The 56,301-nt window shown below is 43.8% G+C and carries 71 protein-coding genes, 1 rRNA gene and 1 other annotated feature; of the genes, 70 read left to right on the forward strand and 2 right to left on the reverse strand.

What is annotated here, in order from left to right; genetic code table 11:
• The 8 genes from rrf to pssA form a co-directional block, all read left to right on the forward strand.
• A 5S ribosomal RNA gene (rrf, locus tag L6I86_RS32065) occupies positions 1-98 on the forward strand; the annotation flags it as partial.
• A gap of 283 nt (positions 99-381) precedes the next feature.
• The gene (locus L6I86_RS32070; protein WP_056618373.1) at positions 382-843 is read left to right on the forward strand and encodes a CtsR family transcriptional regulator; all 462 of its coding nucleotides are present in this window, start codon (positions 382-384) and stop codon (positions 841-843) included.
• Positions 844-856: 13 nt separating this feature from the next.
• Positions 857-1,363 carry a protein-arginine kinase activator protein McsA gene (locus L6I86_RS32075; RefSeq protein ID WP_056618372.1) on the forward strand — a complete coding sequence of 169 codons (507 nt, stop codon included), beginning with the start codon at positions 857-859 and terminating at the stop codon, positions 1,361-1,363.
• 23 nt (positions 1,364-1,386) lie between these two features.
• A complete protein-coding gene (locus L6I86_RS32080) occupies positions 1,387-2,448 on the forward strand; it encodes a protein-arginine kinase McsB (RefSeq protein ID WP_082595604.1) in 1,062 nt (353 codons plus the stop codon).
• Positions 2,449-2,518: 70 nt separating this feature from the next.
• Positions 2,519-4,963, forward strand: a complete 2,445-nt coding sequence (gene clpC / locus L6I86_RS32085) for an ATP-dependent protease ATP-binding subunit ClpC (RefSeq protein WP_056618369.1) — start codon at positions 2,519-2,521, stop codon at positions 4,961-4,963.
• A 216-nt stretch (positions 4,964-5,179) separates the two neighbouring features.
• Entirely contained in the window at positions 5,180-6,547 is a 1,368-nt protein-coding gene (gene radA / locus L6I86_RS32090) for a DNA repair protein RadA (protein ID WP_056618365.1), read from the forward strand.
• 38 nt (positions 6,548-6,585) lie between these two features.
• Positions 6,586-7,665 carry a DNA integrity scanning diadenylate cyclase DisA gene (gene disA / locus L6I86_RS32095; protein ID WP_082595602.1) on the forward strand — a complete coding sequence of 360 codons (1,080 nt, stop codon included), beginning with the start codon at positions 6,586-6,588 and terminating at the stop codon, positions 7,663-7,665.
• A gap of 85 nt (positions 7,666-7,750) precedes the next feature.
• The gene (gene pssA, locus L6I86_RS32100) at positions 7,751-8,422 is read left to right on the forward strand and encodes a CDP-diacylglycerol--serine O-phosphatidyltransferase (RefSeq protein ID WP_236292814.1); all 672 of its coding nucleotides are present in this window, start codon (positions 7,751-7,753) and stop codon (positions 8,420-8,422) included.
• Positions 8,423-8,589: 167 nt separating this feature from the next.
• Here pssA and L6I86_RS32105 read toward each other — a convergent pair whose 3' ends face one another.
• Positions 8,590-8,985 carry a hypothetical protein gene (locus L6I86_RS32105; RefSeq protein WP_056618352.1) on the reverse strand — a complete coding sequence of 132 codons (396 nt, stop codon included), beginning with the start codon at positions 8,983-8,985 and terminating at the stop codon, positions 8,590-8,592.
• Positions 8,986-9,138: 153 nt separating this feature from the next.
• Between L6I86_RS32105 and L6I86_RS32110 the strand changes: the two genes are divergently transcribed.
• From L6I86_RS32110 to L6I86_RS32415, 62 genes are all read left to right on the forward strand, one after another.
• Complete coding sequence (locus L6I86_RS32110; RefSeq protein WP_420851961.1) at positions 9,139-10,206, forward strand: PIN/TRAM domain-containing protein; 1,068 nt, start codon at positions 9,139-9,141, stop codon at positions 10,204-10,206.
• A gap of 52 nt (positions 10,207-10,258) precedes the next feature.
• Complete coding sequence (gene ispD, locus L6I86_RS32115; RefSeq protein ID WP_236292817.1) at positions 10,259-11,014, forward strand: 2-C-methyl-D-erythritol 4-phosphate cytidylyltransferase; 756 nt, start codon at positions 10,259-10,261, stop codon at positions 11,012-11,014.
• Complete coding sequence (gene ispF / locus L6I86_RS32120) at positions 11,011-11,496, forward strand: 2-C-methyl-D-erythritol 2,4-cyclodiphosphate synthase (protein ID WP_236292818.1); 486 nt, start codon at positions 11,011-11,013, stop codon at positions 11,494-11,496. The genes ispD and ispF overlap by 4 nt, the downstream gene beginning before the upstream one ends.
• Before the next feature lie 39 nt (positions 11,497-11,535).
• A complete protein-coding gene (gene gltX, locus L6I86_RS32125; protein WP_236292819.1) occupies positions 11,536-12,993 on the forward strand; it encodes a glutamate--tRNA ligase in 1,458 nt (485 codons plus the stop codon).
• Positions 12,994-13,335: 342 nt separating this feature from the next.
• Positions 13,336-13,992 (forward strand): serine O-acetyltransferase, encoded by a 657-nt coding sequence (gene cysE / locus L6I86_RS32130; protein ID WP_056618342.1) that lies wholly within the window; start codon positions 13,336-13,338, stop codon positions 13,990-13,992.
• The gene (gene cysS / locus L6I86_RS32135; RefSeq protein ID WP_236292820.1) at positions 13,989-15,389 is read left to right on the forward strand and encodes a cysteine--tRNA ligase; all 1,401 of its coding nucleotides are present in this window, start codon (positions 13,989-13,991) and stop codon (positions 15,387-15,389) included. Before cysE ends, cysS begins: the two co-directional genes overlap by 4 nt.
• Positions 15,386-15,820 (forward strand): Mini-ribonuclease 3, encoded by a 435-nt coding sequence (locus tag L6I86_RS32140; protein WP_276574925.1) that lies wholly within the window; start codon positions 15,386-15,388, stop codon positions 15,818-15,820. The genes cysS and L6I86_RS32140 overlap by 4 nt, the downstream gene beginning before the upstream one ends.
• 35 nt (positions 15,821-15,855) lie before the next feature.
• Positions 15,856-16,596 carry a 23S rRNA (guanosine(2251)-2'-O)-methyltransferase RlmB gene (rlmB, locus tag L6I86_RS32145; RefSeq protein ID WP_056618335.1) on the forward strand — a complete coding sequence of 247 codons (741 nt, stop codon included), beginning with the start codon at positions 15,856-15,858 and terminating at the stop codon, positions 16,594-16,596.
• A 5-nt stretch (positions 16,597-16,601) separates the two neighbouring features.
• Positions 16,602-17,114, forward strand: coding sequence for an NYN domain-containing protein (locus L6I86_RS32150; protein ID WP_056618332.1), 513 nt, complete (start codon positions 16,602-16,604; stop codon positions 17,112-17,114).
• A gap of 119 nt (positions 17,115-17,233) precedes the next feature.
• Positions 17,234-17,878: an RNA polymerase sporulation sigma factor SigH gene (sigH, locus tag L6I86_RS32155; protein ID WP_028557511.1), complete on the forward strand. Its 645-nt coding sequence runs from the start codon at positions 17,234-17,236 to the stop codon at positions 17,876-17,878.
• A 223-nt stretch (positions 17,879-18,101) separates the two neighbouring features.
• A complete protein-coding gene (rpmG, locus tag L6I86_RS32160; protein ID WP_079418041.1) occupies positions 18,102-18,251 on the forward strand; it encodes a 50S ribosomal protein L33 in 150 nt (49 codons plus the stop codon).
• A 19-nt stretch (positions 18,252-18,270) separates the two neighbouring features.
• On the forward strand, positions 18,271-18,483 hold the full coding sequence (secE, locus tag L6I86_RS32165; protein ID WP_047683213.1) for a preprotein translocase subunit SecE: 213 nt from the start codon (positions 18,271-18,273) through the stop codon (positions 18,481-18,483).
• 24 nt (positions 18,484-18,507) lie between these two features.
• Positions 18,508-19,041 (forward strand): transcription termination/antitermination protein NusG, encoded by a 534-nt coding sequence (nusG, locus tag L6I86_RS32170; protein WP_028557509.1) that lies wholly within the window; start codon positions 18,508-18,510, stop codon positions 19,039-19,041.
• A 135-nt stretch (positions 19,042-19,176) separates the two neighbouring features.
• A complete protein-coding gene (gene rplK, locus L6I86_RS32175; protein ID WP_028557508.1) occupies positions 19,177-19,602 on the forward strand; it encodes a 50S ribosomal protein L11 in 426 nt (141 codons plus the stop codon).
• Positions 19,603-19,718: 116 nt separating this feature from the next.
• Positions 19,719-20,411, forward strand: a complete 693-nt coding sequence (rplA, locus tag L6I86_RS32180; protein ID WP_028557507.1) for a 50S ribosomal protein L1 — start codon at positions 19,719-19,721, stop codon at positions 20,409-20,411.
• Positions 20,412-20,465: 54 nt separating this feature from the next.
• Positions 20,466-20,619, forward strand: a sequence feature (ribosomal protein L10 leader region).
• 68 nt (positions 20,620-20,687) lie between these two features.
• Entirely contained in the window at positions 20,688-21,197 is a 510-nt protein-coding gene (gene rplJ, locus L6I86_RS32185) for a 50S ribosomal protein L10 (RefSeq protein WP_236292821.1), read from the forward strand.
• Positions 21,198-21,260: 63 nt separating this feature from the next.
• The gene (gene rplL / locus L6I86_RS32190; protein ID WP_056618322.1) at positions 21,261-21,623 is read left to right on the forward strand and encodes a 50S ribosomal protein L7/L12; all 363 of its coding nucleotides are present in this window, start codon (positions 21,261-21,263) and stop codon (positions 21,621-21,623) included.
• Positions 21,624-21,812: 189 nt separating this feature from the next.
• Complete coding sequence (locus tag L6I86_RS32195) at positions 21,813-22,409, forward strand: class I SAM-dependent methyltransferase (protein ID WP_236292822.1); 597 nt, start codon at positions 21,813-21,815, stop codon at positions 22,407-22,409.
• Between the two features lie 355 nt (positions 22,410-22,764).
• Positions 22,765-26,304, forward strand: coding sequence for a DNA-directed RNA polymerase subunit beta (gene rpoB / locus L6I86_RS32200; protein WP_056618311.1), 3,540 nt, complete (start codon positions 22,765-22,767; stop codon positions 26,302-26,304).
• A gap of 69 nt (positions 26,305-26,373) precedes the next feature.
• A complete protein-coding gene (gene rpoC, locus L6I86_RS32205; RefSeq protein WP_056618310.1) occupies positions 26,374-29,994 on the forward strand; it encodes a DNA-directed RNA polymerase subunit beta' in 3,621 nt (1,206 codons plus the stop codon).
• A gap of 182 nt (positions 29,995-30,176) precedes the next feature.
• Positions 30,177-30,428: a ribosomal L7Ae/L30e/S12e/Gadd45 family protein gene (locus L6I86_RS32210; RefSeq protein ID WP_056618306.1), complete on the forward strand. Its 252-nt coding sequence runs from the start codon at positions 30,177-30,179 to the stop codon at positions 30,426-30,428.
• A 162-nt stretch (positions 30,429-30,590) separates the two neighbouring features.
• The gene (gene rpsL, locus L6I86_RS32215) at positions 30,591-31,010 is read left to right on the forward strand and encodes a 30S ribosomal protein S12 (RefSeq protein WP_028557500.1); all 420 of its coding nucleotides are present in this window, start codon (positions 30,591-30,593) and stop codon (positions 31,008-31,010) included.
• A 44-nt stretch (positions 31,011-31,054) separates the two neighbouring features.
• Entirely contained in the window at positions 31,055-31,525 is a 471-nt protein-coding gene (rpsG, locus tag L6I86_RS32220; protein WP_028557499.1) for a 30S ribosomal protein S7, read from the forward strand.
• Between the two features lie 39 nt (positions 31,526-31,564).
• Positions 31,565-33,640 carry an elongation factor G gene (fusA, locus tag L6I86_RS32225; RefSeq protein ID WP_056618302.1) on the forward strand — a complete coding sequence of 692 codons (2,076 nt, stop codon included), beginning with the start codon at positions 31,565-31,567 and terminating at the stop codon, positions 33,638-33,640.
• A gap of 39 nt (positions 33,641-33,679) precedes the next feature.
• The gene (tuf, locus tag L6I86_RS32230; protein WP_028557497.1) at positions 33,680-34,870 is read left to right on the forward strand and encodes an elongation factor Tu; all 1,191 of its coding nucleotides are present in this window, start codon (positions 33,680-33,682) and stop codon (positions 34,868-34,870) included.
• A 412-nt stretch (positions 34,871-35,282) separates the two neighbouring features.
• Positions 35,283-35,591, forward strand: a complete 309-nt coding sequence (gene rpsJ, locus L6I86_RS32235; protein WP_028557496.1) for a 30S ribosomal protein S10 — start codon at positions 35,283-35,285, stop codon at positions 35,589-35,591.
• A 43-nt stretch (positions 35,592-35,634) separates the two neighbouring features.
• Complete coding sequence (gene rplC, locus L6I86_RS32240) at positions 35,635-36,258, forward strand: 50S ribosomal protein L3 (RefSeq protein WP_056618299.1); 624 nt, start codon at positions 35,635-35,637, stop codon at positions 36,256-36,258.
• Positions 36,259-36,274: 16 nt separating this feature from the next.
• Entirely contained in the window at positions 36,275-36,901 is a 627-nt protein-coding gene (rplD, locus tag L6I86_RS32245) for a 50S ribosomal protein L4 (protein ID WP_056618294.1), read from the forward strand.
• Complete coding sequence (rplW, locus tag L6I86_RS32250; protein ID WP_056618288.1) at positions 36,898-37,188, forward strand: 50S ribosomal protein L23; 291 nt, start codon at positions 36,898-36,900, stop codon at positions 37,186-37,188. Before rplD ends, rplW begins: the two co-directional genes overlap by 4 nt.
• Positions 37,189-37,217: 29 nt before the next feature.
• Positions 37,218-38,048: a 50S ribosomal protein L2 gene (gene rplB, locus L6I86_RS32255; RefSeq protein WP_056618285.1), complete on the forward strand. Its 831-nt coding sequence runs from the start codon at positions 37,218-37,220 to the stop codon at positions 38,046-38,048.
• A gap of 48 nt (positions 38,049-38,096) precedes the next feature.
• Positions 38,097-38,375, forward strand: coding sequence for a 30S ribosomal protein S19 (gene rpsS, locus L6I86_RS32260; protein WP_028557491.1), 279 nt, complete (start codon positions 38,097-38,099; stop codon positions 38,373-38,375).
• A 29-nt stretch (positions 38,376-38,404) separates the two neighbouring features.
• Entirely contained in the window at positions 38,405-38,737 is a 333-nt protein-coding gene (gene rplV, locus L6I86_RS32265) for a 50S ribosomal protein L22 (protein WP_028557490.1), read from the forward strand.
• A gap of 13 nt (positions 38,738-38,750) precedes the next feature.
• Complete coding sequence (rpsC, locus tag L6I86_RS32270) at positions 38,751-39,413, forward strand: 30S ribosomal protein S3 (RefSeq protein ID WP_028557489.1); 663 nt, start codon at positions 38,751-38,753, stop codon at positions 39,411-39,413.
• A gap of 3 nt (positions 39,414-39,416) precedes the next feature.
• Positions 39,417-39,851 (forward strand): 50S ribosomal protein L16, encoded by a 435-nt coding sequence (gene rplP, locus L6I86_RS32275; protein ID WP_028557488.1) that lies wholly within the window; start codon positions 39,417-39,419, stop codon positions 39,849-39,851.
• On the forward strand, positions 39,841-40,038 hold the full coding sequence (rpmC, locus tag L6I86_RS32280) for a 50S ribosomal protein L29 (protein ID WP_028557487.1): 198 nt from the start codon (positions 39,841-39,843) through the stop codon (positions 40,036-40,038). Before rplP ends, rpmC begins: the two co-directional genes overlap by 11 nt.
• A gap of 27 nt (positions 40,039-40,065) precedes the next feature.
• Complete coding sequence (gene rpsQ, locus L6I86_RS32285) at positions 40,066-40,329, forward strand: 30S ribosomal protein S17 (protein WP_028557486.1); 264 nt, start codon at positions 40,066-40,068, stop codon at positions 40,327-40,329.
• A 35-nt stretch (positions 40,330-40,364) separates the two neighbouring features.
• The gene (gene rplN, locus L6I86_RS32290) at positions 40,365-40,733 is read left to right on the forward strand and encodes a 50S ribosomal protein L14 (RefSeq protein WP_028557485.1); all 369 of its coding nucleotides are present in this window, start codon (positions 40,365-40,367) and stop codon (positions 40,731-40,733) included.
• A 55-nt stretch (positions 40,734-40,788) separates the two neighbouring features.
• Complete coding sequence (gene rplX / locus L6I86_RS32295; protein WP_081787661.1) at positions 40,789-41,142, forward strand: 50S ribosomal protein L24; 354 nt, start codon at positions 40,789-40,791, stop codon at positions 41,140-41,142.
• Between the two features lie 33 nt (positions 41,143-41,175).
• The gene (gene rplE, locus L6I86_RS32300; RefSeq protein ID WP_056618284.1) at positions 41,176-41,718 is read left to right on the forward strand and encodes a 50S ribosomal protein L5; all 543 of its coding nucleotides are present in this window, start codon (positions 41,176-41,178) and stop codon (positions 41,716-41,718) included.
• A 36-nt stretch (positions 41,719-41,754) separates the two neighbouring features.
• Entirely contained in the window at positions 41,755-41,940 is a 186-nt protein-coding gene (locus tag L6I86_RS32305) for a type Z 30S ribosomal protein S14 (RefSeq protein WP_029196455.1), read from the forward strand.
• Between the two features lie 33 nt (positions 41,941-41,973).
• Positions 41,974-42,372 (forward strand): 30S ribosomal protein S8, encoded by a 399-nt coding sequence (rpsH, locus tag L6I86_RS32310; RefSeq protein ID WP_028557481.1) that lies wholly within the window; start codon positions 41,974-41,976, stop codon positions 42,370-42,372.
• A 29-nt stretch (positions 42,373-42,401) separates the two neighbouring features.
• On the forward strand, positions 42,402-42,944 hold the full coding sequence (gene rplF, locus L6I86_RS32315) for a 50S ribosomal protein L6 (RefSeq protein ID WP_028557480.1): 543 nt from the start codon (positions 42,402-42,404) through the stop codon (positions 42,942-42,944).
• 101 nt (positions 42,945-43,045) lie between these two features.
• Positions 43,046-43,414 (forward strand): 50S ribosomal protein L18, encoded by a 369-nt coding sequence (gene rplR / locus L6I86_RS32320; protein WP_056618280.1) that lies wholly within the window; start codon positions 43,046-43,048, stop codon positions 43,412-43,414.
• 27 nt (positions 43,415-43,441) lie between these two features.
• Positions 43,442-43,939: a 30S ribosomal protein S5 gene (gene rpsE / locus L6I86_RS32325; RefSeq protein ID WP_056618277.1), complete on the forward strand. Its 498-nt coding sequence runs from the start codon at positions 43,442-43,444 to the stop codon at positions 43,937-43,939.
• Positions 43,940-43,950: 11 nt separating this feature from the next.
• Positions 43,951-44,139, forward strand: coding sequence for a 50S ribosomal protein L30 (gene rpmD, locus L6I86_RS32330; RefSeq protein WP_057313449.1), 189 nt, complete (start codon positions 43,951-43,953; stop codon positions 44,137-44,139).
• A gap of 36 nt (positions 44,140-44,175) precedes the next feature.
• Complete coding sequence (gene rplO, locus L6I86_RS32335; RefSeq protein ID WP_056618269.1) at positions 44,176-44,616, forward strand: 50S ribosomal protein L15; 441 nt, start codon at positions 44,176-44,178, stop codon at positions 44,614-44,616.
• Positions 44,616-45,920 (forward strand): preprotein translocase subunit SecY, encoded by a 1,305-nt coding sequence (secY, locus tag L6I86_RS32340; protein ID WP_056618266.1) that lies wholly within the window; start codon positions 44,616-44,618, stop codon positions 45,918-45,920. The genes rplO and secY overlap by 1 nt, the downstream gene beginning before the upstream one ends.
• An 87-nt stretch (positions 45,921-46,007) precedes the next feature.
• Complete coding sequence (locus L6I86_RS32345; protein WP_056618263.1) at positions 46,008-46,658, forward strand: adenylate kinase; 651 nt, start codon at positions 46,008-46,010, stop codon at positions 46,656-46,658.
• Positions 46,658-47,410: a type I methionyl aminopeptidase gene (map, locus tag L6I86_RS32350; protein WP_056618260.1), complete on the forward strand. Its 753-nt coding sequence runs from the start codon at positions 46,658-46,660 to the stop codon at positions 47,408-47,410. Before L6I86_RS32345 ends, map begins: the two co-directional genes overlap by 1 nt.
• A 9-nt stretch (positions 47,411-47,419) precedes the next feature.
• On the forward strand, positions 47,420-47,725 hold the full coding sequence (locus tag L6I86_RS32355) for a KOW domain-containing RNA-binding protein (RefSeq protein WP_236292824.1): 306 nt from the start codon (positions 47,420-47,422) through the stop codon (positions 47,723-47,725).
• Positions 47,726-47,727: 2 nt separating this feature from the next.
• Positions 47,728-47,946, forward strand: a complete 219-nt coding sequence (gene infA, locus L6I86_RS32360; protein WP_009676800.1) for a translation initiation factor IF-1 — start codon at positions 47,728-47,730, stop codon at positions 47,944-47,946.
• Positions 47,947-48,049: 103 nt separating this feature from the next.
• Complete coding sequence (rpmJ, locus tag L6I86_RS32365; protein ID WP_003333770.1) at positions 48,050-48,163, forward strand: 50S ribosomal protein L36; 114 nt, start codon at positions 48,050-48,052, stop codon at positions 48,161-48,163.
• Between the two features lie 19 nt (positions 48,164-48,182).
• A complete protein-coding gene (rpsM, locus tag L6I86_RS32370; RefSeq protein ID WP_028557471.1) occupies positions 48,183-48,551 on the forward strand; it encodes a 30S ribosomal protein S13 in 369 nt (122 codons plus the stop codon).
• Between the two features lie 18 nt (positions 48,552-48,569).
• On the forward strand, positions 48,570-48,965 hold the full coding sequence (rpsK, locus tag L6I86_RS32375; RefSeq protein ID WP_028557470.1) for a 30S ribosomal protein S11: 396 nt from the start codon (positions 48,570-48,572) through the stop codon (positions 48,963-48,965).
• A 125-nt stretch (positions 48,966-49,090) separates the two neighbouring features.
• Positions 49,091-50,035 (forward strand): DNA-directed RNA polymerase subunit alpha, encoded by a 945-nt coding sequence (locus tag L6I86_RS32380; protein ID WP_056618255.1) that lies wholly within the window; start codon positions 49,091-49,093, stop codon positions 50,033-50,035.
• Positions 50,036-50,059: 24 nt separating this feature from the next.
• Positions 50,060-50,425 (forward strand): 50S ribosomal protein L17, encoded by a 366-nt coding sequence (gene rplQ / locus L6I86_RS32385; RefSeq protein ID WP_056618253.1) that lies wholly within the window; start codon positions 50,060-50,062, stop codon positions 50,423-50,425.
• A 140-nt stretch (positions 50,426-50,565) separates the two neighbouring features.
• Positions 50,566-51,327 (forward strand): tRNA pseudouridine(38-40) synthase TruA, encoded by a 762-nt coding sequence (gene truA, locus L6I86_RS32390; RefSeq protein WP_236292826.1) that lies wholly within the window; start codon positions 50,566-50,568, stop codon positions 51,325-51,327.
• Positions 51,328-51,501: 174 nt separating this feature from the next.
• Positions 51,502-51,939 carry a 50S ribosomal protein L13 gene (gene rplM / locus L6I86_RS32395; RefSeq protein ID WP_029196440.1) on the forward strand — a complete coding sequence of 146 codons (438 nt, stop codon included), beginning with the start codon at positions 51,502-51,504 and terminating at the stop codon, positions 51,937-51,939.
• Positions 51,940-51,957: 18 nt separating this feature from the next.
• Positions 51,958-52,350 carry a 30S ribosomal protein S9 gene (gene rpsI, locus L6I86_RS32400; RefSeq protein WP_028557465.1) on the forward strand — a complete coding sequence of 131 codons (393 nt, stop codon included), beginning with the start codon at positions 51,958-51,960 and terminating at the stop codon, positions 52,348-52,350.
• A gap of 223 nt (positions 52,351-52,573) precedes the next feature.
• Positions 52,574-53,266 (forward strand): phosphoadenylyl-sulfate reductase, encoded by a 693-nt coding sequence (locus L6I86_RS32405; RefSeq protein WP_056618250.1) that lies wholly within the window; start codon positions 52,574-52,576, stop codon positions 53,264-53,266.
• 227 nt (positions 53,267-53,493) lie between these two features.
• A complete protein-coding gene (gene cwlD, locus L6I86_RS32410) occupies positions 53,494-54,255 on the forward strand; it encodes an N-acetylmuramoyl-L-alanine amidase CwlD (protein WP_236292828.1) in 762 nt (253 codons plus the stop codon).
• 54 nt (positions 54,256-54,309) lie between these two features.
• The gene (locus tag L6I86_RS32415; RefSeq protein ID WP_236292831.1) at positions 54,310-55,398 is read left to right on the forward strand and encodes an Mrp/NBP35 family ATP-binding protein; all 1,089 of its coding nucleotides are present in this window, start codon (positions 54,310-54,312) and stop codon (positions 55,396-55,398) included.
• Positions 55,399-55,451: 53 nt separating this feature from the next.
• Here the strand turns inward: L6I86_RS32415 and gerD are convergent, their stop codons facing one another.
• The gene (gene gerD / locus L6I86_RS32420; protein ID WP_056618239.1) at positions 55,452-56,225 is read right to left on the reverse strand and encodes a spore germination lipoprotein GerD; all 774 of its coding nucleotides are present in this window, start codon (positions 56,223-56,225) and stop codon (positions 55,452-55,454) included.
• Positions 56,226-56,301 lie beyond the last annotated feature (76 nt).

Genomic DNA, 56,301 nt, shown 5'->3' on the forward strand with positions numbered 1-56,301 from the left:
GGGACCCACGCGTTCCCATCTCGAACACGACCGTTAAGCCCTCCAGCGTCGATGGTACTTGAACCGCAGGGTTCTGGGAGAGTAGAACGTTGCCAAGCAGAAGATGAAACCTTTTTGAGAGAAATCTCAGGAAGGTTTTTTTGTGTTTATATATGCTCCTAATTCTGTTAAAAGAAAGGAAATAGCCGCTTTTCTTATTTATACATCGAATAAATCCCTAGGTAAGGTCAACAATAGTAAGGTTCACATATGGCTATCGGATTTGTAGGGAGAGACATTTTAGAGCAGTACTTGTCAAAAAGAAAGGAAATGATTATAATTTAGTTAAGGTCAAAGAAAGTCAAAGTCAATTTACTTCTAGAAATCTGGGAGGCCGAATTGATGCGCAATGTATCAGAAATTATTGAACAGTATTTGAAACATGTTTTGCAACAAAGTACGGAAGGGGCTATTGAGATTCAACGGAACGATTTGGCGGACCAGTTTCAATGCGTGCCATCTCAAATCAATTATGTCATTAGTACAAGGTTCACCTTGGAAAAAGGCTATGTGGTGGAGAGCAAACGCGGCGGCGGCGGTTATATTCGGATTCAGAAGATCGAGCTCAAGAGTCATGGATCTATTCTAGATCACATTTTCCGTACGATTCATACTCACATTGATCAAGTCACCTCAGAGGGGCTCATTTATCAATTGCAAGAAGGGCATTATATTTCCACCAGAGAAGCTAACCTGATTCGGGCAGCGATATCCAGAGATGTTTTGACCTTTAAACTCCCGCTGCGCGATGAAATTCGGGCTAAGATTCTTAAAGCAATGCTGATATCCTTGCTTAGCAGATAAGGAGGCAGATGGAATGGTTTGTCAGGAATGCGGGAAACGACCGGCGACTCTTCACTTCACGAAGATTGTGAATGGAGACAAGAACGAGTTCCACATTTGTGAGAATTGCGCCCGCGAGAAGGGTGAGATGATTCCAGGAACATCGAATGGCTTTTCGATTCACAATTTACTTTCAGGTTTACTTGATTTTGAACCATTGTCCGCGGCGAAGTCTCAGGCTATCCGCTGTGATAACTGCGGTCTTACGTACTCGCAATTCAGTAAATTAGGTCGGTTTGGTTGTGGGTCCTGTTATCAAAGCTTTTCGGTCAAACTTGATCCTCTTTTCAAGCGAGTTCATGGGAATATCGTGCATGTAGGGAAAGTTCCCAAGCGAAGTGGCGGTATTATTCAAAGCAAGCGTGAAATCGATCTTTTGAAGAAAGATATGATGACCTGTATCGAGAGCGAAGAGTTCGAGCAGGCTGCCCAGATACGTGACCAAATTCGTGAGATTGAGAAGAAAATTGCGGGTATGTAAGTTTGTAAGGGAGTGTGAATCCAGTGACATTACAGCGGTTTACAGGAGATGCTTTGAGCGAATGGATGAAAGGTGAGGGGCCAGAGTCGGATATTGTCATAAGCAGTCGGATCCGTATTGCACGTAACCTGAGAGATTATCCATATCCTATGCTCGCGACCAATCAACAATCACAGGAAGTGCTGGAACAGTTATCTGGTGTTCTTGAGAATGAAGAGTTGGAGACGATAAGCAACTTCTCGCTCATTCCACTCGCGGAGCTGAATGAGCTCGAGCGAATGGTGCTAGTGGAGAAACATTTAATTAGTCCTAATCTAGCTAACGAATCCAGGAATGGGGCCGTTATTTTAAGCGATAATGAATCGATCAGTATCATGATCAATGAAGAGGATCATCTTCGCATACAATGTTTATGTCCTGGTTTCCAGATTAAAGAGGTTTGGGATCTGGCCAACCAGATTGATGATATTTTTGAAACACAGATGGATTACGGATACGATGAAAAAAGAGGCTATCTCACGAGCTGCCCGACTAATGTCGGCACAGGGATTCGCGCTTCGGTTATGATGCACCTCCCTGCGCTAGTGCTTAGTCAGCAAATTAATCGTATTTTATCCGCAGTTACACAAGTTGGGTTGACGGTTAGAGGATTATATGGGGAGGGTAGCGAAGCTTTAGGTAATCTATTCCAAATCTCTAATCAAATTACGTTAGGTCAATCGGAAGAAGAGATCATTGATAATTTATATAGTGTGGCCAGGCAAATTATAGAGCATGAACGGGCCGCGAGACATAAGCTATTACAAGAGTCTAGAATGCGGATTATTGATCGTGTGAATCGGTCCCTTGGTATTCTATCCTATGCGGGGATTATGGACTCTAAGGAAGCGGCACAGCGGTTGTCAGATGTACGACTGGGTATTGACGTGGGTATTATCAACAATGTATCCTCTCATGTTCTTAATGAACTACTGGTCATGACGCAACCTGGTTTTCTTCAGCAATATGCGGGCGAGAAGCTGAATGCAGAAGAGCGAGATATGCGAAGGGCGGAACTGATTCGCGAGAAGTTCGGCAGGGTATAAGAAAGAATAAGTGAGGTAAGATTCATCCTTTAGGAATTCCATAGATATACTACTTTTGGAGGTGTTCGCTATGATGTTTGGCAGATTTACGGAACGTGCGCAGAAGGTGCTTTCTCTTGCTCAAGAGGAGGCTGTTCGATTAGGACATAACAATATTGGAACAGAGCACATTTTACTAGGACTTATTCGTGAAGGTGAAGGCATTGCTGCTAAAGCACTCGTTGCGCTCGGCCTAGGTCTTGAGAAAATTCAAGATGAAGTCGAATCTCTAATTGGCAGAGGACAAGAACAGCCGACCAACATCGCATATACACCTAGAGCTAAGAAAGTGATCGAACTTTCGATGGATGAAGCGAGAAAATTAGGTCACACGTATGTGGGGACTGAACATATTTTGCTCGGACTTATCCGTGAGGGTGAGGGTGTAGCAGCAAGAGTTCTTAATAATCTTGGTGTTTCCTTGAATAAGGCACGTCAACAAGTTCTTCAGCTGCTAGGCAGCAGCGAAACAGTGTCACCTAGTCATGGTACCAATCCAAATGTGAACACGCCTACATTGGATGGCTTGGCAAGAGATCTGACTGCGTATGCCAAAGAAGGACATTTGGACCCAGTTATCGGCCGTAGCAAAGAGATTGAGCGTGTGATTCAAGTACTGAGCCGCAGAACCAAAAATAATCCTGTACTCATCGGCGAACCTGGGGTTGGTAAAACAGCGATTGCGGAAGGCCTTGCACAGAAAATCATTAACAATGAAATTCCGGAAACGTTAAAAGATAAACGCGTTATGACGCTGGATATGGGTTCTGTTGTTGCAGGAACGAAGTATCGCGGTGAATTCGAAGATCGTCTCAAAAAAATCATGGACGAAATTCGTCAAGCTGGCAATATTGTATTGTTCATTGATGAGCTTCACACCTTGATTGGCGCTGGCGGAGCGGAAGGGGCAATTGATGCTTCTAACATCCTGAAACCGGCACTTGCTAGGGGAGAGCTTCAATGTATTGGTGCTACAACGCTTGATGAGTACCGCAAGTACATTGAGAAAGATGCTGCACTTGAGCGTCGTTTCCAACCGATTACGGTAGATCAACCATCACCTGAAGAAGCTGTTCAGATTCTGTATGGCTTGCGTGATCGCTATGAAGCACATCACCGTGTGAAAATCACCGATGCTGCGATTCAAGAAGCTGTTAAGCTATCGGATCGTTACATCACGGATCGTTTCTTACCGGATAAAGCGATCGACTTGATCGATGAAGCGAGTTCCAAAGTAAGATTGCGTTCTTACACGACACCACCTTCCTTGAAGCAGCTTGAAAGCAAGCTAGAAAACATCCGTAAAGAGAAAGACGCAGCTGTTCAGAGCCAAGAGTTCGAGAAAGCTGCAGGCCTTCGTGATACGGAGCAAAAGCTTCGCGAAGAGCTAGACTCGACGAAGAATGAGTGGAAAGAGAAACAAGGTCGTCTGGATACAGAAGTAACACCAGATGATATCGCACAAATCGTAGCGAGTTGGACGGGAATCCCGGTCAGCAAGCTTGCTGAAGAAGAAACCGACCGTTTGCTCAAAATGGAAGATATCCTTCATGAGCGCGTCATTGGACAAGAAGAAGCAGTTAAAGCTGTGAGTCGTGCGATCCGCCGCGCAAGAGCAGGTCTGAAAGATCCGAAGCGTCCGATGGGTTCCTTCATTTTCTTAGGACCAACGGGTGTTGGTAAAACCGAGCTTGCACGTGCGCTAGCAGAATCCCTCTTCGGAGATGACAACGCCGTTGTTCGTATCGATATGTCCGAGTACATGGAGAAGCATTCTACTTCCCGTTTGGTAGGGGCGCCTCCTGGTTATGTGGGTTATGAAGAAGGCGGTCAGCTAACTGAGAAAGTTCGCCGCAAACCATACTCCGTTGTCTTGCTCGATGAAATCGAGAAAGCACATCCTGAGGTGTTCAACATCCTGTTGCAGGTGTTAGAGGATGGTCGTTTAACGGATTCCAAAGGTCGTACCGTTGATTTCCGTAATACGCTAATCATTATGACTTCCAACGTCGGCGCGGACATGATTAAGAAAAATTCCTCGCTTGGCTTCACAGCTGCACTTGATGCTGGAAGAGACTATACAAATATGAAAGACAAGGTTATGGGCGAGTTGAAGAAAAGTTTCCGTCCTGAGTTCCTTAACCGGATTGATGAAATCATCGTGTTCCACTCTTTGGATGAAGCACACATTGCACAAATCGTTAGCTTAATGGCTGATGATCTGCGCAAGCGTCTGAAAGAGCAAGAGGTTGATTTCTTGTTAACGGATAAAGCGAAGATGTTCCTGGCCAAGGAAGGTTTTGATCCAACCTATGGTGCGCGTCCATTACGCAGAGCGATTCAGAAGCATATCGAGGATCGCCTATCGGAAGAATTGCTGAGAGGTAATATTTCCAAAGGTGATTCACTCACGATTGATGAGAATGAAGGGGAGCTGGTTGTCCTTAAGGGCGAAGGCGTCTCATTAACGAAATAAGAGTAAGTGAAGAAGCATTTCACTTCATCCGATGAGGGTGGGGTGAGATGCTTTTTATTTAAGCCAGCAATATTTCTAGATAAACGCTCTGTCCTAACTGGACGGTGTAGTCGTTTATTTTGTTTCAGCACTTTCATGAGAAACATAAAAATGGTAAACTTTATTGGTAAGGATAGCCAAAAAGGATATCCCCCATGTTAAGGAGCAACTTCTTCTATGAGTAAACAAAAAACCAAATTTAGCTGTCAAGAATGCGGCTATGATTCACCGAAATGGATGGGTAAATGTCCAGGTTGTCAGTCATGGAATACGATGGTGGAAGAAATTGAAACAGTCGTTCGTACGCAGGGTATGACATCTTCGATCCCCAAAACGAAAGAAAAAGCGATCCCCATCATACATATAGAAAGCAGCTCTGAACCGAGAGTTGTCACAAGTAATAAAGAATTAAATCGGGTCCTAGGTGGAGGTATCGTCCCTGGATCACTTATCCTCGTTGGTGGAGATCCCGGTATCGGGAAATCAACCTTGCTTCTGCAAACGTCCTTCGAACTCACACAAGCCCAGCAAAAAGTCCTTTATATATCAGGAGAAGAGTCCATTAAGCAGACCAAGCTTCGCGCCGATCGTTTAAATGCATCATCTCCGCTGCTATATGTATTATGTGAGACGAACCTCGAACTTATCGAGGAAGCTATACAAGAAACGAATCCTGACTTTCTCGTCATTGACTCGATCCAAACGGTATTTCACCCTGCGATCACTTCGGCGCCTGGAACCGTATCGCAGGTTCGAGAATGCACAGGCCATTTTATGAGAATAGCTAAGGGTAAGGGAATTGCAACGGTCCTTGTCGGGCACGTGACGAAGGAAGGAGCAATAGCGGGGCCTAGAATGCTAGAGCATATGGTCGATTGTGTTCTCTACTTTGAAGGGGAGCGGCACCATTCCTATCGTGTTTTAAGAGCGGTAAAGAACCGTTTTGGCTCAACAAATGAAATTGGTATCTTTGAAATGCAAGAGGTTGGTCTCGTAGAAGTTAACAACCCATCGGAGCTATTTTTATCGGAAAGGCCACTTGGTGTGGCTGGTTCTGCTGTTGTTGCAAGTATGGAGGGGACGCGTCCCGTATTAGTGGAGATTCAAGCACTCGTCTCCTCGACGAATTTTCCATCTCCGAGAAGGATGGCGACGGGGGTTGACCACAATCGTCTCTCCTTAATTATCGCAGTGTTAGAGAAACGTATGGGCATGTTCTTGCAAAATCAAGATGCTTATCTCAACGTGGCAGGTGGAATCAAGCTGGATGAACCAGCCGTGGATTTGGCGATCGCCATTAGTATCGCATCCAGTTTCCGAGATCAACCGACGCAACCATTTGATGTTGTGTTCGGTGAAATCGGTTTAACAGGAGAAGTCCGCGGCGTATCTCGGATTGATCAACGTGTGAAGGAAGCAGAAAAGCTTGGATTCCGTAGAGTGATTATGCCAGAGAAAAGTTTGAAGGGGTGGACACATCCGAAAGGCATGGAGATTATTGGGGTAAACACGGTGGCTGAGGCATTGAAAGCGGCGCTGGGTTAGCGTGGTTCTGTAAGCTATAAGCCTTCAGGAGGAAAATGATGAGTAAAGAAGAGATGAAACGAGATGTGATGAGCCAATTGCTCCAACTGGTAGCACCTGGTACACCATTTCGTGATGGTTTGGAGAATGTCTTACGCGCCAAAACAGGTGGGCTGATCGTTGTAGGTTTCAGTTCTGAGGTAACTGAAATTGTAGATGGAGGGTTCTCTATCAATTGTGATTTCTCGCCTAACTATTTGTATGAGCTTGCCAAAATGGATGGTGCGATTATCCTCAGCGAGGACATCAAGCGCATCCTTTATGCGAACACCCAGTTGATCCCGGATTCCTCCATATCTTCGTCGGAAACGGGGATAAGACACCGGACAGCGGAGCGTGTGGCGAAGCAAACGAATAAATTAGTTGTGTCCATTTCACAGCGGCGGAATGTCATTACACTTTATCAAGGTAATTTAAGGTATGCGTTGAAGGATATCGGTGTCATCCTGACCAAAGCGAATCAAGCAATCCAAACGTTGGAGCGGTACAAGGTTGTTTTGGATCAGTCTTTAACGAATCTGAGTGCCTCGGAGTTTGAGGAACTAGTAACCTTGCATGATATTACCAATGTCATTGCCAGATTTGAGATGGTTTTACGCATTAAAGCGGAAATTAATCGATATATTAATGAACTTGGCAATGAGGGACGCTTAATTAGCATGCAATTAGAAGAACTTGTTGGCAATGCGGAACTTGAGGCGCGTTTGCTCGTAAAAGATTATGTAAGAGAATTATCCGAAGAAAGAGTCAAGGAGATGCAGGCTGGTTTGAAGCGTCTGTCATCTGATGAGCTGCTAGAGCCCCAGCAAATTATTCGCTTGCTAGGGTATTCTCATACCAATTCGATTGCTGAAGAGCCAGTTTCCCCACGTGGCTTCCGCATTTTAGGCAAAATTCCGCGGTTACCATCCATCATTATTGGTAATCTAGTCGAGAAGTTTGGCTACTTGCCACACATGATGATGGCGACGATCGAGGAATTGGATGAAGTTGACGGAATCGGAGAAGTGAGAGCCCGCGCCATTAAGGAAGGTCTCAAAAGAATTCAGGAACAAGTGTTCATTGACAGACATATTTAAAGTGGATACAATCATAAAGTATCATTGTTAAGGTTTCATGTAGTCAAGTTTAGGGTATAGTAAATCCAGAGGTGGACAAAAACATATGTTAACAAAGTCAATTCCCAGTCTCTTTACAGTAGGGAACTTATTCCTAGGCGTACTATCGATTATCCTAGCCTTCAGTGGAGAACATGGCATCGCTGCCGTTCTTGTCATTGTCGCTATGCTATTGGATGGACTCGATGGACGTGTTGCGAGAGCGTTGAACGCTCAAAGTGAGTTCGGTAAAGAATTAGACTCCTTATCCGATGTGATCTCTTTCGGTGTCGCTCCTGCTTTCATCATGTATGTAGTTGCATTTAATGATCCTACCGTCATTAGCCCTGCTTTTGCTTGGATTGTCACAGCGATCTTCCCGATCTGTGGAGCGTTGCGGTTAGCTAGATTCAATGTTGTTGCCGGTACGCCTGGCTATTTCATCGGTTTACCGATTCCAGCAGCAGGCGGTGTTCTTTGTACGTTAGCTCTTTTCGTGAACGATATTAACGTCTATGTGCTTCTTGTAAGTACAGTTCTATTGTCATACTTAATGGTCAGCACAGTGAAATATCCGAACTTCAAAAAAGCGGGTATTCCTAAAGCAGCGATTTGGATTACGCCAATTATCGTGGCAGCAGCGATTTTGATTGCAATTAAATGGCCTGAGTCCATTTCCAAAATGATTTTCGTACCGCTTTTGATGTACGCTCTTTACGGCCTAAAAAAAAAACGTTGATGGATACTTCATCCGTCTCCGTAATCTTCGCAGAAAGAACAAGAGACGTGGCGTGGATGACACGAATTCAGTGAAATCGGACGTGTAAGCGCATTGTTCGAAAATAAAAAGCATTTATTTTCTCCTGACCTTCAGGAAGAAAATAAATGCTTTTTTTGTTTTCATCATCATGACATGTTGAATAGGCCCAGTGTTGTACATTTCTTTGATTCATTCTCAACGACTTGTTCCAAATTAATATCAAGAATGTTACTTAGCGCAGACATGTAGAATAGATTCCTACCTAGTTCGCTACTAACGACCTCAATGCATTGTTCACATAAGTGACCAGATACATGGGTGCCGAGAACATCCTTAGCCTCATCCAATGTCATCTCTGGATGATACTCTTGCTTAGCTGCATGAACCTGAATACATCCACATTCAGTAATGGATTTCACCACGGAACGGTTGGCAGCTGCGCCTGACTGTTGAAATTTGGATAAGACATCAAGCAGACTACGGTGACGGAGTAACAATTCTGACACTTGATCTTGAAACTGCTTTAAAGTCAAGGAGCTCATTCCATCCACCTCGGGTAGGTTGGTAACTTCCATTTCATTATAATGGATGCCCTCTAATATTTCAATTTTCCGACTAAAGAAGTGATTAACGTTGCATAAATTGGAACATAATTGTAATAAGGCTCAAAAAAAGTTGATGCAGGAGGTGAATCTGTGATGAAGAAATGGGTACAAATCATTTTAGCCATCATGGGTGGCAGTTTAGGTTATAGGTGGAGCGATTCGTTCCTAAAAACGACGGATGTGACAAGTCAAGCAGGACAAGTATTTTGGATTAATAGTTTATGTGCAGTAGGGATGTTTTTGATTTCAGCGTGGGTAGCTAACATTGGCATGAACTTGCTGATGAGAGGTGAGCGCAATGTCACGGATATTCCCGTGTCGGATTTGCTATCTGGTACATTAGGACTCGTGATTGGGCTATTGGTTTCAGTCATGTTGTTTCCTGTGCTTGAGCAAGCCAAATGGGCAGGGCCATTCTTACCTTTCCTTGTATCGGCTGTATTGGGCGTTATGGGCTTCCGTATCGGTTACAGCAAGCGGGAAGAACTTGTGCAGGTCATTGCGAAGAGCAGATCTGGAGGTCCTGAGAAGCAGACTCATCGTCCGTACGAGGAACATAAGATTTTGGATACGAGTGTCATCATTGATGGCCGGATCGCAGATATTTGCAAAACCGGATTTATCGAAGGAACCTTGGTCATTCCGGAGTTCGTATTGGAAGAGCTGCAGCATATTGCAGACTCATCAGATTTACTGAAGCGAAACCGTGGGCGTCGCGGACTGGACATTCTGAACAAAATCCAAAAAGAACTTGAAGTGAAGGTCCTCATTTATGAAGGGGATTTCGAAGAAATCGCCGAAGTGGACAGCAAGCTGGTGCGCTTAGCCAAGGTGCTTCAAGGGAAAGTGATTACGAACGATTTTAACCTGAACAAAGTATGTGAACTTCAAGGTGTATCTGTGCTCAATATCAACGATCTTGCGAATGCGGTGAAGCCAGTTGTCCTACCGGGAGAAGAAATTATTGTTCAAGTCATTAAAGATGGCAAGGAACATGGACAAGGTGTAGCTTATCTCGATGACGGTACGATGATCGTTGTTGAAGGCGGACGTGATTTCATCGGTATGACGCTGGAAGTGATGGTAACAAGTGTGCTTCAGACTTCGGCGGGTCGAATGATTTTTGCGAAACCAAAACTATTGGAAAAAGCACAGTAAAACCAGTATGATAAGGAGATGTAACATAGCTCTTTCAAGTTGACTTGGGCCTATGATTACGAAGAAAGCTTTCGTTTGGAAGCGCCAAGTTGGAGGACTTATGGGGAAGCTAGGAGTTATCATCGTAGCAGCGGGCAAAGGTTCGCGCATGGGTACAGCAGAAAGCAAACAATACCTGCAACTGGGAAAGAAGCCAATTCTGGTACATACCTTGCAATTATTTCAAAACATACATGAAGTGGATGAAATTATTCTCGTTGTGGGTGCAGATGATGTGGCTCGCTGTAACGGCTATGTCACGAGTTATGCACTTACGAAGGTAACATGTGTGCTGGCGGGTGGCGCAGAGCGGCAAGATTCCGTTGGACAAGGTCTCCATGCCTTGCAAGAGGGTACGCAATGGGTGCTTGTGCATGACGGTGTTCGCCCGTTCGTGAAAAAAGAACATATGTTCGAGTGTCTGAAAAAGGCACAAGAAATAGGTGCAGCTGTCTTAGCAGTTCCCGTCAAAGATACAATTAAAGTTGTGGATGCAGCAGACAAGCGCATTCAATCAACACCGGATAGACGAAGCTTGTGGGCCATCCAAACGCCGCAGGCTTTTCGTCTTTCTCTCCTACAGGAGGCGCATGAGAAGGCCCAGCAGGATCAGTTCATGGGGACAGATGACGCGAGTTTAGTGGAGCGTTTGGGCGCAGCGGTGCATGTGGTAGAAGGGGACTATTATAATATCAAAATAACAACCCCAGAAGATTTACCTTGGGCAGAATGGATTTTACATAACGTAAGGGGAGAGGAACGCACATGATTCGTGTAGGAAATGGATTCGATGTTCATCAATTGGTAGAAGGACGTAAGTGTATCATTGGAGGTGTAACGATTCCTTATGAAAAAGGGTTGCTGGGACACTCCGATGCGGACGTACTGTTGCACGCGATTAGTGACGCGATCTTAGGCGCACTTGGTCTTGGCGATATCGGGAAGCATTTCCCGGATACAGCTGCCGAGTACAAAGATGCGGATAGCTTAGTCTTATTGAAGCGGGTATGGCAATTGGCGAAAGAGAAGGGTTATAAATTAGGGAATGCAGATTCTACGATTATTGCTCAGAAACCGAAGATGTTGCCGTATATCCCGCAAATGGTTGAAATCATTGCTGCTGCACTAGAAGCAGAGACTGATCAAGTGAACGTGAAAGCGACAACGACAGAACAGCTTGGATTTACTGGCCGTGGCGAGGGAATCGCGGCACAATCGGTTGTTTGTTTAATTCGTGATGTGATAAAATAGCAGGTATTCATGCATGTAAGAAGAAAAGGGGATACAACGATGAGTCAGCCTTTACGCGTGCGTTATGCACCTAGTCCGACTGGACATTTACATATTGGCGGTGCCCGTACGGCACTGTTTGATTATCTCTTAGCTCGTAAGAACGGCGGCGCATTTGTTGTGCGCTTTGAAGATACGGATCAAACGCGTCATAAGGAGTCAGGTATCGAAGACCAGTTGAATGGTCTGAGATGGCTTGGCCTAGAATGGGATGAAAGTGTGGATATCGGAGGCCCTTATGGTCCTTACCGTCAGATGGAGAGACTGGATATCTACAAGACCTACCTAGATAAACTGTTACAGAGCGGTCACGCTTATGGATGCTATTGCTCAGAAGCCGATCTAGAGCAAGAGCGCGCTGAGCAAGAGGCTAGTGGGGAAATGGGCGGCTACTCCGGTAAATGCCGTAACTTGACGCCTGAGCAAATCGCGGCGTATCAAGCGGAAGGTCGTGCGCCTTCGACGCGTTTCCGTGTGCCAACGGATCGTATCATTGCCATCGAAGACAAAGTTCGCGAACATGTGGAATTCGATTCCAATGGGATTGGCGATTTCATTATTGCGCGTCCAGACGGGATCCCGACCTACAACTTTGCCGTCATTGTGGATGATCATTTGATGAAAATCAACTTGGTTATTCGTGGGGAAGAACATCTATCCAATACACCAAGACAAGTTCTGATGTACGAAGCGTTGGATATGCCGATTCCCGACTTCGCGCATTTAGCTTTGATTTTGAATCCGGATCGTAAAAAGATGAGCAAACGTGATGAGTCGATCATCCAGTTTATCGAGCAGTACAAAGAGCTTGGTTATTTGCCAGAAGCGGTGCTGAATTTTATCGCATTGCTAGGTTGGTCACCAGGTGGGGAAGAAGAGATGTTCACGAAGGAAGAATTAATCGCACAGTTTGATCTAGATCGTGTATCCAAGAGTCCTGCTGTGTTTGATATGGATAAATTGAATTGGATGAACAATGCTTATCTGAAAAAAGCTCCGCTATCCCGCGTCGTAGACTTATGCTTACCGCATTTGCGCAAAGCCGGCTACCTGCAACAAGGTGACTTGGATGCTGCTGCTGGGGCATGGGTAGAGGCACTCGTTAGCCTAAATCAAGAAAGAATGCGCTACGCGGCTGAAATCGTGGAATTGTCTGCGATCTTCTTCAAGGATGAGTTGGTCATCGATGATGAAGCGGCTGCTGTATTGAAAGAAGAGCATGTCCCTGTTGTGTTGACTAGTTTCTTAGCTCAAGTCGAGCAAGCGGAAGCTTTCACAGTTGAAGCCATGCCGGCGCTGCTTAAAGCAGTACAGAAGGAAACAGGCTTCAAAGGGAAGCAACTGTTCATGTCTGTTCGCTCCGCGTTGACAGGTCAAGTCCATGGACCGGATCTGAATGTGTCCCTTTTCCTACTTGGGAAAGAAAAAGTCGTTTCACGTCTTCAGAGCTTATTGTAAAGCGAGGTTCTTTTCGCTATACTTAACGTAAATAGAATACGAAATGCGATGATCAGGAGAGTATGGTTAAGTGAGGATTTGTCAGAGAGGATAATCAAGGCCGTGAGGCTTTGGCTGTGAGTTATCCAATCCTTGTAATCAGAAATGCACCTGGGAGCAGCCGCGCCGAATACTCACCGAGTAGGGTAGGCGCAGCCGGAACACCCACGTTACGGGTTTGAGTTGGGAGACTTCCGAGTCACCAAGCAGAGTGGAACCGCGATAACCACGCCTCTGCAGCCTTAGGGCTGCAGGGGCTTTTTTTATTTATTCCAACATCATTCTAGGCAAGAAGGTGAGCATATGTGGTCAACGATCAAATCTGATATATCCGCCGTATTCGATAATGACCCCGCAGCGCGCAGTTGGTTTGAGGTTGTTTTTACGTATTCGGGACTTCATGCGATTTGGTCGCATCGGATTGGACATTGGTTTTATACAAGAAGGATGTTTACCCTGGCACGTATCGTTTCTCAAATAAGCCGATTCATGACAGGCATTGAAATCCATCCAGGAGCAACAATTGGCAGAAGGTTGTTTATTGACCACGGGATGGGTGTTGTCATCGGGGAAACCTGCGAGATCGGGGATGATGTGATCTTGTACCAAGGTGTAACTTTAGGTGGAACGGGGAAAGAGAAAGGTAAGAGACACCCAACAATTGGCAATAATGTAGTTATTGGTTCTGGTGCCAAAATTCTCGGGTCCTTCCTCGTAGGTGAGAACTCACGTATTGGCTCTAATGCTGTAGTGATTCAGGAGGTTCCATCCAATAGCACGGTCGTTACGATACCTGCCAAACTTGTGAAGCGAGACGGTGTCCGTGTGAATAGATTAGATCATGGCAATTTGCCCGATCCGATCGTTGATATTTTCCAAGAATTACAAAATCAAATTAATGAGTTGAAATTCCAATTGGAAGAAGAACGGAAGCAGAATGGAGAATTGAGGAGAACATGACACTCAAAGTATATAATACCTTAACGCGCAAGAAGGAAGAGTTTGTTCCGATTGAACCTGGCAAAGTGAAGATGTACGTATGTGGTCCAACCGTATACAACTATATTCATATTGGCAACGGACGTCCTGTAATATTTTTCGACGTGGTTCGCCGTTATTTGGAATCGCAGAATTATGAAGTCAACTATATTACGAACTTTACCGATGTGGATGATAAAATGATTCGCAAAGCCGAAGAGATGGCAGTTTCTGTACCAGAACTTGCTGAAACGTTCATCGCGGCATTCTTAGAAGATATCCAATCTTTGGGTGTTCATGATGCCACGCTGAATCCGCGTGTAACGGAGAACATTCAAGAAATCATCGACTTCATTGCTGCGCTTGTAGAGAAGGATTTCGCTTATGAAGCTCGCGGCGATGTCTATTATCGGACTTCTAAATTCACGGATTACGGCAAGCTCTCTAAACAAAATCTGGAAGAGCTTCAGCACGGAATTCGTATTGAGGTGGATGAACGCAAAGAAAATCCACAGGACTTTGTGCTATGGAAAGCGGCGAAACCAGGTGAGATTTATTGGGATAGCCCTTGGGGACAAGGTCGCCCAGGCTGGCATATTGAGTGCTCCGCAATGGTGCGCAAATATTTGGGTGAAACGATTGATATTCACGGAGGCGGGCAAGATTTAACGTTCCCTCACCATGAATGTGAGATTGCTCAAACCGAAGCGGTAACGGGTCATCCAATGGCCAATTATTGGTTGCACAATGCTTTTCTAAATATCGATAATGAGAAAATGTCGAAATCACTCGGAAATGGTATTTTAATTCGCGATCTAGTTAAACAGATTAAACCGCAAGTATTCCGTTTCTTCATGTTATCGGCTCATTATCGGAATCCACTTAATTTCAGTGATGAAAGTTTGAAGCAAGCGGCGAATGCGTTGGAACGGATTCAGAATGCTTACGATAATATGAAGCACCGATTAGCTACAGCATCTGCTACTGGCGAAGTTGAAGCGGGAATTACAGATAAACTGCAGGCAATTTCGAAACAATTCGTGGATAAAATGAATGATGATTTCAATACGCCGGATGCGATTACCGCGGTATTCGATCTCGTTGCAGAAGCCAACTTGTACTTGCAACAGGAGCGGGTACATGCGGATGCAGTGAAACTGTACTTGGAACAGCTAGAAGCATTCGACGCAACGCTGGGCATTCTTTCACAACAAGCAGATGAATTGCTGGATGAAGAGATCGAGCAGTTGATCGTTGAACGTACGGAGTCACGGAAATCGAAGAATTGGGCACGCGCGGATGAAATCCGTGATTTGCTGACGGAGAAAGGGATATTCCTTGAAGATACACCGCAAGGTATCCGCTGGCGCCGCAAATGACCGAAATGAATCTTGATGCTGCTAACTTGTTTTCCTTCCCGCCTTCGAAAAGTCCACATTTATTAAATCCGCTTGTGTTAGCGTATATTGGTGATGCGGTGTATGAAGTCTATATCCGACAATATGTCATCTCAGGGGCGAATCATCGCCCTAATCATTTGCATAAGGCTTCAACAGGTTTTGTGTCTGCCAAAGCGCAGTCCAAATTATTAACGGCCTTGATGCCCACACTAACGGAAGAAGAAGTAGACATCGTGAAGCGGGGGCGCAATGCCAAGTCAGGAACAACAGCCAAAAACGCGGATGTGCTGGAATACCGGCACAGCACCGCGTTTGAGTGCTTAATCGGATATTTATATTACAAACAATCCTTTGAGCGATTGAAAGAGATATTAGATTTCGCAATCTCGTTTAATGATAAACAGAAATAGACAAGCGTTCGCACGTACTTTTAGGAGGAATTTGGATGGATGAAGACATTATTGGCGGGAAGCACTCCGTATTGGAGGCGCTTCGTGCCGGCCGGACAATTAATAAAATATGGATTGCCGAAGGTGCGCAGAAACAATTCGCAGGACCGATTGTGGCAGAAGCCAAGAATCTAGGCATTATTGTCCAATTTACGGACAAGCGTAAGCTGGATCAAATGGCAGAGGGGCTCCAACATCAAGGAGTCGTTGCACAAGTTGCAGCCTATGCCTATGTAGAAGTGGAGGATATCTTAGCCAAGGCGAAAGCGCTCGGGCAAGAACCGTTCATTTTGATACTCGATGAAATTGAAGATCCGCATAACCTGGGTTCCATCCTGCGTACAGCTGATTGTACGGGGGTTCATGGTGTGATTATACCGAAGCGCCGGTCCGTAGGGTTAACGGCAACAGTTTCCAAAACATCTGCGGGCGCAGTTGAATATGTGCCGGTGGCACGTGTGACGAATATTTCGCAAACGATAGAGCAATTAAAGGAACAAGGTGTTTGGGTTGCGGGTACGGATGTTACGGCTGCTCAAGATGTCTATAAAGCCAACTTTACGATCCCGATTGCCTTGGTTATTGGAAACGAAGGTAAAGGTGTGGGTCGACTCATTAAAGAAAGATGCGACTTCTTAGTCAAGCTGCCAATGGCGGGACATGTTAATTCATTGAATGCCTCTGTTGCCGCGGGTGTATTGATGTATGAAGTGGTAAGACAGCGCAATAAGAGCTAAATGGGATGGAACAGATCCTAATTGTAGATGGCTACAACATTATCGGCGCCTGGCCTGAGTTGAGTAAATTAAAGGATACCGATCTTGAAGGTGCACGTGACGGTTTGATCCATATGCTTGCAGAATTTCAATCCTTTTCAGGTATGAAGGTCTATTTAGTTTTTGATGCCTACATGGTACCTGGACTGGGCAAGAAATACGTGCAGAATAAACTAGCTGTGCTCTATACCAAAGAGAAGGAAACCGCAGATGAGCGAATCGAGCGATTGGTTACGAATCTGATGGGAAGGCGCAAGGAAATATTCGTGGCGACGTCAGATATGATTGAGCAGCATGTTATATTTGGTAAGGGAGCGCTTCGCATGCCCGCGAAAGAACTGCTAGTGAAAATTAAACAGAATCGTAAAGAGGTTCGTGAACGCATAGTAACTGAGACGACAACTAAACGAAATCCATTCGGAGGCAAGCTGAGTGACGAGATGAAAGCGAAGTTAGAACGATGGCGAAGAGGGGAGTAAATCCTCCAAATGCTAGAAATGGTGGGGTTCCCCGTTGACGGTGTGAGATTTCATCATGTATACTTAACCTAACTTTTATAGTGAAATCTGGGTAGTCTTGCAGGCCGGAGGGATTGTTGGTGAGTGTCGACCTCAAAGAACTGAGAATGTATGATTATGACCTCAAGCCAGATGAAGACATTGTCGAAGCCGTCCGTGAAGGCAGTAGCGAAGCTTTGGAATATCTTATCAACAAGTATAAGAATTTTGTTCGTGCCAAAGCACGTTCTTATTTTTTGATAGGTGCAGACCGAGAAGATATTGTGCAGGAAGGCATGATAGGTTTATATAAATCTATCCGCGACTTCCGAGGAGACAAGCTTGCTTCATTCAAAGCCTTTGCTGAACTGTGTATCACGCGGCAGATCATCACGGCGATTAAGACAGCAACTCGTCAAAAGCATATACCTCTTAATTCCTACGTGTCCTTGGATAAGCCCATCTATGATGAAGATTCTGATCGTACACTGCTCGATGTTATTAGCGGCTCCCGGGTAACAGATCCCGAGGAATTGGTTATTAATCAAGAAGAGTTTACGGGACTTGAAGATAAAATGGGAGAGATTTTAAGTGACTTAGAGCGTAGAGTGCTGATGCTCTATCTCGATGGCAGATCCTATCAAGAAATTGCTGTGGATCTCGATCGCCATGTGAAGTCAATTGACAATGCTCTCCAACGTGTTAAGCGCAAGCTTGAGCGGTATTTGGAAGTCAGAGATTTATAGAAATGCCCGTGCCGCATGAGCTGTACGGGTGTTTTTCTTTCTTAGTATGTTTAGTAACCCTCGGGAGAGCCTATACTGGTGATACTCTTGCATTTGTGAGACTTCTACCTTGACACTCGGGGGACAGTTGTGATAAAGTGTTTCAGGTAGCCCTAAAAGTCGCTTTCTTTTTGATGCGCTTAGAAGGGCTTTAATTAGAAAGTGTCTGTAGGAGGTGTACATCATGCGGGTCATCATCACATTAGCGTGCACAAATTGCAAACAAAGAAACTATGCATCCACTAAAAATAAGCGCAACAATCCCGACCGTATTGAGTTGAAGAAATATTGCAAATTTTGCAATGAACATACTGCTCATCGCGAGACTAGGTAGTTCTTTGGAGGTGTAGTTTGTGGCGTTCTTGGCTAGAATGAGACAAAGCTTCGGATCCACTTTTTCCTTCTTCACCGACAGTTGGTCAGAACTCAAAAAGGTCAAGTGGCCAAGTCGCAAAGAGATGACTACTTATACGCTTGTCGTTATAGGTACAGTAACTTTTGTTGCTATTTATTTTTTTGTGCTGGATCTAGGAATTTCTGAGTTGCTGCGCCTTGTTTTTAAATAAACAGGACTATAGGTGAATTTATTCATGGAAAAAAGATGGTACGTCGTACATACCTATTCAGGGTATGAGAACAAAGTGAAAGCCAACTTAGAGAAGCGCGTTGAGTCTATGGAAATGACGGACAAGATCTTCCGTGTGCTTGTGCCTATGGAAGAAGAACTGGTAAACAAAGACGGCAAGAAAAAAGTCGTTATGCGTAAAGTTTATCCAGGATATGTTCTCGTGGAAATGATTCAAACTGACGACTCATGGTACGTAGTACGTAATACGCCAGGAGTAACTGGATTCGTAGGTTCTACAGGATCTGGCTCTAAACCAACTGCATTATTACCTGAGGAAGTTGAATCGATTCTGAAGCATATGGGAATGGAAGAACCGAAGGAAGTAATTGACTTCGAACTGAAAGAAACCGTACGCGTCAAGGTGGGTCCATTTGCAAACTTTGTTGGCTCTGTCGAAGAGATTATTGCCGATAAGGGTAAACTGAAGGTACATGTCAACATGTTCGGAAGAGAAACACCGCTTGAGCTCGATTTCGACCAAGTGGAAAAACTCTAAGGGCATGACAACCAAAAGGGTCTACCAGGTCTATTCCTTGGGATAGACCTACGTTAGTGGGATCGCATTAGTTTCCTGAATAGCGAGGCTTTGATTCGTCGAAGACTCCTATATTACTGCAAGGAGGTGTCTATCATGGCAAAAAAGGTTATTAAAATCGTGAAGCTACAAGTTCAAGCTGCGAAAGCAAATCCAGCACCACCGATCGGTCCAGCATTGGGTCAAGCAGGTGTGAACATTATGGCTTTCTGTAAAGAGTTTAACGCTCGTACTGCTGATCAAGTTGGTCTAATCATTCCAGTTGAAATCACAGTTTTCGAAGACCGTTCCTTTACATTCATCACTAAAACGCCTCCGGCTGCAGTTCTTCTTCGCGTCGTTGCTGGTATCGAAAAAGGATCAGGTGAACCGAACAAGAAGAAAGTTGCAACTGTGAAACGCGCTAAAGTTCGCGAAATCGCTGAACAAAAAATGCCTGACCTAAATGCTGCATCCGTTGAGGCTGCAATGCGTATGGTTGAGGGTACTGCTCGCAGCATGGGAATCGTCATCGAAGATTAATTCCGCAAGGAATGCGACTGTGTAAGCTCGAAGCCTACAGAAGTGTTTTCTACGAAAACATGGAGGTCGCTCGGTGGGAGGATTATCCGCTAATACCACTAAGGAGGATAAATATTATGCCTAAACACGGTAAAAAATACCGCGAAGTAGCTCAGCTTGTAAATGCTGAAACTTTGTATGATCCGTCAGAAGCAATCGAGCTTGTTAAGAAAACAGCTCCTGCTAAATTCGATGAAACTGTAGATGTTGCAGTTCGTCTGGGTGTAGACCCAAGAAAACAAGATCAGGCTGTTCGTGGTGTTGTTGTACTTCCACACGGTACTGGTAAAACAAAACGCGTTCTCGTATTTGCAAAAGGCGAGAAAGCAAAAGAGGCTGAAGCAGCTGGTGCAGATTTTGTTGGTGATGCAGACATGATCAACAAAATTCAACAAGGTTGGTTCGAGTTCGATGTTTGCGTAGCTACTCCGGACATGATGAGCGAAGTTGGTAAACTGGGTCGTATCCTCGGGGGTAAAGGTTTAATGCCAAACCCTAAAGCAGGAACAGTTACTTTCGACGTTACCAAAGCTGTTCAAGAGATCAAAGCTGGTAAAATCGAATACCGTCTTGATAAAGCAGGCCAAATCCATGCTCCACTTGGTAAAGTATCTTTCGATGCAGACAAGTTGAACGAAAACTTCAAAGCATTGGTTGATGCACTTGTTCGTGCGAAACCAGCAGCGGCTAAAGGTGTATACCTTAAGAACATTGCTGTATCCTCCACAATGGGTCCAAGCGTACGTGTGAACCTGTCATCCTTCAGATAAGTAAAAGCTACCAGTTGACTTCGGTTGCTGGGCGTGATACTCTATCAAAGGTCCTAAAAATGAATATGCAAACCGTAGACAGTAGGTGCTGAAGAGCTTAATTTCCTACCGAGGTGTTATGATATATATAACGATTTCTTTGCACGTCAGGGAAAAAGTGAACACATCATGCCTTCGTAGCGTCTACGAAGGCATTTCTTATTCATAGATAAGAAATGCTAATGCTCCTACTGTTTGCGATCTTGAAAGATAAATGCATAAGAAGTGAGGTGTACTATGGCAAACGCGAAAATTCTTGCAGAGAAAGAACTAGCAGTAGCTGAAGTAACTGAAAAGTTCAAAGCTAGTTCTTGTACAGTCGTGGCAGATTACCGTGGTTTGAACGTAGCTCAAGTAACTCAGCTGCGCAAAAGCTTACGTGAAGCTGGTATCGAATTTACAGTTCTTAAGAACTCCCTGGCGAGACGCGCAACGGCTAACGCTGAACTGACTGAGTTGGATGAGTTCCTAACAGGACCAACAGCTATTGCTTTCAGCAAAGACGATGTAATCTCCCCAGCTAAAATCTTGACTGAATTTGCGAAAAAGAACGATAAATTGAGCGTGAAGGCTGGCGTGGTCGAAGGCCGCGTAGTTGGATCCGCAGAAATCAAAGCACTAGCAGAACTTCCATCCAGAGATGGTCTTCTCTCCATGTTGCTTAGCGTTCTTCAAGCTCCAGTTCGTAACTTTGCTCTTGCTGTTAAAGCAGTTGCAGAGAAAAAAGAAGCTGAAGGTCAAGCTTAATTTTCATGTACGGAACGTTTTACAAACAAAAAATAATTTATTAATGATAATGGAGGTTTAACCATGAGCACAAATGCAACGATCCTAGAAGCAATCAAAGGCATGACAATCTTGGAATTGAACGACCTGGTTAAAGCAATCGAAGAAGAGTTTGGCGTTACAGCAGCAGCTCCAGTAGCAGCAGGCGTAGCAGCAGTAGCAGTTGAAGAAGCTCAAACTGAGTTTGACGTTATCTTGACAAGCGCTGGCGCATCCAAAATCAACGTAATCAAAGTAGTTCGCGAAATCACAGGTCTTGGCCTGAAAGAAGCGAAAGACCTTGTTGACGGAGCTCCAAAAGCAGTTAAAGAAAAAGTTAGCCAAGAAGAAGCAGACGCTGTTAAAGCTAAGCTTACTGAAGCTGGCGCTTCCGTAGAAGTTAAGTAATTTCTTTTTCTTAGGAAACCTCTTGAAGCTTGACTTCAAGAGGTTTTTTTCAACATTTAAGTACGATAGTTTCACAGGATATGAACGGCATTGCTGTTTATTGTGCCTAAGTTTTTACCCTTAGGAAAGCCTTAGGAACACACGTGGTTATTGGATTTTCCTATAGGTAGAAAAGGAGGGAATTCAAACGTGTCAGAGCATTACTACACACAAAAGCCGACCGTAAAAAGCGATGTCCATACAACGCAGGAAATGCTTCGTGGTAAGACATATACGTTTTTAACAGATGCGGGTGTGTTTTCTAAAAAAGGTGTCGATTATGGAAGTAAGCATTTAATAGAGACGATGGAACTATCGGAAGATGCTAGTGTTCTCGATGTGGGCTGTGGCTACGGGCCGATGGGGCTGAGTGCAGCAGTTATGTGTCCGAAAGGGCATGTGACAATGCTCGACATCAATGAAAGAGCAGTTGAACTTTCGGCAGAAAATGCGCGGCGAAATGGTATTACCAATGTCACTATTCTTCAGAGCGATCTGTTGGAAAAGGTGAAGGATAAGAAGTTTGACGCCGTTCTGACCAATCCGCCGATCCGTGCGGGGAAAGAAACGGTCCATAAGATTTTTGTTGATGCTTACGATTGCTTGAAAGATGGGGGCTCCCTGTGGGTCGTCATCCAGAAGAAGCAAGGGGCGCCATCGGCAGTGAAGAAGCTGGAAACCGTGTACAGTGAAGTGCTAGAGGTTTCGAAGGACAAAGGCTACCGCATTCTTAAAGCGACGAAGTAAATCTATTGTGAATATACGTGGGAATTTGTTTGACTTGACATTTCAAATGTGATATTATTAAAAAAATGTCAGTATTAAGATGGGACACATGTCTTTAGTTAGTAAAAATGTCAAGTCTTTTTTCGGTCTTTATGCATAGAATTTGAACCCACAACGTATAATGTTTGAATTTTGGGAAATTCTAACAGGATGGGAAGAAAATCTTGAAAAGTTATTGAATACAGAAAAAAACCTTCATCCATACAGTCGCTTAATTCGGACGGGCTCCACTAACGGAGGCGTCCTGAGTGTACGTCGGTCGAAGTTTTTCTTCTTTCTTTTTATTTATTGAGTAGAGTTGAGGGGTGAATGAAAGTTGGCGGGACATCTTGTTCAATTTGGACGACGTAAACGCAGGACTTATGCACGAATTAATGAGGTTCTGGGCATTCCAAACCTGATTGAAATCCAGCAAAAATCCTATGAGTGGTTTTTGGAAGAGGGACTTCGTGAGATGTTTCAGGATATCTCCCCGATTCAGGATTTTACAGGGAACCTAGTACTGGAGTTCATTGACTATAGCTTAGGCGATCCTAAGTATTCCGTTGATGAATCCAAAGAACGCGACGTAACGTATGCGGCGCCGTTAAGAGTCAAAGTCCGTTTGATTAATAAGGAAACCGGTGAGGTCAAGGAACAAGAAGTGTTCATGGGGGATTTCCCTATTATGACTGATACGGGAACGTTCATTATTAACGGTGCGGAGCGTGTAATCGTCTCCCAGCTCGTTCGTTCTCCCAGTGTTTATTATAGCACGAAAGTGGATAAAAACGGCAAAAAAACTTACACAGCAACAGTGATTCCTAACCGTGGAGCATGGCTGGAACTTGAGACAGATGCGAAAGATATCATCTACGTTCGTATTGATCGCACGCGTAAAATTCCAGTTACCGTATTGCTTCGTTCATTAGGATTTGGTACGGATGCTGAGATTCTAGATTTACTTGGCGATAACGAATATATTCGTAACACGCTAGATAAAGATAACACGGATTCTACGGAAAAAGCGTTAATCGAAATCTATGAGCGTCTTCGTCCGGGTGAGCCTCCTACGCTTGATAATGCAAGAAGCTTGATCGTTGCTCGTTTCTTTGATCCGAAGCGTTACGATTTGGCTAATGTAGGTCGCTACAAAATCAACAAAAAATTGCACATCAAAAACCGCTTGTTCAATCAACGTTTGGCTGAAACATTGGTAGATTCCGAAACGGGAGAAATCATTGCTGAAGCTGGTCAGTTATTGGACCGTCGTGTGTTAGATGAAATCCTACCTTTTATTGAAAAGGGCGCAGGATATAAAGAGTTTACGATTCCTAAAGGTGTAACTGGCGCGGATACAATTCCTGTCCAGTGCATTAATGTTTACTCACCAACGGAAGAAGGCAAGGTAGTTAAGGTTATCTCTAACGGTGTAATTGATAAAGCTGTCAAAAACATCACGCCTGCCGATATCATCTCTTCCATTAACTACTTTATTAACTTACTTCATGGTATTGGAAATACGGATGATATTGACCATCTTGGTAACCGTCGACTTCGTTCTGTAGGTGAATTGCTTCAAAATCAATTCCGTATCGGTCTTTCCCGTATGGAACGTGTTGTTCGTGAGCGTATGTCGATTCAAGACGCTAACGTGATCACGCCGCAAGCGTTGATCAATATTCGTCCTGTTATCGCATCGATCAAAGAGTTCTTTGGTAGTTCCCAGCTTTCTCAGTTTATGGACCAAACGAATCCACTTGCTGAATTGACGCATAAGAGACGTCTGTCTGCACTCGGACCCGGTGGTTTGACGAGAGAACGCGCAGGGATGGAAGTTCGTGACGTGCATCACTCTCACTATGGCCGTATGTGTCCTATTGAGACGCCTGAGGGACCGAACATTGGTTTGATCAACTCCTTGTCTACGTTTGCCCGTATTAATGAGTATGGCTTCATTGAAGCTCCGTACCGTTGGGTAGATCCGAAGACTGGTTTGGTTACTGATCAAATCGCTTACCTGACAGCAGATGAAGAAGATAACTACGTTATCGCGCAAGCGAATGCGAAATTGACGGAAGAAAACAAATTCGTCGAAGATGCGATTATCGTTCGTTACAAAGATGACAACTTAACACTACCGGTTGAACGTGTCGACTACATGGACGTTTCTCCGAAACAGGTTGTTTCTGTCGCAACAGCGTTAATCCCGTTCCTTGAAAACGATGACTCCAACCGTGCGTTAATGGGTTCCAACATGCAGCGTCAAGCAGTTCCACTTCTTATCCCTAAAGCTCCGCTTGTAGGTACAGGAATGGAGCACAAGGTTGCTAAGGACTCAGGAGTATGTATTGTCTCCAAATTTGATGGAATTATTGAGAAAGCTGCTGCGAATGAAATTTGGTTGCGTCGCCAAGAAATGGTTGACGGCAAGCTAGTTAGTGGCAACATCGTGAAATATAAGCTTCACAAATTTATGCGTTCTAACCAAGGTACTTGCATTAATCAACGTCCGATTGTTAAAAAAGGCCAATTGATCAAAGCCGGCGATATCCTTGCTGATGGACCATCTACTGAACAAGGTGAATTGGCGCTTGGACGTAACGTAGTCGTAGCTTTCATGACTTGGGAAGGTTACAACTATGAGGATGCGATTTTGCTTAGCCAAAAGCTAGTTAAAGAAGATGTGTATACCTCCATTCATATTGAGGAATACGAATCCGAAGCTCGTGATACGAAGCTAGGACCTGAAGAAATTACTCGCGACATCCCGAACGTAGGGGAAGACGCACTTAAGAATCTTGATGAGCGCGGAATCATTCGTGTTGGTGCCGAAATCGGCGCTGGCGACATCCTCGTTGGTAAAGTAACACCGAAGGGTGTAACGGAGTTAACAGCGGAAGAAAGATTGCTGCACGCAATCTTCGGTGAGAAGGCTCGTGAGGTTCGTGACACGTCCCTACGCGTACCGCATGGTACAGATGGTATTGTTGTTGATGTGAAAGTATTTACCCGTGAGAATGGCGATGAGCTGCCTCCAGGTGTAAACCAACTCGTTCGTGTCTATATCGCTCAAAAGCGGAAAATTTCCGAAGGCGACAAAATGGCGGGACGTCATGGTAACAAAGGGGTAGTAGCACGTATTCTCCCTGAAGAAGATATGCCTTTCCTTCCAGATGGTACACCGGTTGAAGTCGTTCTGAATCCACTAGGGGTTCCTTCTCGGATGAACATCGGTCAAGTACTTGAAGTTCACTTAGGTATGGCTTCCAAGTATTTGGGTATTCATGCTGCAACACCGGTATTCGATGGAGCGCGTGAGTATGACGTATTCGATGCCATGGAAGAAGCAGGTATGCAACGTAGCGGTAAAACGATTCTGTACGATGGTCGTACAGGAGAGTCCTTCGAACGCGAAGTAACCGTTGGCGTGATGTACATGATCAAACTAGCACACATGGTTGACGATAAAATCCATGCCCGTTCCACAGGACCTTACTCCCTTGTTACTCAGCAGCCGCTGGGTGGTAAAGCGCAGTTCGGTGGACAACGTTTCGGGGAGATGGAGGTATGGGCACTCGAGGCTTACGGAGCTGCTTATACATTGCAAGAAATTCTTACTGTTAAGTCAGATGACGTTGTGGGCCGTGTGAAAACGTACGAATCCATTGTCAAAGGCGAGAACGTTCCAGAACCAGGCGTTCCGGAGTCCTTCAAAGTTTTGATTAAAGAGCTTCAAAGTTTAGGTATGGATGTTAAGATCCTGTCTGGCGACGAAGAAGAGATCGAAATGCGCGAAGCTGATGACGACGACGAAGTGACGAGCGATAAATTAAACCTAAACATTGAGGGCTCCGAGCTTGGGGTCAACGAATAGTAATACTGCAATAGAACGAGAACGATTCACTGTAAAGTGGGTTTAAATTTCTTAAAGGAGGGTTGCTCCTTGATGGACGTTAACAACTTCGAGTTTATGAAAATCGGCTTGGCATCACCCGATAAAATTCGCTCTTGGTCCCGTGGGGAAGTAAAGAAGCCGGAAACGATTAACTACAGAACCTTAAAACCTGAGAAAGAAGGTCTTTTCTGTGAAAAGATCTTCGGACCTACGAAAGATTGGGAATGTCATTGCGGTAAGTACAAACGTGTTCGTTATAAAGGCGTTGTTTGTGACCGTTGTGGCGTTGAAGTAACCCGTCAAAAAGTACGTCGTGAACGCATGGGGCACATTGAACTTGCTGCTCCTGTGTCACACATTTGGTACTTCAAAGGGATTCCTAGCCGTATGGGTCTTGCACTAGATATGTCTCCAAGATCGTTGGAAGAAATTATCTACTTCGCATCCTACGTAGTAACGGATCCAGGTGATACGCCTCTTGAGAAGAAGCAACTATTGTCTGAGAAAGAATACCGTAGCTATCGTGAGAAATACGGCTATGCTTTCCAAGCAGGCATGGGTGCGGAAGCTGTCAAAAAGTTGCTTATCGATATTGATATCGAACGCGAAGTAGACACACTCAAAGAAGAACTCAAAACAGCACAAGGTCAACGTCGTAATCGTGCGATTAAGCGTCTGGAAGTTATGGAAGCATTCCGTAACTCGAAGAACTTGCCTGGTTGGATGGTACTGGATGTACTGCCAGTTATCCCTCCTGAGCTTCGCCCGATGGTACAGCTTGACGGTGGTCGTTTTGCGACATCCGATTTGAATGATCTCTATCGCCGTGTTATCAACCGTAACAACCGTCTAAAGAGATTGCTCGACCTAGGCGCACCGGATATCATTGTTCAAAATGAGAAACGGATGCTTCAAGAAGCGGTTGATGCATTGATCGATAACGGTCGTCGCGGCCGTCCAGTAACAGGTCCGGGTAACCGTCCTTTGAAATCTCTCAGCCATATGCTGAAAGGTAAACAAGGTCGTTTCCGTCAAAACTTGCTCGGTAAACGTGTTGACTACTCTGGTCGTTCCGTTATCGTTGTAGGACCTAACCTGAAGATGTACCAATGTGGTCTTCCGAAGGAAATGGCGCTTGAATTGTTTAAGCCTTTCGTTATGAAAGAGCTTGTGAATAAAGGTTTGGCTCATAACATCAAGAGTGCGAAGCGTAAAGTTGAGCGCGTAAGTCCAGATGTTTGGGACGTTCTTGAAGAAGTTATTAAGGAGCATCCGGTTCTTCTGAACCGTGCACCTACGTTGCATAGATTGGGTATTCAAGCTTTTGAACCGATTCTGGTTGAAGGCCGCGCTATTAAACTTCACCCGCTTGTTTGTACAGCTTACAACGCTGACTTCGACGGTGACCAAATGGCCGTTCACGTTCCATTGTCCTCAGAAGCACAAGCTGAAGCTCGCTTGCTCATGTTAGCATCGGGTAACATTTTGAATCCGAAAGACGGTAAACCGGTTGTTACACCTTCACAGGATATGGTTCTGGGAAGTTTCTACTTAACGACGGATAACAAATTTGCTAAAGGTGCTGGTTCTATCATTAGAACCGTTCATGAAGCAGTTTCTTCCTACCAATCGGGCAAAATGGCACTACACGCACGTGTAGCTATCCCTGCAAAAGCATTGAACAAAACAAGTTTCACAGAGAAGCAACAAAACGCTATGTTGATCACAACGATCGGTAAAATCATTATGAACGAAATTTATCCAGCTGATTTCCCATTCATCAATGAGCCGACCAAAACGAACCTCTTGAATGGTATTCCAGATGCACATTTCGTATTTGAAAAAGGTGCAGATCTGAAAGCAATCATGTTGGAACGTGATGAGAACAAAGCGGTAGGTAAAGAATATTTAGGATCGATTATTGCTGAGTGCTTCCGTAAGTACCACACAACGCAAACATCGATGATTCTTGATAAAATTAAAGAGCTTGGATTCACGTATTCAACAAAAGCCGGTATTACTGTAGCTGTCTCTGACGTTGTAGTTCCAACCGAAAAAGTAGCAATCCTTAAGGAATGTGAAGAGAAAGTACGTGTAGTTACGAACCAATACCGTCGTGGTTTGATTACGGATGAAGAGCGTTACGACCGCGTTATTGCGATCTGGAGTAAGGCGAAGGATGAAATCACTGAGATTTTGATGAAATCCCTAGATAAATACAACTCTATTTCCATGATGGTTGAATCCAAGGCACGGGGTAACAAATCCCAGATTACACAGCTTGGCGGTATGCGTGGTTTGATGGCGAATCCATCGGGTAAAATTATGGAGTTGCCGATTAAATCGAATTTCCGTGAAGGTCTGACAATCTTAGAATACTTTATTTCCACACACGGAGCGCGTAAAGGTCTTGCCGATACAGCACTTCGTACAGCGGATTCAGGTTACTTGACTCGTCGTCTAGTTGACGTAGCACAAGATGTTATCGTTCGTGAAGATGATTGTGGAACTGATAAAGGCTTTATGGTTAGCAAAATTCAAGACGGTAAAGAGGTTATTGAGGATCTTTACGATCGTATTGAAGGACGCTACGCCTATGAAACGCTTCGTCATCCACAAACAGGTGAAGTGATTGTACAACGTAATGAGCTTATTGAATCTGGTATTGCAGATCGTATTATTGAAGCAGGTATCGAGAAACTTCAAATTCGTTCTGTACTTAGCTGCCGCACCAATCATGGTGTTTGTAAGAAATGTTATGGTCGTAACTTGGCTACTGGTCAATTCGTTGAGGTTGGTGAGGCAGTTGGTATTATTGCCGCGCAATCCATTGGTGAGCCAGGAACACAGTTGACGATGCGTACGTTCCATACCGGTGGTGTTGCCGGAGACGATATTACACAAGGTTTGCCACGTATTCAAGAGCTCTTTGAAGCACGTAATCCGAAAGGTCAAGCGATTATTTCCGAAATCGACGGTGTCGTTAAGGAAATTCGTGAAGCTAAGGATCGTCGTGAAATCGAAGTTCAAGGTGAAGCGGAATCCAAAGTATATGCAGTTCCTTACGGATCTCGTGTGCGTGTTTCGTTGAATCAACAAGTTGAAGCTGGTGACGAGCTAACGGACGGATCTATCGATCCGAAAGAAATGCTTCGCATCAAAGGAATTCGCGGCGTTCAGAACTATATTCTTCAAGAAGTACAACGTGTATATCGTAACCAAGGGGTAGAAATTAACGATAAACATATTGAAGTTATGGTTCGTCAAATGCTACGGAAAATCCGCATCGTAGACGCGGGTGATACAACGCTTCTACCTGGTTCATTCGTTGATATTCATGAGTATGAAGCAGCTAATAAAGTTGCTTTGTTCGCTGGCACAGAGCCTGCGGTTGCTCGTCCAATCTTGCTCGGTATTACCAAAGCTTCCCTTGAAACGGATTCCTTCTTATCAGCGGCGTCTTTCCAAGAGACTACACGTGTCTTGACAGATGCAGCGATTAAGGGGAAAGTCGACCAATTGTTAGGTTTGAAAGAGAATGTTATCATCGGTAAACTGATCCCTGCGGGAACAGGTATGCCAAGATACCGTAATATTCGAATCACGAACCCGAATGAGGTTGTCGTTTTGGATGAAGATTTGGAAAAAGAAACAGTTGCTGTTGAGTAATTAACTATAAAGAAAGAGGTAGCCACTTGATTAGGGGTGCGCTATCTCTTTTTGTTTAAAAGCAAAGGTCATCTGCATAGTAGAATTACTTAAACTAACCCTTGACACTACCGAATCAAAATGATAATATATCGAAGTGTGCCTAAGTCGATATTCTTTCCTTTCTTTGAAGGGGGTGCCTAATGTCTTATGAAATAGTCAAACAGGCGAAGAATAGATGTGTAGGCACGAAGAAGGTTACAAAAACAGTCGAGCAAGGTAAGGCGATAGAAGTTTTTGTTTCTAAAGATGCAGATCCGCGATTGACGATAAATCTGGTAGCTCTCTGTACGCAGATGGGTGTGCCTGTAACCTACGTAGATTCTATGAAGATGCTAGGTAAAGCATGTGGAATTGAAGTTGGAGCTGCGGTAGCAGCTGTTGTAAATGAATAAGTGCTAAAGGCGTTTTTGTTAGTGGAAGAAGTTTGTGTAAGTTTTCGTGACTTTGACAGCTCTCCATAACAAAGACTTTCTCTTTGCTCATTTATGACTCGCCTGGATCTGTGGGCTTGCAAGAAGCACATCATGTTATGAATGTAGGGAGGAGGTGGCGATATGCCAACAATTAACCAACTAGTACGTAAAGGTCGTCAAGCGAAGGTGGATAAGTCCAAATCACCAGCTTTACAAAAAGGTTTTAACGCTTTGAAAAGAGAAGCAACGGATTTGAGCGCTCCTCAAAAACGTGGTGTCTGCACGCGTGTGGGTACTATGACTCCTAAGAAGCCTAACTCCGCACTTCGTAAATACGCACGTGTTCGTTTAACGAACCGCGTAGAGGTGACAGCTTATATCCCAGGTATCGGTCACAACCTGCAAGAACACAGTGTTGTATTGATCCGTGGTGGTAGAATTAAAGATCTTCCAGGGGTACGTTATCACATCGTTCGTGGAGCTCTAGATACTTCCGGTGTTAACAACCGTAAGCAATCCCGTTCCAAATACGGTACGAAACGTCCGAAAGTTAAAAAATAAGAGATAATAATCAGGGATGATTCTTATAAGAAAGGGGGATAACTATGCCTCGTAAAGGTCCAGTTACTCGCAGAGACGTATTGCCAGATCCTATTTATAATAGCAAACTAGTTACTCGTCTTATCAACCGTATTATGGTTGATGGAAAAAGAGGGGTAGCACAAACGATTCTATACAACGCTTTTAACCTCGTGAAAGATCGTACAGGTAAAGAGCCGATGGAAGTGTTTGAAGCTGCTATCAAAAACATTATGCCAGTACTAGAAGTTAAAGCTCGCCGTGTTGGTGGAGCAAACTATCAAGTACCTATCGAAGTTAGACCTGATCGTCGTTCGACATTAGGTTTGCGTTGGTTGGTTAACTATTCCCGTCTTCGCGGTGAGAAGACGATGGAAGAAAGATTGGCTTATGAAATTATCGATGCTAGCAATAGCACAGGTTCTTCCGTTAAGAAACGTGAAGATACACACAAAATGGCTGAAGCTAACAAAGCTTTCGCTCACTACCGTTGGTAGAATTCAAATACAATTAACAGAAAGGAGACATAACGACCTATGGCTAGAGAGTTCTCCTTAAAAAACACACGTAATATCGGGATCATGGCTCATATCGATGCTGGTAAAACGACTACAACAGAGCGTATCTTGTACTACACTGGTAAAGTTCACAAAATCGGAGAAGTGCACGAAGGTGCAGCTACGATGGACTGGATGGAGCAGGAGCAAGAGCGCGGAATCACGATTACTTCCGCCGCTACAACTGCGCAATGGGAAGGTCACCGCATCAATATTATTGATACCCCAGGGCACGTTGACTTTACCGTTGAGGTAGAGCGTTCCCTTCGTGTGTTAGATGGAGCAGTTGGTGTATTTAGCGCGAAAGAGGGCGTTGAACCTCAATCCGAAACAGTTTGGAGACAAGCTGATAAATACAACGTTCCACGTATTGCTTACGTAAACAAAATGGACATCATCGGTGCAGACTTCCTGCAAGTTGTTGAGTCCATGCGTCAAAAACTTGGTGCAAATGCTGTAGCTATTCAACTTCCAATCGGTGCTGAGAGTGATTTCAAAGGAATCATCGATTTGGTTGATGAAGTTGCGTATATGTACAAAGACGATCTTGGTAAGGACATCGAGAAAATCGAAATTCCTGCTGAGTTCAAAGATCAAGTTGCAGAACTTCGTTTGGAACTAATCGAGAAAGTTGCTGAGCTTGATGAAGAGCTTACAATGAAATATCTCGAAGGCGAAGAAATCACTGTTGACGAGATCAAAGCAGCTCTACGTAAAGGTGTCTGCGAAGTGAAAATCTTCCCAGTTATCGTAGGGTCTTCTTACAGAAACAAAGGTGTACAATTGATGTTGGATGCGGTAATTAACTACCTGCCATCACCACTTGATGTACCTGATATTAAAGGTGTACTTGACGATGGTACTGAAGTGGTTCGTAAGTCTGCTGATGATCAACCGTTCTCAGCGCTTGCTTTCAAAATCATGACAGATCCTTTCGTTGGTCGTCTTACGTTCTTCCGTGTTTACTCTGGTACCTTGAACTCCGGTTCCTATGTCTCTAACGCGACAAAAGGCAAACGTGAGCGCGTTGGTCGTATCCTGCAAATGCATGCGAACAGCCGTCAAGAGATCAGCATTGTTTACGCTGGTGACATTGCCGCTGCCGTTGGATTGAAAGATACAACGACTGGTGATACACTTTGTGATGAGAAAAACCCAGTTATTCTTGAGAAAATGGTCTTCCCTGAACCGGTTATCCAGCTTGCTGTTGAACCGAAGACGAAAGCCGATCAAGATAAAATGGGTATCGCATTGCAAAAGCTTGCTGAAGAGGATCCTACTTTCCGTGCTTCCACAGACGAAGAAACAGGACAAACGATCATCGCAGGTATGGGTGAGCTTCACCTTGAGATCCTAGTTGACCGTATGCTTCGCGAGTTCAAAGTAGAAACCAATGTAGGTAAACCACAAGTTGCTTATCGTGAAACATTCCGCGCGGCAGCTAAAGTTGAAGGTAAATTCGTTCGTCAATCCGGTGGTCGTGGTCAATACGGACATTGTTGGGTTGAGTTCGAACCTCAAGAAGCTGGCACAGGTTTCATTTTCGAAAGCAAAGTAGTGGGCGGATCTATTCCAAGAGAGTACATCGCACCTATTCAAGCTGGTATCGAAGAATCCATGAAAAACGGTGTAATCGCAGGATTCCCGCTTGTGGATATCAAAGCTACAGTTGTTGATGGATCGTACCATGATGTTGACTCCAATGAAATGGCGTTCAAAATCGCGGGTTCCATGGCACTTAAAGCTGCAAAAGAAAAATGTAAACCGGTTCTTCTTGAGCCAATCATGAAGGTTGAAGTTACTGTGCCAGAAGAGTACATGGGCGATGTTATGGGTGACCTTAACTCCCGTCGTGGACGTATCGAAGGTATGGATAACCGTCATGGCGCGCAAATCATCCGTGCTAAGGTGCCTTTGTCCGAAATGTTTGGATATTCCACAACACTTCGTTCAAGAACACAAGGCCGTGGTGTTTACTCCATGGAACTTTCACATTATGAAGAAGTACCTAAGTCCATTGCAGAAGAAATTATTGCAAAAGGCAAAGGCGCTTAATATAAAACTAATAGTCACTCTAAGGAGGAATCGTTTAAAATGGCAAAGGCTAAATTTGAACGTAACAAACCGCATGTTAACATCGGTACTATCGGTCACGTCGACCATGGTAAAACTACTTTGACAGCTGCAATCACAACTGTACTGTCCAAAAGATACGGTGGAGCTGCAGTAGCATTCGACCAAATCGATAAAGCACCAGAAGAGCGCGAGCGCGGTATCACAATCTCCACAGCTCACGTTGAGTACGAAACTCCTAACCGTCACTACGCACACGTAGACTGCCCAGGACATGCTGACTATGTTAAAAACATGATCACTGGTGCTGCTCAAATGGACGGCGCTATCCTAGTTGTTTCCGCAGCTGATGGCCCTATGCCACAAACGCGTGAGCACATTCTTCTTTCCCGTCAAGTAGGCGTACCATACATCGTGGTATTCCTTAACAAATGTGACATGGTTGAAGACGAAGAGTTGCTTGAATTGGTTGAGATGGAAGTTCGCGACCTTCTTAACGAATATGAGTTCCCAGGCGATGATACTCCAATCATCCGTGGAGCAGCTCGTGAAGCTCTTCAAAACCCAGATGGTCCTTGGGCTGACAAAATCATCGAGTTGTTCGAGCAAGTTGATACTTACATCCCAACTCCTGAGCGTCAAACAGACAAACCTTTCCTTATGCCAGTTGAGGATGTATTCTCAATCACTGGTCGTGGAACAGTTGCAACTGGTCGTGTTGAGCGTGGTACTGTTAAAGTACAAGAAGAAGTTGAAATCGTTGGTATCGCTGAAGAAACTCGTAAATGCATCGTAACTGGTGTAGAGATGTTCCGTAAATTGCTTGATTCCGCTCAAGCTGGTGATAACATTGGGGCATTGCTTCGTGGTGTTGATCGTAAAGATATCGAGCGTGGACAAGTTCTTGCGAAACCAGGTTCAGTTAAACCACACACAAACTTTACAGCACAAATCTACGTTCTAACTAAAGAAGAGGGTGGCCGTCATAAGCCTTTCTTCACTGGTTACCGTCCACAGTTCTACTTCCGTACAACTGACGTAACGGGTATCATCTCCCTTCCAGAAGGAACTGAGATGGTTATGCCAGGTGATAACATCACAGTTACTGTAGAACTAATCAACCCAATCGCAATCGAAGAAGGAACACGTTTCGCGATTCGCGAAGGCGGACGTACAGTTGGTGCGGGCGCGGTTGCTACAATTCAAAAATAATCTCTCTTTGAGAGATCGAAACATCCATCGATTTATCGGTGGATGTTTTTTCGTTTATAGGATAACCGCGGCTAAGATAATGAAGCTCTACTGCTAAGATCGATTGGAAACAGAATGCAGTGGTTTTAATAATAATCTTTTATTATAATGTAGAAACGGATTCAGAAAACGACAGCGGATTGTTATTAATATAGAAGAGAAAATCACGTGTAAATAAATATGTGTATATGCCTAAAATTTCACTTGCTTTTCGTTTTATAATTTTATATAATATTAAACGTTGGTCTGTGACGTTGCGATGATGCGAAAGGTTGCCGACACACCAGGCCCCTTTGCCATGGGGATGGCTGTTGGAGAATTTTCGCGGAGTATGTCCGATAATAAATTGGGCGATAGAAGGAGGGACTTTTAAATGGCAAAGCAAAAAATTCGTATCCGTTTGAAGGCTTATGATCACAGAATTATTGATCAATCAGCTGAGAAAATCGTGGAAACTGCCAAGCGTTCCGGTGCAGGTGTATCCGGTCCGATTCCGCTTCCGACAGAGAAGCAAATCATCACGATTCTTCGTGCGGTGCACAAGTACAAGGATTCGCGTGAGCAATTCGAAATGCGTACGCATAAGCGTCTAATCGATATTGTGAATCCAACACCACAAACAGTTGATGCTCTAATGCGTCTAGACTTACCGTCTGGCGTTGACATCGAGATCAAACTGTAAAAAAACTATAGAGTTAACAATGGAAGGAAATGAGGTGTCAACGATGAAAGGTATCTTAGGGAAAAAACTTGGGATGACACAGTTGTTTACTCCGGAGGGTAATGTTGTTCCGGTAACTGTCATTCAAGCAGGACCATGTGTGGTACTGCAAAAGAAAGATGTGGATAACGATGGTTATGAGTCGATCCAAATCGGTTTTGATGATGTAAAAGCTAGCCGTATCATTAAACCAGAGCTTGGCCATGCGAAAAAAGCAGGGGCAACGCCTAAGCGCTACGTTAAAGAAATTCGTGGCATTCAGTTGGGTGACTATGAAGTTGGTCAAGAACTGAAGGCGGATCTGTTCGCAGAGGGCGAATTCGTTGATGTAACGGGTACTTCCAAAGGTAAAGGTTTCCAAGGTAACATCAAAAGACATAACCAATCCACTGGGCCAATGGCACACGGATCACGTTATCACCGCGGACCAGGTTCGATGGGTTCCATTCAAGCAAACCGCGTTCCTAAAGGTAAGAAATTGCCAGGACATATGGGTAACGAAACGGTAACATTGCAAAATCTTCAAATCATTAAAGTAGATGCTGAGCGTAATGTATTGCTAGTTAAAGGTTCCATTCCGGGTCCTAAAAACAGCTACGTTAGCGTGAAGTCTGCTGTGAAAAAGTAAGAAAGGAGGAAGACAGATGCCAAAAGTAGCTTTATATAATGTAACAGGTGCTCAGGTAGGAGAAATTGAACTGTCTGACGTTGTTTTCGGAATTGAGCCTCACGTTCATGCGATTCACGAAGCTGTTCTTTTACAACAAGCAGCTGTGCGTCAAGGAACTCACAAAACAAAAGGTCGTTCAGAAGTTCGCGGCGGTGGTCGTAAACCTTGGAAACAAAAAGGTACAGGTCGTGCGCGTCAAGGTAGTATTCGTGCTCCACAGTGGAAAGGCGGCGGTACCGTATTCGGACCAACTCCTCGTAGCTATGGTTTCAAATTGCCAAGAAAAGTTCGTCGCTTAGCGATCAAATCCGCTTTGTCCTCGAAACTTATCGATAACAACTTGATCGTTCTGGATCAACTTCAATTGAATGCTCCGAAAACGAAAGAATTCGTTGCTATTTTGAACAACCTGAAAGTAGATACAAAAGTACTAGTTGTAGGCGTACCTAACGACTCCAATGTAGCGTTATCTGCTCGTAATATCCCAGGTGTAAAATTTGTTGCTGCTGATGGAGTTAACGTTCTTGATGTCATGCTTTATGACAAATTGATCTTAACGCAAGAGGCTGTACAGAAAGTTGAGGAGGTGCTTGCACAATGAAAAATCCACGCGACATTATCAAGCGCCCGATCATCACTGAGCGTACAAGCGACCTAATGGCTAACAAAAAGTATGTTTTCGAAGTGGATCTTCGCGCTAACAAAACAGAAATTAAACAAGCTATCGAAGCAATCTTCAAAGTGAAAGTTACAAATGTAAACACACTCAGAATGCCAGCTAAGCCTAAACGTTATGGCAAACACTCTGGTTACACTTCCATCTGGAAGAAAGCTATCGTGTCCCTAAGCGCTGAGAGCAAAGAATTGGAATTCTTCGAAACGGTATAACCCATTTCTTGAAGTAAGGAGGAAACAGAGTGCCAATTAAAAAATACAAACCAACCTCACCAGCTCGTCGTGCGATGTCGGTTTCTACATTTGAAGAAATCACAACATCAACACCCGAGAAATCATTGCTTGCTCCTTTGTTCAAGCATGCTGGTCGTAACAACCAAGGTAAAATTACGGTTCGTCACCATGGTGGTGGACACAAGCGTAAATACCGTATTATCGATTTCAAACGTACTAAAGATGGAATACCAGGACGCGTTGCTACAGTTGAGTACGATCCTAACCGTTCCGCGAACATCGCATTGATTCATTATGCTGATGGAGAGAAAAAATACATCATCGCTCCTAAAGGTCTTAAAGTGGATGATCGTATCGTTTCTGGACCTCAAGCAGATATCAAAGTAGGTAACGCTCTTCCATTGGAAAACATTCCAGTTGGTACAGTTATCCACAACATTGAGTTGAAACCTGGTAAAGGTGCACAACTTGTGCGCGCAGCTGGTACTGAAGCTCAATTGCTTGGTAAAGAAGAATCATACGTTACAATTCGCCTTTCATCCGGTGAAGTTCGTAAAGTACTAAAAGTTTGCCGCGCAACAATCGGTTCTGTTGGTAACGAAGATCACGAACTAGTGAAAATCGGTAAAGCAGGACGTAATCGTTGGAAAGGCAATCGTCCTCAAGTTCGTGGGGTTGTTATGAACCCGAATGATCACCCACACGGTGGTGGTGAAGGACGCGCACCAATCGGACGTAAATCACCTATGTCTCCATGGGGTAAACCGACGCTTGGTTTCAAAACTCGTAAAAAAGGTAAAGCATCCGATAAATACATTGTACGTCGCCGTACGAAGTAATCTAGGATATAGACATTCTCTTGAGGTTCAAGGAAGGGAGGAACACCCATGGGTCGCAGCTTAAAGAAGGGTCCATTTATTGATGGTCACTTACTGAAAAAAGTAGAAGACTTAAACACTTCTGGCAAGAAATTAGTTGTCAAAACGTGGTCCCGTCGTTCTACAATTTACCCGCAATTCGTTGGTCACACTTTCGGAGTATATGACGGAAGAAAACACGTGCCAGTATATGTAACGGAAGATATGGTTGGGCATAAGCTTGGTGAATTTGCTCCAACACGTACGTATAAAGGTCACGATGACGATAAGAAAACCGGAAAACGTTAATTCATTTTTAACCGAGAGGAGGTACTACCATGCAAGCTAAAGCAATATTGAACCACGCTCGGATTGCTCCTCGTAAAGCAAAGCTAGTTGTTGACTTGATTCGGGGAAAAGCGGTAGGTGAAGCGATCGCAATTTTGCGTCATACACCAAAAGCAGCTTCTCCAATTCTGGAGAAACTATTGAATTCCGCAATTGCCAATGCAGAGCATAACTATTCATTAGATCCAAATAAACTTGTTGTTTCCGAGACTTTCGTAAATCAAGGGCCAACAATGAAAAGATTCCAACAACGTGCAATGGGCCGCGCTAGCGCGATCAAAAAACGTACCAGCCACATTACAATCGTGGTATCTGAAAAATAAGGAGGGGTAACGTGTGGGTCAGAAAGTACACCCGATAGGCTTTAGAATTGGTGTCATTCGTGATTGGGAGTCCAAATGGTTCGCAGAAAAAGATTTCGGAACTCTGCTGCTTGAAGACGTCAAAATCCGCGAATACTTAAAGAATAAACTTAAAGATTCTGCAGTTTCCCATATCGATATCGAGCGCGCGGCTAACCGTGTTAACGTAACGATTCATACTGCTAAACCAGGAATGGTTATTGGTAAAGGCGGAGCTGAAGTTGAAGTTATTCGTAACTACATCGCAGCAATGTCGAACAAAAAAGTTCATATCAACATTTCTGAAATCAAACACCCTGATCTTGATGCTATTCTAGTAGCTGAAGCAGTTGCACTTCAATTAGAGCGTCGCGTATCTTTCCGTCGTGCTATGAAGCAAGCAATGCAAAGAACTATGAGATCCGGAGCAAAAGGTATCAAAGTTGCAACTAGCGGACGTCTTGGCGGTGCTGAGATTGCTCGTACGGAAGGATATAGCGAAGGAACTGTTCCACTTCATACACTTCGTGCGGATATTGACTATGGTACGGCTGAAGCAGCCACTACTTATGGACGTATTGGTGTAAAAGTATGGATTTATCGTGGAGAAGTGCTTCCGACAGCTAAGAAAAAGGCTCAGCCGGAAGGAGGAAATTAAATCATGTTAGTACCTAAACGTGTAAAACACCGTAAAGAACACCGCGGTAACATGAAAGGTCGCGCTAAAGGCGGAACGGAAGTTGCTTTTGGCGAATATGGTCTGCAAGCGGTAGAACCGGCTTGGGTTTCCAACCGTCAAATCGAAGCAGCACGTATTGCCATGACACGTTACATCAAACGTGGCGGTAAAGTATGGATTAAAATTTTCCCAGCTAAACCAGTTACACAAAAGCCGCTTGAAGTTCGTATGGGTAGTGGTAAAGGTAGCGTGGAAAAATGGGTTGCCGTAGTAAAACCGGGCAAAATTTTGTTTGAACTAGCTGGTGTAAGCGAAGAGGTTGCTCGCGAAGCAATGCGTCTTGCAGCTCACAAGCTTCCAATCAAAACGAAGTTCGTGAAAAGAGAAGAAGTAGGCGGTGAAGCAAATGAAGGGTAGTGAATTCCGGAACTTAACCACTGCTGAAATCGAGCAAAAAGTTAATGGTTTTAAAGAAGAACTCTTTAACCTCCGTTTTCAACTAGCTACTGGTCAATTGGACAACCCGACTCAGATTCGTGATTTGCGTAAAGAGATCGCTCGTGCCAAGACTATTTTGCGTGAAAGAGAACTGGGTATTGGGTAACCAAATCTAGAAGGGAGTGTTCCTTAGATGACTGAACGTAACGATCGTAAAGTTCTGATCGGTAAGGTTGTCAGCGATAAAATGGATAAAACCATTGTTGTTGCTGTTGAAACTTACAAAAAACATGAACTCTACCACAAACGAATTAAATCTACAAAAAAATTCAAAGCACATGATGAAAACAACCAAGCTAAGATTGGTGACACTGTGAAAATCAGTGAAACTAGACCTTTGTCCAAAGATAAAAGTTGGAGACTGGTTGAGATTCTTGAAGTGGCAGTTGTTATCTAATATTCTAGATATGAACCCCGAAAGGAGGGAATACGATGATTCAACCATTTACTCGTTTGGCTGTCGCTGACAACTCAGGTGCGAAACAATTAATGTGTATCCGCGTTTTGGGTGGTACTGGTCGTCGCGTTGGTCACATTGGTGATTTGATCGTATGTTCAGTAAAAGAAGCAACACCAGGTGGCGTTGTCAAAAAAGGTGACGTTGTTAAAGCAGTTATCGTTCGTACGAAGAGCGGTGCTCGCCGTAAAGACGGTTCATATATCTCATTTGATGAGAATGCAGCTGTTATCGTGAAAGAAGATAAAAGCCCACGTGGTACTCGTATCTTCGGACCAGTTGCTCGCGAACTTCGCGATAGAGACTTCATGAAGATCGTATCCTTGGCTCCAGAAGTTATCTAAGACGTGTTACGATGTTGTTTTCCATTGTGGAGAACCCCAGGAGGTGTAGAAGCTAATGCCAAGACTTAAAAAGAGACTAGAATCTCATAACAATAAATTGCACGTGAAAAAAGACGATACTGTTTTCGTTATCACTGGCAAAGACAAAGGTAAGAAAGGCCGTGTTATCGCTGCTTACCCTCGTCAAAATCGTGTTCTTGTTGAAGGTGTAAACATGGTTAAGAAACATGCGAAACCATCCCAACTTAACCCACAAGGCGGTATCTTGAATCAAGAAGCTGCGATCCACGTTTCTAACGTGATGCTAATTGATCCTAAGAGCGGCAAACCTACTCGCGTAGGATACAAAGTATTAGATAACGGAACGAAAGTTCGTATCGCGAAAAAATCCGGCGAAGTTATCGACTAATACACACATGTATGGAAAGGAGGAAACTAAGTCATGGCAGTAAGATTGAAAGATCGTTACTTGAATGAGATTACACCAGCATTAATTCAAAAGTTCAACTACACTACAGTTATGCAAGTACCGAAAATTGAGAAAGTTGTAATCAACATGGGTGTTGGTGAAGCTGTTTCAAACTCCAAAGTGCTTGATACTGCAGTAGAAGATCTTCAAAAGATCTCTGGTCAAAAGCCAGTTGTAACTAAATCCAAAAAAGCGATCGCGGGTTTCAAACTTCGTGAAAACATGCCGATTGGTGCGAAAGTAACTCTTCGCGGCGAGCGCATGTACCACTTCTTGGACAAATTATTTAACGTATCACTTCCACGTGTACGTGACTTCCGCGGTATTTCCAACAAAGCATTTGATGGTCGCGGTAACTACACGCTTGGTTTGAAAGAACAACTCATTTTCCCTGAAATTGAGTATGATAAAATCGATAAAGTTCGTGGTATGGATATTGTTATCGTAACGACGGCTAAGTCCGACGAGGAAGCTCGCGAGCTTTTAACACAACTCGGAGCGCCTTTCGTAAAATAGGTTACCAGTTGTACCTATCAGGAGGTGTTATATTAAGTGGCAAAAACTTCGATGAAAGTCAAACAGCAACGTACCCCGAAGTTTAAAGTGCAAGCATACACACGTTGTGAGCGCTGCGGACGTCCGCATTCAGTGCTTCGCAAGTTCAAAATTTGTCGGATTTGTTTCCGCGAATTAGCACACAAAGGTCAGATTCCAGGCGTGAAAAAAGCAAGCTGGTAATCACCCTATTTTCGGGAAGGAGGTTTACACAAAATGGTCATGTCAGATCCAATTGCAGATATGCTAACACGCATTCGTAATGCGAACATCGTACGTCATGAAACAGTTGAAATCCCAGCTTCAAAAGTGAAGAGGGAAATCGCTGAAATCCTCAAAAAAGAAGGATTTATCCGTGATGCTGAGTACGTTCAAGATAGCAAACAAGGTATCATTCGTTTGTTCCTGAAATATGGTTCAAACAATGAGCGTGTTATCTCTGGTTTGAAAAGAATTTCTAAACCAGGTCTACGCGTTTATACTAAATCACAAGAAGTCCCTCGTGTTCTGGGCGGATTAGGGATTGCCATCATCTCCACGTCTCAAGGAGTTATGACGGATAAAGATGCTCGTCAATCCAAAGCTGGCGGAGAGGTTATCTGCTACGTTTGGTAATACAATTGTAATTGAATGGAGGTGCAAACATGTCTCGTATTGGTCGTAAGCCAATCACCATTCCAAGTGGTGTAAATGTAACACTAGACAATACTCAAATCACGGTTAGTGGACCTAAAGGTTCCTTGTCCCGTGTACTTCATACTGATATGAAAGTTAATGTTCTAGAGAACGAGATTTCCGTTGAGCGTCCTTCCGATAACAAACTCCACCGTTCCCTGCATGGTACAACACGTAGTGTTGTTGCCAACATGGTAAGTGGTGTTACGGAAGGTTTCACGAAATCTTTGGATCTAGTAGGCGTTGGTTACCGTGCAAACAAAAGCGGTGACAAATTGGTTCTTAACGTTGGGTACTCCCATCCAGTTGAAATCAACCCTGAAAACGGTATTGAGTTCGATGTTCCAACGAACACGAAAATCATCGTTAAAGGTATTGATAAAGAGCTAGTTGGCGCAATGGCAGCAAAAGTTCGTTCCGTACGTGAACCAGAGCCGTATAAAGGTAAAGGTATCAAGTATGAAGGCGAACGTATTCTTCGTAAAGAAGGTAAAGCTGGTAAGAAGAAATAAGATCGAAAGATCGCGGGTAATAGCTAAGAGTTTTCTAATGAAAACTTGCTACGTAAGCATAAGCCTCGCATCATAAGATGATGAAAGGAGTGTAAGTATAGATGATTACTAAAAGCGATAAAAATAAAGCTCGTCTGAAAAGACACCTTCGTGTTCGTAAGAAAATTGAAGGAACAACTCTTCGCCCACGTTTGAACATCTTCCGTTCATCCAAACATATGTATGCTCAATTAATCGATGATACAACTGGTGTAACAATCGTTGCAGCTTCGACTCAAGATAAAGAGCTTAAAAGTGAAATTGGTAACGGTGGTAACGTTGAAGCTGCTCGTAAAGTTGGCGCATTAATCGCAGCACGTGCGAAAGAAAAAGGTTTAGACAAAGTGGTTTTTGACCGCGGTGGATACCTTTATCATGGACGTGTTCAAGCATTGGCTGACGCAGCTCGTGAAGCTGGTCTTGAATTCTAGAAATACATTAATAAGGAGGTAAAAGACTTGCGTGTAGATCCTAATACTTTAGAGCTAACAGAAAAAGTCGTAAATATTAATCGCGTAGCTAAAGTAGTAAAAGGCGGACGTCGTTTCAGCTTCAGCGCACTTGTTGTCGTTGGCGATGGCAATGGCTGGGTTGGTGCAGGAATCGGTAAAGCTTCCGAAGTTCCAGATGCAATCCGTAAAGGTATTGAAGATGCGAAAAAGAACTTGATTCATGTTCCTATCGTAGGCACTTCGATTCCTCACCTTGTTACTGGTAAATTTGGCGCGGGACGCGTTCTATTGAAACCAGCATCCCAAGGTACAGGAGTTATCGCAGGCGGACCAGTTCGTGCAGTACTTGAACTTGCTGGTGTAGGCGATATCTTGACAAAATCCCTAGGTTCATCGAACTCCATGAACATGGTTAACGCTACGCTTGAAGGCTTAAGCCGCTTGAAAAAAGCGGAAGAAGTTGCAAAGCTTCGTGGTAAAACTGTTCAAGAGCTATTAGGTTAGGAGGGGTATACATGGCTAAACAATTACAAGTTACCCTAAAACGCAGCTTGATCGGCCGCCCTGAAACGCAACGCGTTACTGTGAAAACACTTGGTCTTCGTAAGATTAACCAAACTGTTCTTCACCAAGATAATGCTGCAATCAGAGGAATGGTTAACCAAGTAAGCCATTTGGTAGAAGTTAAAGAAATCGAAGCATAGAATTATGAATTTAAGATCTAGAGGAGGTGTGCAACGATGAAGTTACATGAGCTAAGTTCTGCTACTGGCGCTCGTAAATCACCTAAGCGTGTTGGACGTGGAACAAGTAGTGGTATGGGTAAAACATCAACTCGCGGACACAAAGGTCAAAACGCACGTTCCGGTGGAGGCGTTCGTCCTGGATTTGAGGGTGGACAAAACCCATTGTACCGTCGTTTACCTAAGCGTGGATTTACGAACCGTTTCCGTACGGAGTACGCGATCGTTAATCTTGAAGACTTGAACAATTTCGCAGCTGGTACTGAAGTTACTCCAGAAGTATTAATGGAGACTGGTATTGTTAAAGCTCCTAAAGACGGCATTAAGATTTTAGGAAACGGTGAAATCACAGTAAAATTAACCGTTAAAGCGAATAAGTTCTCTCAATCAGCGATTGAGAAAATCCAAGCTGCCGGCGGTCAAACCGAGGTGATTTAATGTTCAATACCATAGCCAACATCTTCAAAGTAGAAGATTTACGCAGAAGAATTCTCTTCACGCTTATCTTGCTAATCGTCTACCGTTTGGGTGCCTTTATTCCGGTTCCAAACATTAATACAGATGTTCTGAAACTTCAAGATCAAGCGAATCAGAGCGATGTCTTTGGTTTGCTTAACACGTTCTCCGGCGGTGCGCTCTTCCAATTCTCCATCTTCGCGATGGGAATTATGCCTTATATCACGGCTTCGATCATTGTTCAGCTTTTGTCCATGGATGTTATCCCGCGCTTTGCGCAGTGGGCAAAAGAAGGAGATGTCGGAAGAAAGAAAATGACGCAGGTGACTCGTTACGGTACGATTGTTCTAGGGTTGATTCAAGCTTTCGGTCTTTCAATTGGCTTTAATCGCTTATACAGTGGTTTGGTCATTGATGCTGGGTTTACAACTTTCGCATTAATCGCTATCGTGTTGACAGCTGGTACAGCTTTCTTGATGTGGCTAGGTGAGCAAATCACGGAATACGGGATTGGTAACGGTATTTCCATTATCATCTTTGCTGGTATCGTTTCTGCGATTCCAACAAGCATTCAACAAATCTACAAATCACTCTTTGCAACCGATGGAGCTCTGTTCCTGAACATTGTGAAACTGATCATTATTGCTTTAGTTGTTATCCTGATTATTGCTGGCGTTATATTCGTACAACAAGGTGTTCGTAAGATACCTGTACAATATGCTAAGCGAGTAGTTGGTCGTAAAATGTATGGTGGGCAAACAACACACATTCCACTTAAAGTGAATGCTGCTGGTGTTATCCCTGTAATCTTCGCATTATCACTTTTGATGTTTCCTCCAACCATTGCAAGCTACTGGAGAGGGAATGTAGTCGCAGAATGGATTATTAACAACTTGAGTATTAACCAAACTGCACCATTAGCGATTGTACTGTATGTACTGCTGATTATTGGTTTCACCTACTTCTACACCTTCGTACAAATTAATCCAGTTCAAATGGCTGATCAGATGAAGAAGAACGGCGGATACATACCAGGTATCAGACCAGGTAAAACAACGTCGACTTATCTGACACGCGTAATGACTAGAATTACTCTTTCTGGAGCTTTGTTCCTTTCAGCAATTTCTATTCTTCCAATGCTATTTGGAGGACTTGCTGGATTGCCTAGTTCGGTTAAAATAGGTGGTACATCTTTACTTATCGTAGTAGGCGTTGGTCTTGAGACAATGAAGCAAATCGAGAGCCAATTGATTAAGCGTCATTACAAAGGGTTCATCAATAAATAGCTAATAGGTACTGATGGGGCAAGTTTCTGCGACATCGGCACCTATTGTGCTGTTCGTAATGCCGAGTGCGATGGGGAGGTTTTAATTGTGAACGTAATATTTATGGGGCCTCCTGGTGCAGGCAAAGGTACGCAAGCAGAGAAAATCGTTTCTGAGTTTCAAATTCCTCATATTTCAACTGGCGATGCATTTCGCGCAGCAATGAGCCAAGGTACCCCAATGGGTATTGAAGCTAAAGGATATGTAGATAAGGGGCTTCTTGTTCCTGATGAAATTACGAACGGTATTGTGAGAGAGCGTCTTGCCCAACCGGATTGCGATAAAGGATTTTTGCTAGATGGGTTCCCTAGAACGGTAGCTCAAGCTGATGCATTGTCTGAAATCGTTGATTCACTTGGTAAGAAGATTGAGGTCGTAATCAATCTAGCTGTTGATCGCAGTTATCTGTTAGCACGACTAACTGGCCGAAGAATTTGTAAATCCTGTGGTTCTACGTATCATGTCATCTTCAACCCACCTCAGCAAGAAGGCGTATGCGATAAATGTTCCGGTGAGTTGTACCAACGATCTGATGATACGGAAGAGAAAGTCGGAACACGTTTGGATGAATACATTAACAAAACGGCTCCGCTTCTGGATTACTACCAAAAGAGGGAATTATTGCGTGAGGTTAACGGGGAACAAGACATTCATGCGGTAACCGAACAAATTAGCTCACTGCTACGAGGTCTAGCGTAATGATCATTTGTAAGTCCGAGGTTGAACTAGACCTAATGCGAGAAGCTGGTCGTATCGTAGCCGAAACGCACCGCTTATTGGCAAGGGCGATTCGTCCGAACATTACAACGAAAGAACTTGATCAGATCGCAGAGGGATTCATTCGCAGTCAGGGAGCAATTCCATCTTTCAAAGGTTACAATGGTTTTCCTGGGAGCATTTGTGCTTCAGTCAACGAAGAATTAGTTCATGGTATTCCTGGTCCAAGAAAGCTAGTTGAGGGCGACATTATCAGCATTGATATTGGTGCTCAATATAAAGGTTATCATGGAGATTCTGCTTGGACATATCCTGTCGGTGAGATTTCTGAAACAGCTCAGCGCTTGTTGACTGTGACAGAAGAGTCACTCTATCGAGGCATTGCAGAAGCTAAACCGGATGCTAGACTCTACACGTTGTCGCATGCAATCCAAACTTGTATTGAAGACGCAGGCTTCTCCGTGGTTATAGAGTATGTCGGTCATGGTATTGGAACGGATCTTCACGAAGAACCACAAATTCCGAACTATGGTATTCCTGACAAAGGTCCTCGACTCAAACCAGGCATGGTCCTAGCCATTGAACCCATGGTGGTTGTTGGCGAAAGATTTGTCCAAACACTCGAAGACGATTGGACTGTAGTCACTTCAGATCGTACCCTATGTGCTCATTTCGAACATACGGTTGCTATTACGGCAGCTGGTTATGAAATACTAACTTTGCCTAGATCGTAGGTGAACTGAGTGGATAGTAAGATTCCGCAAGTGGGTCAAATCGTAAAGGTGCTTCGCGGTAGAGATCCCGGAGAATATGCGGTCGTGATTGGGATTGAAGATCATCGTTTTGTCTGGCTTGCCGACGGCGTACATCGTAAATTCGATCAACCGAAGAAGAAGAACCTGAATCATCTTCATTTACAAGAAACGATTAGCAGTGAAGTAGCGTCAAGCATTAGGGAAACAGGTCGTGTGACTAATGGGAAATTGCGCTTTGCAATCGCCAAATTCGTTGAACTTATGCAAGTTGAAGCACAAGAGAAAGGAGAATGACTGTGGCCAAAGAAGATGTAATTGAAGTAGAAGGTACAGTGATTGAACCTCTTCCGAATGCAATGTTTAAAGTTGAATTGGAAAATGGTCATAAAATCCTAGCCCATGTTTCAGGAAAGATCAGAATGCATTTTATTCGCATTTTGCCTGGAGATAAGGTTACCGTAGAATTATCGCCTTATGATTTGACGAGAGGCCGTATAACCTACCGTTTCAAATAAATGTTCGGCTTAGAAGTAATACTCTCTCAAGGCGTATGCTTACGAAGCAAGTTTTCTAACGAAAACGCAACATGGTTGCTTACGATAAAAAGGAGGGCTTAAAATGAAAGTAAGACCGTCAGTAAAACCGATTTGTGAAAAATGTAAAGTCATTCGCCGTAAAGGCAATGTAATGGTAATTTGCGAAAATCCTAAGCACAAACAAAAACAAGGTTAAAAGGAGGTGCATTCTGTAGATGGCACGTTTAGCTGGAGTTGACTTACCTCGTGACAAACGAGTTGTAATCGCGTTGACTTACATTTTCGGTATCGGCACTACAACTGCTCAGAAAATCATTGCTTCCACAGGTATCGATGCGAGTACTCGCGTTCGTGACTTGACTGAAGATGAAGTGAGCAAAATCCGTGATGTAATTGACAAAACCCTTAAAGTAGAAGGCGATCTTCGCCGTGAAATTTCCCTAAACATCAAACGTCTAATCGAAATCGGATCCTACCGTGGTCTTCGTCACCGCCGTGGTCTTCCTGTTCGTGGTCAACGTACTAAAACTAATGCTCGTACACGTAAAGGTCCTCGTCGTACAGTAGCTAATAAGAAGAAATAATAAAGGGGGTTAGAGCTAATGGCAAAACCTAAAAAAGTCGTCCGTACGAAACGTCGTGACCGGAAAAATATTGAGAGCGGTGTAGCACACATCCGTTCAACATTTAACAACACGATCGTAACGATCACGGATCCGCATGGTAACGCAATTTCTTGGGCAAGTTCAGGAAACCTTGGATTCAAAGGTTCCCGTAAAAGCACTCCTTTCGCAGCACAAATGGCAGCTGAAAAAGCAGCTAAAGCAGCTATGGAGCACGGTTTGAAAACTGTTGAAGTTATGGTTAAAGGTCCAGGCGCTGGCCGCGAAGCAGCAATCCGCTCTTTGCAAGCAGCAGGTCTTGAAGTAAACCTGATTAAAGACGTGACGCCGGTTCCTCATAATGGCTGCCGTCCTCCAAAACGTCGTCGCGTATAATTCAGGATCACTTTGTAGTATAATTATTCCAAAATCGTGAATAATGGTTTGAAGGATAGGCATACTATGAAATTTTCAACGAAGTATCCAGAGGGAACCGACGTATTGAATGGAGGGTACATTTCATGATCGAAATTGAAAAGCCAAAAATAGAAACTGTAGCATTAAGTGAAGATGGCGCTTATGGTAGATTTATCATTGAACCGTTGGAGCGTGGCTACGGTACAACCTTAGGAAACTCACTACGTCGTATCTTACTGTCCTCCTTACCGGGGGCAGCAGTAACCTCTGTCCAAATCGATGGCGTTTTGCACGAATTTTCAACGATTCCTGGCGTGCTTGAGGATGTTACGGAAATTATCCTCAATCTCAAAGGTTTATCGTTGAAGATTCACTCCGATGAGGAGAAAGTGCTAGAAATTGATGCTGAAGGAGAAGGTAACATTACAGCGGCTGATATCCGCGGTGATAGTGATGTTGAAATCCTTAACCCGGACTTACACATCGCTACCTTGTCTCCAGATGCACGTCTTCATATGAGGATTCATGCGGGCAGAGGGCGCGGTTACGTCCAATCAGACAAAAATAAGCATGAAGAGCAACCAATTGGTGTAATTCCAATTGATTCGATCTACACGCCTATTACTCGGGTAAACTACGCTATTGAGAATACTCGCGTCGGCCAAGTGACTAACTATGATAAGTTGACCCTCGAAGTGTGGACCGATGGAAGTATTCGTCCAGAAGAAGCAGTAAGCTTGGGCGCTAAAATCTTAACTGAACATTTGCTCTTGTTCGTTGGTTTGACGGATGAAGCAAAAGACGCTGAGATCATGGTTGAAAAAGAAGAAGATAAGAAAGAAAAAGTTCTTGAGATGACGATCGAAGAACTAGACCTTTCCGTTCGTTCTTACAACTGTCTCAAACGTGCAGGGATTAATACCGTACAAGAGCTGATTACCAAAACAGAAGAAGACATGATGAAAGTTCGGAACTTAGGTCGCAAATCCCTTGAAGAAGTTCAAGAGAAGCTCGAAGAGCTGGGTCTGGGTCTACGTACCGAGGAATAATCTTGTCAGAAGGAGGTTAACTCAATGAACTACAGAAAATTGAACCGCGATTCCAGTAATCGTAAAGCATTATTTCGTGATCTGGTAACGGATCTGTTCATACATGAGCGCATTCAAACAACAGAAGCAAAAGCTAAAGAAATTCGTTCAATCGCTGAGAAGTTAATTACTCTTGCGAAACGCGGAGATCTTCACGCACGCCGTCAGGTTGCTGCTTTTGTTCGTAGAGAAGCTGCTAACGAAAATCAAGATGCGATTCAAAAACTATTCTCTGAATTGGCACCACGTTATTCCGAGCGTCCAGGCGGATACACTCGTATCCTTAAACTGGGACCACGCCGCGGTGACGCAGCACCAATGGTTTACCTAGAGCTAGTAGATCGCGCATAGAAGACGGATGGGAAAGGGTGGACGGAATCACTAGATTCTGGTGAAGCCCTTTTTTTGCAGTCTTGGATCGCATTCTAGTGTATTGAGCTGCTTAAGCAACTCAAGCTAGGTAGAAAGGATGACTCATGGAGGAACAAGCCTTGAGAAATCTACGTTTTACCATAAGCTATGATGGTACATCTTATTCTGGCTTTCAGATACAGCCTAAATCTGATACGGTGCAATACCGTTTAGAGCAGGCCGTGTTCTTACTGACAGGTGAGACAGTGAAAGTCATATCATCAGGGCGGACAGATGCCGGCGTTCATGCCAAAGCGCAAGTTATTAATTTTACAACGAGTTCTAAGATTCCAGTAGAACGTTGGTGTTTAGCTCTAAATGCTAGACTACCCAGGGATATCGTCGCACATACTGCAGAAGAAGTTCTCCCTACATTTCACTCTCGCAAAGCCGCGAAACGTAAAACCTATTGTTATACGATTCGTTCGGCGCGCTTCCCTGATGTCTTTCACCGCAACTTCGAGTATCATCACCCCACGCATTTAAATGTGGAAGCCATGAGAGAGGCGCTCCCTTGTTTGCTAGGTGAGCATGATTTTACTTCGTTTTGCACAGTGAGAACGGATAAGGAAATCAAAGTGAGAACCTTATATGAGGTACGTATGGAGACGGAATCAGATGAGTTGTTGGCGTCAGGTAAAGTAGAACGTATCCGGTTAATCATAACGGGGAATGGTTTTCTTTATAACATGGTGAGGATCATCGTAGGGACGTTGATACAGATCGGTGAGGGTAAGAGACCATCTAGCGATATGCAACGTGTTCTCGAGGCCAGAGATCGTTCTCAAGCGGGTCCTACAGCTGAAGCCATGGGATTAACCTTGTGGAAAGTCGACTATTAAAAAGTTATCATCACTACTTGATTATTAAGACGTTATCGTGTAAAATATAACTTGGCGTTTCGTGATCGGCTACCCCACAGCCCCTGATCACAAATGACCATAACTATCCATCGCTTATGAATATTTAACAACTATAACTTATGTATTTCAGATATATTTTTAGGAGGATTAAGCATGCGCACCACATATATGGCTAAGCCAAATGAAGTAGAGCGTAAATGGTACATTGTTGACGCTGCAGGCCAAACACTTGGCCGTCTTGCAAGTGAAGTTGCTAGCATTATCCGCGGTAAGCACAAACCGGAGTTCACTCCACACGTAGATACTGGTGATTTCGTTGTTGTTATCAATGCTTCCCAAATTAAGCTTACTGGTAAGAAAATGCAAAACAAAATGTACTACCGTCACTCTTTGTACCAAGGTGGTTTGAAAGTGACTTCCGCTCAAGACTTGCTTAACAGCAAGCCTGATCGTATGATCGAATTCGCAGTTCATGGTATGCTTCCTAAGAACCGTCTAGGTGATAGCTTGAAAACTAAGCTTAAAGTCTACGGTGGAGCAGAGCATCCGCACCAAGCACAACTACCAGAAGTCTGGAATCTTCGCGGTTAATATAAGGAGGAACGTTTCGTGGCACAAGTTCAATATTATGGAACGGGTCGTCGTAAACATTCGGTAGCGCGTGTTCGCTTAATACCGGGTGAAGGACGCATCATCATCAATAAACGTGATCTAGATGAGTATTTCGGTCTAGAAACATTAAAGCTAATCGTTAAACAACCACTTGCTCTAACTGAAACTATCGGTCAATACGATGTTCTAGTTCTTGCAAATGGCGGCGGAATCAGCGGACAAGCTGGCGCAATTCGTCACGGTATCTCCCGTGCATTGTTGAAAGCTGATCCGGAATACCGTGGATCCTTGAAAAAAGCTGGATTCCTAACACGTGATTCCCGTATGAAAGAGCGTAAAAAATACGGATTGAAAGCAGCACGTCGTGCTCCTCAATTCTCCAAACGTTAAGATATTGTGCCTTTGGCACGCAAGAAGAACCTTTTCGGCTTATGGCTGGAGAGGTTTTTCTTTTTTTATGTTCATCTGTTCATCATGATCCAACTTTAACCCAATAGAATAAGTTAATACCAAAATGATAAAAAGTAATTGACACCTTGTAGAAGTCAGATATAATTAAAATATAAATCATACAATATCAGTCGGGATTGTCGACTATTGGAGGAATCGGAAGATGAATCTATTTGAGAAAGAAGCATTTGTAACGAAAGCTGCGGAAGAATTCGAAAATCAATCGCCTGAAGCCATATTGAAATTAGCTGTAGATACATTTCAAAGATTGACACTTGCTTGTAGTTTTGGAGCGGAAGATGTGGTGTTGGTCGACATGCTGCAAAAGATTAACCCAAATGTTGATATCTTCTACTTGGATACGAATGTGCATTTTGATGAGACTTATGAAACGAAAGATCGTCTTGAGAAGCACTACGGGACAAAATTCGTTCAAGTATTGCCTAAGTTAACTCTCGATGAGCAAGCGGAGAAATTTGGGGATGAGCTATGGAAAAGTGACGCGAACCAATGCTGCAACATACGTAAAGTTGATCCACTTACAGATATCCTTAGAAACTATGATGCGTGGATTACTGGTATTCGCCGCGATCAAGCACCTACTAGAGCAAATGCTAAAAAAGTTGAATACGACGTGAAATTTGGCCTAATTAAATTCAACCCACTAGCTGGATGGACTTCAGAAGACGTATGGCAATACATTCGCGACAATGATGTGATATACAACCCGTTGCATGATCGTAACTATCCTAGTATCGGTTGCACGCACTGCACACGCCAAGTCGCCGAAGGTGAAGATCCGCGCGCGGGACGTTGGGCAAGTATTGAGAAAACGGAATGTGGTCTCCATAAGTAAGTTTGTTTCAACACTGCAATGCACAATACAAGGCCTCGTGAAGCGATTCTACATGCGATTGTACTTAGGACTAACAGTTGTTCAAATTTCATCATATGACGCGATTACACGGGCTTAGTTGGGAAGGTTGAAACGACCCTTAATATCGTGTATAAGTCTGGTATATTTGTCCACCCTGTCCCATATAGATGTTACAGAGTCTATAGGGGAACAGAGGTGGATTTTTTATGCGTAAAAGGAAGAAGAGGTTGGTGGTATGGCTGACCTTTCACAGTAGTCTGAAGCTATTGCTTTCAGCTATGCTGGTTGCCTTGGTTGTCTTTATTTATGCGTACGAGCTCCCTACAACGAAGACCTGGTCGGATTGGACGCTCCCTTTATCGGGTAAGACAATAGCGCTAGACGCCGGTCATGGGGGGCCAGACGGTGGGGCAGAGAGTAAGGATGGTATCATCGAGAAGGACATCAATTTAGCTATAACCTTGCGGCTACGCGATTACTTGCAACAAGCCGGTGCGATCGTGGTTTTAACAAGAGAAACGGACACTGATCTAGCGGAATCAGGCACGAAAGGCTATAGCAAACGTAAGACGCAGGATCTCCACAACCGCGCGGACTTAATTCAGAACAATAACGCGGATATGTTTTTGAGTATTCATTTGAACAGTATACCGTCTGATAAATGGAGAGGCGCACAAACGTTCTATTATTTGAATAATCCCGATAATCCTAACCTAGCGGCACTCATTCAGTCCGAGCTTAGGCGTAATTTAGAAAACACCGATCGTGTTGCTAAGTTGGCGGATAAGACTGTGTATCTGTTAAAAACGTTGAAAATCCCAAGTGCACTTGTTGAGGTAGGCTTTCTTTCAAACCCAGAAGAGGCGAAGTTATTAGCGGATGAGAACTATCAGAAGATACTGGCAGCATCGGTTTATCAAGGAATTTTGAGATATTATGCAGGTGAAAAAGTGGGTTCTGCTTCATAATGTGTTATAATAAAAGCCGCGAATACAATGTCCCAATAAAGGTGTGATGTGGCTATGGTACATAAAGATCAAATTCTAGAGGCGTTGAATAAGCTAATAGATCCCCAGTTTAATAAAAGTGTAGTGGAATTAAATTTGATTCGTGATGTGATGGTGAAAGAAGATGCGGTATCCTTAAGTTTGCTCGTAGTAACCGAGGATGAAGGATATAAGGAGCAAGCCAGAGCATTTATTCAACAATCTTTAGCAAATATAGGAGTACCTCAAGTTCATATCCGGTTTAGATTGATGACGGATCATGAACGGAGTCGTTTGGAAGGAACTTCACATCAGGCGGATACAAACCAGCAGAAGCCTGTTCAACCTCCGATTCAGCAACCGATTCTTGGACAATCCTCTACGGTGGAGTTCATCGCTGTTGCGAGTGGCAAAGGTGGCGTTGGTAAATCAACAGTCACAGTTAATCTAGCAGTCGCCCTGGCTCGTAAAGGAAAAAAGGTAGGGATCATCGATGCGGATATATATGGATTTAGTATTCCGGATATGATGGGGATTGAAGAACAGCCGCAGTTGGTAGAAAACGTGATTATTCCTGTTGAGAAATTCGGGGTCAAAGTGATATCGATGGGGTTCTTTGTCCAAGACAATGCACCTGTTGTATGGCGTGGGCCGATGTTAGGCAAAATGCTGCGCAACTTCTTCAACGAAGTAAATTGGGGAGATGTGGAGTACATCCTTCTAGACCTCCCTCCGGGTACGGGCGATGTTGCACTTGATGTGCATCAGCTCATACCGCAAAGCAAAGAGATCATTGTTACGACACCGCATGCTACAGCAGCTTTTGTAGCTGCTAGAGCTGGTGCGATGGCCATTCAAACGAATCATGAAATTTTGGGTATCGTTGAGAACATGTCCTATTATGAAAGTAAGGATGGCAGCATTGAGCATATTTTTGGTAAAGGTGGAGGTGCTAAGCTTGCTGAAGATCTTCACAGTGAGCTATTAGCGCAAATTCCATTAGGAGCGCCTGATAATCATATATCTGAAAAAGATTATTCGCCGTCCGTATATAAGGCAGAATCCAAAGCAGGTCAAATCTATTTGGAAATAGCGGATAGGATCATTACGAAACTGGATAAATAGTGCAAAAAAAGGAAGAGGAAGCAGAGGGAGTCTGCAAACTCTTCCTTTTTCGTTTAAGAATCAGAACCTCCATCTTTCTTCTCTTCACCTTGTTTATCGGAATCCCCTGAGGAATCATCCTTCTGTTTTTCATCCCCGCCGTCTTGTTTTTTATCTCCTTCTTTGGCTTTATCATCACTTTTTTCTGTGCTTTTTGCGGAAGGCATTTGATCAGGCTTACTTTGTTGGGCGATAGCAGACTTAAGTAACTCAACCATTTGCGCCCTGAAAAGAGGGCTTTGGATGGATTCTTCCATGACAGTCATCATTTGCTGGCGGTAGGGTGCTGTTTTCATAACATCAAGGACCATTTTCTCATAATCGGGGTTTTTCATAACATCGATCAGTGATTTTTGGTAAGTAGGGTCCTTGAGCAATTCCTTGAACATCTGTTTGGTTTCTTTTTGGATTGCCGTGGCAAAGTCACCTGCGAATTTAGGATCCTTCATCATATCGGTCAAAAACATATTATTTTCCTTAGCGGTGAGTACATCCTTGACAGCCATTTGAAGCTGCAGGGACTCATTAGCGGATAGTAGTTTAATTTGTGATTGGCCAGCAACGCTGTTAGCACCTACATCGCCATTCATGATACTTCGATTTGCAGCACTTATTGCTTTTTTACCATCATCTGATTTCAGAATATCAAGGATCATTGTCTTTTGTTCTTTGTACGTGTTGGCTTGTGATTGGCCTTGAGATGAGTTATCTGTACCACAAGAGGCGAGAAGAAAAGCCAATGATATAGCCGGTAGGACCTGAAGCTTTCTAAGTCTTGTTTTTAACATAACTACATGCTCCCTTCCCTGAACTTTAATGGTCTTAGTATGTGTGGTTAGGGTCAGAATATAAGGGGACATTATT

It is taken from the genome of Paenibacillus allorhizoplanae, assembly GCF_927798215.1.
GTDB lineage: Bacteria > Bacillota > Bacilli > Paenibacillales > NBRC-103111 > Paenibacillus_E > Paenibacillus_E allorhizoplanae.

Coding starts and splice junctions, on each gene's coding strand:
- L6I86_RS32070 (WP_056618373.1), top strand. CDS start 382: ATGCGCAATGTATCAGAAATTATTGAACAGTATTTGAAACATGTTTTG.
- L6I86_RS32075 (WP_056618372.1), top strand. CDS start 857: ATGGTTTGTCAGGAATGCGGGAAACGACCGGCGACTCTTCACTTCACG.
- clpC (WP_056618369.1), top strand. CDS start 2,519: ATGATGTTTGGCAGATTTACGGAACGTGCGCAGAAGGTGCTTTCTCTT.
- radA (WP_056618365.1), top strand. CDS start 5,180: ATGAGTAAACAAAAAACCAAATTTAGCTGTCAAGAATGCGGCTATGAT.
- disA (WP_082595602.1), top strand. CDS start 6,586: ATGAGTAAAGAAGAGATGAAACGAGATGTGATGAGCCAATTGCTCCAA.
- pssA (WP_236292814.1), top strand. CDS start 7,751: ATGTTAACAAAGTCAATTCCCAGTCTCTTTACAGTAGGGAACTTATTC.
- L6I86_RS32105 (WP_056618352.1), bottom strand. CDS start 8,985: ATGAGCTCCTTGACTTTAAAGCAGTTTCAAGATCAAGTGTCAGAATTG.
- ispD (WP_236292817.1), top strand. CDS start 10,259: ATGATTACGAAGAAAGCTTTCGTTTGGAAGCGCCAAGTTGGAGGACTT.
- ispF (WP_236292818.1), top strand. CDS start 11,011: ATGATTCGTGTAGGAAATGGATTCGATGTTCATCAATTGGTAGAAGGA.
- gltX (WP_236292819.1), top strand. CDS start 11,536: ATGAGTCAGCCTTTACGCGTGCGTTATGCACCTAGTCCGACTGGACAT.
- cysE (WP_056618342.1), top strand. CDS start 13,336: ATGTGGTCAACGATCAAATCTGATATATCCGCCGTATTCGATAATGAC.
- cysS (WP_236292820.1), top strand. CDS start 13,989: ATGACACTCAAAGTATATAATACCTTAACGCGCAAGAAGGAAGAGTTT.
- L6I86_RS32140 (WP_276574925.1), top strand. CDS start 15,386: ATGACCGAAATGAATCTTGATGCTGCTAACTTGTTTTCCTTCCCGCCT.
- rlmB (WP_056618335.1), top strand. CDS start 15,856: ATGGATGAAGACATTATTGGCGGGAAGCACTCCGTATTGGAGGCGCTT.
- L6I86_RS32150 (WP_056618332.1), top strand. CDS start 16,602: ATGGAACAGATCCTAATTGTAGATGGCTACAACATTATCGGCGCCTGG.
- rpmG (WP_079418041.1), top strand. CDS start 18,102: ATGCGGGTCATCATCACATTAGCGTGCACAAATTGCAAACAAAGAAAC.
- nusG (WP_028557509.1), top strand. CDS start 18,508: ATGGAAAAAAGATGGTACGTCGTACATACCTATTCAGGGTATGAGAAC.
- rplK (WP_028557508.1), top strand. CDS start 19,177: ATGGCAAAAAAGGTTATTAAAATCGTGAAGCTACAAGTTCAAGCTGCG.
- rplA (WP_028557507.1), top strand. CDS start 19,719: ATGCCTAAACACGGTAAAAAATACCGCGAAGTAGCTCAGCTTGTAAAT.
- rplJ (WP_236292821.1), top strand. CDS start 20,688: ATGGCAAACGCGAAAATTCTTGCAGAGAAAGAACTAGCAGTAGCTGAA.
- rplL (WP_056618322.1), top strand. CDS start 21,261: ATGAGCACAAATGCAACGATCCTAGAAGCAATCAAAGGCATGACAATC.
- L6I86_RS32210 (WP_056618306.1), top strand. CDS start 30,177: ATGTCTTATGAAATAGTCAAACAGGCGAAGAATAGATGTGTAGGCACG.
- rpsL (WP_028557500.1), top strand. CDS start 30,591: ATGCCAACAATTAACCAACTAGTACGTAAAGGTCGTCAAGCGAAGGTG.
- rpsG (WP_028557499.1), top strand. CDS start 31,055: ATGCCTCGTAAAGGTCCAGTTACTCGCAGAGACGTATTGCCAGATCCT.
- fusA (WP_056618302.1), top strand. CDS start 31,565: ATGGCTAGAGAGTTCTCCTTAAAAAACACACGTAATATCGGGATCATG.
- tuf (WP_028557497.1), top strand. CDS start 33,680: ATGGCAAAGGCTAAATTTGAACGTAACAAACCGCATGTTAACATCGGT.
- rpsJ (WP_028557496.1), top strand. CDS start 35,283: ATGGCAAAGCAAAAAATTCGTATCCGTTTGAAGGCTTATGATCACAGA.
- rplC (WP_056618299.1), top strand. CDS start 35,635: ATGAAAGGTATCTTAGGGAAAAAACTTGGGATGACACAGTTGTTTACT.
- rplD (WP_056618294.1), top strand. CDS start 36,275: ATGCCAAAAGTAGCTTTATATAATGTAACAGGTGCTCAGGTAGGAGAA.
- rplW (WP_056618288.1), top strand. CDS start 36,898: ATGAAAAATCCACGCGACATTATCAAGCGCCCGATCATCACTGAGCGT.
- rpsS (WP_028557491.1), top strand. CDS start 38,097: ATGGGTCGCAGCTTAAAGAAGGGTCCATTTATTGATGGTCACTTACTG.
- rplV (WP_028557490.1), top strand. CDS start 38,405: ATGCAAGCTAAAGCAATATTGAACCACGCTCGGATTGCTCCTCGTAAA.
- rplP (WP_028557488.1), top strand. CDS start 39,417: ATGTTAGTACCTAAACGTGTAAAACACCGTAAAGAACACCGCGGTAAC.
- rpmC (WP_028557487.1), top strand. CDS start 39,841: ATGAAGGGTAGTGAATTCCGGAACTTAACCACTGCTGAAATCGAGCAA.
- rpsQ (WP_028557486.1), top strand. CDS start 40,066: ATGACTGAACGTAACGATCGTAAAGTTCTGATCGGTAAGGTTGTCAGC.
- rplN (WP_028557485.1), top strand. CDS start 40,365: ATGATTCAACCATTTACTCGTTTGGCTGTCGCTGACAACTCAGGTGCG.
- rplX (WP_081787661.1), top strand. CDS start 40,789: ATGCCAAGACTTAAAAAGAGACTAGAATCTCATAACAATAAATTGCAC.
- rplE (WP_056618284.1), top strand. CDS start 41,176: ATGGCAGTAAGATTGAAAGATCGTTACTTGAATGAGATTACACCAGCA.
- rpsH (WP_028557481.1), top strand. CDS start 41,974: ATGGTCATGTCAGATCCAATTGCAGATATGCTAACACGCATTCGTAAT.
- rplF (WP_028557480.1), top strand. CDS start 42,402: ATGTCTCGTATTGGTCGTAAGCCAATCACCATTCCAAGTGGTGTAAAT.
- rplR (WP_056618280.1), top strand. CDS start 43,046: ATGATTACTAAAAGCGATAAAAATAAAGCTCGTCTGAAAAGACACCTT.
- rpmD (WP_057313449.1), top strand. CDS start 43,951: ATGGCTAAACAATTACAAGTTACCCTAAAACGCAGCTTGATCGGCCGC.
- rplO (WP_056618269.1), top strand. CDS start 44,176: ATGAAGTTACATGAGCTAAGTTCTGCTACTGGCGCTCGTAAATCACCT.
- secY (WP_056618266.1), top strand. CDS start 44,616: ATGTTCAATACCATAGCCAACATCTTCAAAGTAGAAGATTTACGCAGA.
- map (WP_056618260.1), top strand. CDS start 46,658: ATGATCATTTGTAAGTCCGAGGTTGAACTAGACCTAATGCGAGAAGCT.
- rpmJ (WP_003333770.1), top strand. CDS start 48,050: ATGAAAGTAAGACCGTCAGTAAAACCGATTTGTGAAAAATGTAAAGTC.
- rpsM (WP_028557471.1), top strand. CDS start 48,183: ATGGCACGTTTAGCTGGAGTTGACTTACCTCGTGACAAACGAGTTGTA.
- rpsK (WP_028557470.1), top strand. CDS start 48,570: ATGGCAAAACCTAAAAAAGTCGTCCGTACGAAACGTCGTGACCGGAAA.
- L6I86_RS32380 (WP_056618255.1), top strand. CDS start 49,091: ATGATCGAAATTGAAAAGCCAAAAATAGAAACTGTAGCATTAAGTGAA.
- rplQ (WP_056618253.1), top strand. CDS start 50,060: ATGAACTACAGAAAATTGAACCGCGATTCCAGTAATCGTAAAGCATTA.
- rplM (WP_029196440.1), top strand. CDS start 51,502: ATGCGCACCACATATATGGCTAAGCCAAATGAAGTAGAGCGTAAATGG.
- L6I86_RS32405 (WP_056618250.1), top strand. CDS start 52,574: ATGAATCTATTTGAGAAAGAAGCATTTGTAACGAAAGCTGCGGAAGAA.
- cwlD (WP_236292828.1), top strand. CDS start 53,494: ATGCGTAAAAGGAAGAAGAGGTTGGTGGTATGGCTGACCTTTCACAGT.
- L6I86_RS32415 (WP_236292831.1), top strand. CDS start 54,310: ATGGTACATAAAGATCAAATTCTAGAGGCGTTGAATAAGCTAATAGAT.
- gerD (WP_056618239.1), bottom strand. CDS start 56,225: ATGTTAAAAACAAGACTTAGAAAGCTTCAGGTCCTACCGGCTATATCA.